This window comes from Pseudophaeobacter sp. 1A09344, from assembly GCF_041008745.1.
Lineage (GTDB): Bacteria > Pseudomonadota > Alphaproteobacteria > Rhodobacterales > Rhodobacteraceae > Phycobacter > Phycobacter gallaeciensis_A.
Genome location: NZ_JAXGFS010000008.1, coordinates 1 through 57671 on the forward strand (window position 1 = coordinate 1; position 57671 = coordinate 57671).

Genomic DNA, 57671 nt, shown 5'->3' on the forward strand with positions numbered 1-57671 from the left:
TATCACCAACGGTCAATAGAGGACCAAACACTGAACAGAGCGAACTAACAACCGCGGACTCAAAGGGGAGCAGGTCACAGGCCACACGAAGTCACCCGACAAAGTCAATGACCTTTGTACAAAATGCCAATCGCCTCTGTACTGTGAGACCTGTGAGACGCACCCGAAACATAGGCCCTTCAATAAGCAAGCGATCGAAGCCCTCATTCGTGTACACGCGGACGAAGAGACCGTTGAGGGAGCATTAAAGCGGGCATTTAAGACGCGAAACATGCTGATGCATGGAAAAACGCGTGACCAGATTGAAAAAGAACTTGGGACGGAGATGCAGGTCTCGGTCAACGAAGTCGCCCAGATCGCGAGAAAAGCAATATTCGAAGCGCTTCAACCACGGATGAAAGAAGAAGCTGTTGTGGCGAACCTTCACACGATCGAAGTGGATAACTATGCGCACATGCTGATGACACTCTACACAAACATGGGTTCCGGTCCTTTAAAGGATGAAATCCCAAACCTGGAGAAGTTCGCAATCCCAGAAGTAAGCTTGATCTACTCGGAGACTTCAGGAAGCCAAGCGGAATGATCGACGAAATCAACCTTCCCGCTTCCCAATAAGGTTCAGGGCCATTTTCGGCGGGTTTGAACGATCGTGATCACATCGAAGCCGGTCAAGCTCACTTCTGGTAAACCTTGGCGATCAGCAAACCCGGACAGACCATTTGCTGGACTCTTCGATGCACCCGGGTCGTTCAATATCTGGAAAGAGACCCATTACCGGCACGGGCCTGTTGCACAAATCATGATTTGCCCACCGCCTGCAAAGGGCCAACGAAATCAGACTGTCAGTGTGGGGCAGCAATACGGTGCGCCTGATAGTCTGCATCGACTTCAACGTCTGCTTTGGCGAAGCCGCGCTGCGGTGTAAGCGGTGCGCCGCTCCCCCACTTACGGCATGACGCTTGATCTGCGATTCAGAGGCTTCTTTGAATAGTGGGGAGTTTCTCGATGGGAGCTATAAGCGAGTTTCTGGCAAGTGTGCCTCGCCGTGCGGACGGCAAGCGGAATTGGCCGCCGGAGTTGAAGGCTCGGATCGTGGCGGAGACGCTGATTGAAGGGGAGACGGTCAATGCGGTTGCGAAGCGGTATGAGTTGATCCCCAGCACGGTGTCGGATTGGCGGCGGATGGCGCGGCAGGGTAAGCTGGTTTTGCCAAACCTGGACGGCATGGGCTTTGTGCCGGTCGAGATTGAAGCACCTGCACCTGTTGCCCAGCCTCTGCCCACCCCGTTCTCCAGTACGCTGGATGTGATCAAGGGCGACGTCACCGTTCGTCTTGATGCGGCAACGCCAGCGGCGCGGATTGCTGAGATCGCCAAGGCCCTGTCCTCGTGATCACGCCATCCCACAAGGTGCGGATTTTTGTAGCCAGTGATCCGGTGGACTTCCGCAAAGGCCATGACGGGCTGGCCGCATTGGTGCAAAGCCAATTGCGCCAAAAGCCCTTTGATGGGTCGGTCTATGTCTTCCGCGCCAAGCGTGCGGATCGGCTGAAGCTGATCTATTGGGACGGGAGCGGATTGGTGATGGCATACAAGCGGCTCGAAGATAACAGCTTCACATGGCCTGCGATCAAGAATGGGGTGATGCGGCTGGAAGCGGCCCAGTTTGAGGCGCTGTTCGCAGGTTTGGATTGGCGGCGTGTGCGGCCCTTGGAGATAGCACCCCCCGCTGCGGCGGAGTGACTCACAGGGGCGTTTGCGCGGGTCATTCTGCCCTTGTTTTGTTATGGCATCGGGCATGACCACACCTGATAAATTGCCCGACGACATTGCCGAACTGAAGGCAATTATCCGTGCGCAACAAGATCAGAATGCGCGGCTCGAGGCCCTGGTTGCCTCCTTCAAGAAGGCGCTCTTCGGGGCCAAATCCGAGAAGATCAATCCAGCCCAATACGAGCTGGAACTCGAAGACATCGAGACAGCTATCGCGCAGGTGGAAGCTGAGATCGATGCCGATGAGCGCACCGCGCCCGTTAGGTCACCGAAGCAACGCCAGGCCAATCGGGGATCGCTGCCCAAACATCTGGAGCGGGTGGAAGTGGTCATCGAACCCGAGCTGTCCTGCGGCTGCGGGGCCGAGCGTCATGTAATTGGCGAGGATGTCAGCGAACGGCTGGACATCATTCCGGCCCAGTTCCGGGTGATTGTCACCCGCCGCCCTAAATACGCTTGCCGGTCCTGCGAGGGCGGGATTGCCCAGGTTCCTGCACCCACCCACATTATCGCGGGCGGCATGCCAACCGAAGCAACGCTCGCCCATGTGCTCGTCTCAAAATATGCGGATCACCTGCCGCTCTATCGGCAGGCGCAAATCTACAGCCGCCAAGGGATCGATCTGGATCGCTCGACCCTGGCCGCATGGGTGGGCAAGTCGGCGTTCGAATTGACCCCGGTCTATGAGGCGCTCCTGACTGATCTGAAGCGCTCCACCAAGCTCTTCATGGACGAAACACCCGCACCGGTTCTGGCCCCAGGGCGCAAACGCACCAAAACTGGATACTTCTGGGCGCTGGCCCGTGATGACAGGCCATGGGACGGTGAAGACCCGCCCGGTGTGGCGTTCTCTTACGCGCCGGGGCGTTCTGGCCAGCATGCAGACACTATCTTGAAAGGCTTCAGCGGCATCCTGCAGGTCGATGGTTATGCAGGCTATAACCGCCTGCTCAAACGGCCTGCGCAGGATGTGACATTAGCCTATTGCTGGGCACACGCCCGCCGCAAGCTGCATGAGGTAACCAAATCCACCTCAGCTCCAATTGCACAGGAAGGCTTGGCTCAAATCCAGGCGCTCTATCGCATCGAAAAAGACCTGCGCGGTCAAAGTGCCGACCGACGCCACGCCGCGCGGCAGGAACACGCAAAACCCATCATCGATGACTTCGAGCTCTGGCTCGCCAAAAGCCGCGCCCGCGTCTCGGCCAAATCCCCAACCGGGGAGGCTCTGAAATACATCGCAAAATACTGGGAGGGCTTGTGCCGTTTCCTTGAAGATGGCCGCATCGAAGTCGACAATAATCCTGTCGAGCGCACGATCCGCCCCATTGCCCTCAACCGCAAAAATGCACTTTTCGCAGGTCATGACGCAGGCGCACAAAACTGGGCCGTCATAGCGTCCTTGATCGAGACCTGCAAACTCAACAGGATTGAGCCCCACAGCTATCTGTCCGCCGTCCTGGCAGCCATTGCTGGCGGGCACAAACAAACGGGCATCAAAGAGTTGCTGCCCTGGAGCTACGCCAAAACCGTGTAAACGGCGCACCGCTTACGCTGCGGTTATGGGACGGATAGTCAATGGTCATCGTGGGCCGATCCCGAAACTTTGCATAGTTCACTTTCTGCGCTTCGCTGACCTTGAAGCCGGGCGCAACATCCCCTGGGCCAACTGAGCAGATTTGAAGGTCCGCTTTCAGGAAGCCTTTCGCGCACGCAGCAGTGCCTTCGCTGCGCCTTGCATGAATGTCGTGATTGGGCTGGGGACCGGACGTCCTAAGTCAAGAGCATGAACGGCGGCTCTGGGCCGGAAACACTGGTTGGCGGGGGTCAGACGCTCCTACGAGCGATGTCCGGTCTTCTGCTTCAAGCGGACATGACCGATTTTCACATCGTGCGGCATGCGGCCCCTCAGTGGAGGTGTTTTTTATTAGCATTCAACAATCGAACTTAGAGATAATCTCCAGCAGCTCCTGTTTGCGTACAGGCTTTGTAAGAAAAGCATTCATGCCTGCCTCAACGCTGGCGTCCCGATCAGTTTGCATGATGTTTGCGGTGAGCGCGATGATCGGACAGGCGGGGAGGTGCTGAGCTTCCTCAAAATCACGTATCTCTCGGCTCGCAGTCAGGCCGTCCATAACTGGCATTGAGAAATCCATCAAAATAAGGTCAATTTCCGCATGGCTCTGCCCATAGGTGTTCACCGCCGCTTGGCCATCCTCGCAAAAAATGAGGGTGGTCTTCGTTGGTTTTAGCATTTTTTCCAACACCAGCCGGTTCGTGCGATTGTCCTCGGCTACGAGAATCTGCGTCCCTGAGAGATCTATCCGTCCCTCAGGCTGTTTCGTTTTGTGTCTCTGTTCGTTTCCAGTCAGCGTGTTTTGCAGACACTGTCCCAGCACTGTTGCGCGTACGGGTTTCATCAGCACCGCGTCAAACCCTAAGTCGGTTAGGAGGGTCTGATCACTAGTTTGTTGGCCGGAAGAATACAGGATCATCGGGAAAGTTTCCGGGCCCATACGCGTCTTGAGTTGCCTGAACAGTTCATCTCCGCTAATATTTGGCATGTTGTAGTCCAGAATACCGATATCGATTGTTGCCAATTCGCTAGGTTCCATGGCCAGAACGACCTCTGGACTTTTGTAGCAATGGACGACAACGCCCCACTGTTCCAGCGTCCTTTTCACGATATCATGGTTGAGCTCGATGTCGTCGACTACGAGCACATTCTTGCCGGACAGCGCTTCTAGGCTAAACAGTTCTTTCTGAACCATTGAAGAAGCTTTCTCCAGTGCAAGCCTAAATACAAAAGTCGATCCCGCGCCAGGTTTTGAGGTAACGGAAATATCGCCACCCATGGCTTCAATCAGATGCCGAGTAATGGTAAGGCCAAGTCCTGTTCCCTCAAAACGGCGCGCTTTGTGCATTTCGGCCTGTTGAAATGCGTCAAAAATACTGTCGAGTTTTTCCTCAGCGATCCCAATGCCGCTGTCCTTGATTGTGACAACCAGCGGCAATGCTTCTTCCGGCTCGTACGTAACCGATATGACTACCTCTCCCTTGGGGGTGAATTTCACGGCGTTCCCAGTCAGATTCACAATAATTTGACGTATCCGCTCAGGATCGCCATAGAACCATCGCGGAAGCTGATCATCGTAGTCGACAATCACTTCCACTTCGTGACCGCCAATCGGCGGGCCGAGCAAGGCCGCCACTTCAAATATCGTGTCATACAGCGAGAAGACTTCGATTTGCAGAACGTTCTCCCCGGCTTCACTCTTCGAAAAATCAAGGATGCTGTTGATGATTTTCAACAGTGTCTTGGAGGACCTCAGGATCGTTTCAACGCACTCATGCTGTTCGAATGTCAGTTTGTCACCGTCCAAAAACTCAGCCATGCCCATGATGCCGTTTATCGGTGTGCGAATTTCGTGGCTCATATTGGCCAGGAACTGCGCCTTGGCATTTGCGGCTTCGTTGGTGCGCTCCATCTCGGCTCGTAGCTTGCGCTCACCGATGACTAACAGTACCGCAAAGGCTATCAGAGTGAGTAGGATCCCGCATAGGACTGCCAGCAGTAGTCTTAGTGACCATATAGCATCCTGGCGTATGAGCGTTTCGTCCAGTACCGCCTCTACAGAAAAACCATATAGCGCATCCGTGCCAAGCCTGGTTTCGTTTGGTGAATGGGACCTACTGTCTTGCGGCCTAGGGGATGACACATCTACCAGTGGCTCCCCCCTGTAGTATATTGAGATGTCAGCACCGGTCTTCTTCCGCACCTCTTCCAAAAGGTCAAAGAAATGCAGTATCGAGACTTCGGCCATTGTCAGGCCGATTAACGAGCCGCCCTCGTAGAGGCCATCCGCGATACCAAATTGTGCTGAGGTCCCGGCAGCATCGTTTCTGCGTTTTTCAATCTCGATCAGGATCGGCGGGGTGTCCGGCCCTTCACCATACATGAAATGCGAGACCGCCTGATTCAGGTCGTAGTTCCAGTGGGCCTCATCGGTTGTCACCATTAAATCGCCAAATGTCGACCAAACGCTGATTCCCAGATAATTCCGCTGCCGCGCACTCGCCGCCCATCTGGGATCGATGTCGTCTGCAACAATGCCTGGCCCGTAGATCTCTATGGTTCGAGCGAGTTGTTGCAACACATCCTCGGTGTGTCGTAGCGAGCCTGAGATTTCATTTGCCAAGACCTCGATTGCGGACCTGACGCGAGCCTTACTTTCCTCCATTGCGCTTTCTACGACCAGCTGGATCACAATGGCGATGACCACAACGAAGGCCATCACGACTGTGCACGACAAGGCGAGAGCAGGCGAAAAGTGGCTTTTCACGCGCTCCCAGGCAGGCGCCGGAAATTTGGAAGTTGGCTCGAGCATTAATTCTTCTGTCGGAACTGACAACTTAGCTTAGGTAAATCGGGCACGCCAATAAGCTCTTTCGGAGAACTCGGACCAGCGGCCCAAGCTGCGCGCAAAATCGTTGTAGGAGGCGTGAACGCGTTTTGAAAATGTATCCTCCGCAACGAATTCCTCGATGATTCCCGGTGCAGCATGTCGCATGGCTCGGACGATATCATTCGGTAAGGGGAGGAATTTCACGCCGAAGTTCCGTGACAACTTGCCGACTGCAGCAGCATTCTGTGCTGCAAATTCGTTCGGCATTGCGGCGCTTTCGGCTTGGCACGCATTCATTATGATCGCACGCGTGGCGTCGTCATAGTTGTTCCACTTTTGCAGAGAAACGTTGACTTCGAGAGTATGGCCAGGCTCGTGCACTCCAGGATAGTAGCAGTTCTTGGCGTGGAGATGCATGCCGAATTCCAGATCGACCCAAGGACAGATCCATTCCGCAGCATCCAGATCTCCACTGTCAAGCAGCGCTTTTAATTCGCTTGCTGCTGTCAGTTTAGGCACCGCGCCTAGCGTCCGAAACAACTCACCACCGAGGGATGGGAAACGGATGACCAACCCCTCTAGGTCGCGCCGTGTGCGAAGCGGGTCTCGAAACCACCCGGCCGATTGCACCCCGGTGTTCCCGCCTGCCAAGGGCTTCACTCCAAACCTCTCACCAAGCTCGTCCCAAAGCTGCTGTCCGCCGCCATGCTCGAGCCAAGCATTGTGTTCATTTGCCATCATGCCGAATGGGATAGTTGCAAAAAAGGCAAAGGCGGGGGACTTCTTGGTCCAGTAGTAGGAAGTCCCATGCGAAAGATCCGCGGCCCCTGCGGCAAGCGCGTCGAGGGTTTCGAATGCCCCCATTTTTTCACCGGCCCCAAGAACATCAACAGTGATCTTACCGTCGCTCATCGCCGTGATGCGCGACGCGAGCCGCTCTGCGGTGTTATGCATCGGCTTCATTTCCCGTGGCCAGGCGGTGACCATCGTCATCCGCTGGGCGCCGCTTGCAATTGCAGGCGCGGCAATGGCCGGTAGGATCCCGCACCCACCCGCGATTGCGGTTCTTCGATTGATCCTTGTCACACCGTGCTCCTTTCGTTTGGAAATCTGGCCGACTAGACCTAGCACCAAGTCTTTTCGCATTTCTAAAGATTTAGCCCGACAAGTAGCACACCCAAGGTGAAGGAGGCGACTGGGCCGGTTGATCCGCTGGGCATGTGCACACAGGCCTTCGGTCAGCCACGCTGGGCGGCGACTTTACCAGGATCTACAGCCCAGGAAACATCTGCTCGCAAAGACAGCTTCCTGTGCCTCGCCGACGTAGCTCTCGCTCGTTGCGTCAACGGAGACCACATCGCCTCGCAGAGGGACCGCTTACGGGAAGGAAGCCTCGAAATTTCGCGCCTGCATCAGATTGCGCATTGCGTCTGGGAAGTATGTACACTTCCTGCGCCTAGCCGACCTTGAGGATGCTGTCCCAGAACGGAGCAATGCCTAGTATTTACTTCCACAGCCGTTTCCCATGGTCGCTGAATGTTCTGCAAATGTCCCGGGAAATATCTGAGCTATGTGTTTGGATTGTTGTAATCTTCTCCTGTCTTGAAAACCGTTGAACGTGAGAGCGTTCCCAGGGTTCGAATCCCTGTCTCCCCGCCACCGATTGCATGATGCGATCACCCCCCGATCTTCTTTCGCAATATGCGCTGATCTTGTCCGTTGCTATGGCTGCTCCAAGGATGCGATGCTGCGGGCGCAGGGTCTGCGGCGACAACAGGTTGGAACAGCTCAGAGGAGACAAGATGGCCGAGCTTATCCGTCAGGCCGACCTTGAGGATGCCGAGGCGATTGCAAGGATCGCCAATGACATGATCCGGGATACGCTGATCACCTTTACCAACGACGAAAAGACCCCAGCTGCCCTGCGGGACGTCATCGGGGAACGCGGTCTGCGTTATCTGGTGGCCGAAATCGACGGGCAGGTGGTTGGATTTGCGACCTATGGCGCGTTTCGCGGCGGGCCGGGCTATCGGCACACGGCGGAACATTCGATACAGCTCGCTCCGGCTGCGCAGGGGCGTGGGCTGGGGTGGCGGCTGATGGCGCGGCTTGAGGATGTCGCCCGCGCCGACGGCATCCATGTGCTGGTGGCCGGTGTCAGTGGCGCCAATCCCGGCGGCATCGCTTTTCATGCTTCGCTTGGCTTTGCCGAGGTCGGCCGCATGCCGCAGGTCGGGCGCAAATGGGGGCAATGGCTGGATCTGGTGCTGATGCAGAAGGTCCTGTCAGAGGCGGACTAACCCGGGGCGGTGGCCTTTGCACGTCCGTTTTAGGGGCGGTTCGCGTATTTTCTCGAATGCAATTAAAGGAAATATCAATTCTGTCCGGTCAGGATGAGGGCTGCTTGTCGCTCGAAACAGAAGGTTTCCATGGCCCATCGCAACTCTGCCCTGGCGTTTACAGCCCTGTCGTTCTCTTTCCTGGCCACCGGTTTGGGGGCGAGCGAACAGTTCTCAATCGTCAGTGAACAGTTCTTTCAGAAGGGCGGGGGAGACAGGCGCCCGGTTCTGGCCATCCCTGCCAAGGCAGAGATCATTCCGCGCACGACCACAGAGGCACGGGCACAGCCCGATCTGGAGGCTGAGATGGAGGCGGTGCAGGCCAATCTGGCCAGCCTTTTCCGGGGCCGCAGCGGCACCAGCATGTTCCGGGATGTAACGCGCCGCAGCATTGTCGGTGGCGATGCGGCGCGCAGGCTGATGCAATTGATTGCCAGCGCCGAGGCAGGCAAGGCGCAATATGATGCGGTGCAATACGCGGCAACGATCCGTCCTTCGAAACTGCCGACGCATATGACCATCGGCGAAATTTACAAATGGATCGACGACACCCCTGGTCAGCAGCATGCCATCGGCCGCTATCAGTTCATTCCGGCCACCCTGAAACGGCTGGTGAAACATGTGGGGGCCAACCGCTCTGACCGGTTCTCTCCACAGCTTCAAGACCGGCTGGCGCAACAGCTTCTCGAAGAGGCCGGCTTCAGCGCGACCGTGGCAGGGGATATGAGCCGCCATGACTTTATGAACAATCTGGCCAAGATCTGGGCCGGTCTGCCGACCTCCAGCGGGAAGTCCTACTATCACGGTCTCGCGGGCAATAAGGCAGTGCTGAGCTGGGCCAAGTTCGACAAGGAAATGGCGCAGCTATTCCCAGGTTGACAGCGGGCCATGTGTTACCCGGCCGGTCTACGCGGGAGCGACCCAGCGTAGACGCGGTGCATCACGACAGCAGTCAGATACATCGGCACCTGATAACAGCCGAGAAAGATCAACAACGGATCGGTGGTGCTTGCGGGTAGAGCGATCAGAAACAGTGCAAAATTGCGGTTGCCCGCGACCACGGCATAGGGTGCGGCAACCGCTTCGTGGCCCCGGCGGCGCAGCACGGCATAGGTCAGCAGCTGCATGCCGAAATTGGCGGCCAGCGCGAAGGTCATCCATTTGGCGACCAATAGGGGATCCTGTCGCAGCGCAGGTCCCAGCGCCGCCATCAATCCGACCACGATCACCGCAAGCGCCAGGGTCGTCATCCCGTCCAGCGCCTGCACCTGCTCCTGACGCAGATCGGGGCGGATCAGGTGGCGCAGGGCAAAAGCGGTAATGACCGTGAGAGCGATAGTGCCGATGAGCCGCAGTGTGGCCCAGAGGACAGCTTCCAGCCCGCCAAGATCGGGCACCAGCAGGAAGACCGGGATCACCGTCAGCGGCATCAGCGCCGTGCCCAGCACCAGAACGCGAAAGGCAGGCTCTGGCGCGTGTCCCAGCAGGAGGGTGATATTGGGGGCGCCGGTGACTGACGGGGCGCTCAGCATCAGAACCAGCGCAATTGCCGCGGGCGTTCCGGCGAGACCGGCGAGCCAAAGGAGCAGCAGCGCCACCAGAGGTAGCATCAGTTGCAGAACCAGAACTGCCCGCAGCGAGGACAGCCCTTCGGAAAGTCCGCCAAGGGCGGCGCGGGCACCGATGCGGAAGGCGGTCAGGAACAACAGTCCCGCCACCATCTGCGGCAGCCAAGGGCGCAGGAGCCGAGCCAGATCCGGCAGGAAAAGCCCTGCCACAAGGCCCAGAACCAAAGCGGCCCGGCCGTGCCGGGCCACAAAGGCAAGTGCATTCAGCATGCCCTCAGCCCGCCCCTTAGCCGGACGGCGTGCTGCGGATGTTCTCCGGCAGCCAGGTGGCCAGCTCGGGCCAGGCGACAAGGATCACCACCATCACCAGCATCAGGCCGACCATGGGAATGGCAGTCTTCGAGATGTAGGAGATCTCGTGCCGGGTCATGCCTTGCAACACGAAAAGGTTGAAGCCGATGGGCGGTGTCACCTGCGCCATCTCCACCACTACGACGATGAAGATGCCGAACCAGATCACGTCGATCCCGGCCTGACGGATCATCGGCTCGACAATGGCCATGGTCAGCACGACCGACGAAATGCCATCAAGGAACATCCCCAGCACCACGTAGAACAGCGTCAGTGCAATGATCAGCACCAGGGGCGACAGGTTCATCTGATCGATCCAGCCAGCCAGTGCCCGCGGCAGTCCGGTGAACCCCATGGCCAGCGACAGGAAGGAGGCGCCCATCAGGATCAGTGCGATCATCGCCGAGGTGCGTGTCGCGCCCATCAGCGAGGCCGAGAAGGTGTTCCAGGTCAGCGAACCCTGCGCCAATGCCAGCGTCATCGAACCAAGGACACCGACCGCGGCGGCTTCGGTCGCGGTGGCATAGCCCAGGTACATCGACCCGATGACAACGGCGACCAGCAGCAGCACCGGGATCAGGAACCGGCTTTCGGCCAGCATCTGCCCAAGAGTCATTTTCGGCTCTTCCTGTGGGCGTTCGCCTTTGTAGAAAAAATGCCAGCCGACGATATAGGCCATGAACAAACCGGCCAGCACCAGACCCGGGAAGATCCCTGCCATGAACAGCTTGGTGATCGATTCATTGATCGACACGCCATAGACGATCAGCGTCAGCGAAGGCGGGATCATCAGGCCCAGCGTTGCCGCGCCCGCCAGCGTGCCGATGATCATGAACTCAGGGTAGCCACGTTTGCGCAGCTCGGGGATCGACATCTTGCCAACGGTGGTCAGCGTCGCGGCGGAGGAGCCCGAGACAGCCGCAAAGATGGTGCAGCCGGCGATATTGGTGTGCAGCAAGCCACCCGGCAGCCAGCGCATCCAGGGCGCCAGGCCGCGGAACATATCCTCGGACAGGCGGGTGCGATAAAGGATCTCTCCCATCCAGATGAACAGCGGCAGCGCTGTCAGCGTCCAGCTGGAGGCGCCGGTCCAGATCGTGGTGATCATCGCGTCGCCTGCGGGGCGGGTGGTGAACAACTCCATCCCGACCCATGCCACGCCCATCAGCGCGAGGCCGATCCAGACCGAGCTGCCGAGCAAGGCAAACAGCACGAAGAGAAAAATGATGGTGGTGTAGATCTCGCTCATTCCACGGCCTCCGAATTGATGCTCGACCGGCGGGTGATCAGCAGGCGGCACAGGTAGTCCCACAAGGCGAGCGCCAGAAGGACGGTGCCAATCGACATCGGCAGCTGCGGCAGCCAAACCGGGGTGTAGACCCATTCGGACCCGGTCTTGGCCCAAAGCTCCCCCCATTTGCTGGGGGCGGTGGCGAACATGGCGAAAAAGGACAACAGCCACTCCGGCACGAAATCCTGCCCCTGCGTGCGGTCATTCAGCATCTTGGAAAAGATGTTGGTCTTGATCGCGTAGCGGGCGAAGTATGTCGCGGTGATGGCGGCGATCCACATCGCCACCGCATCGAGAACCAGACCGATCCGGGGGCTGATATTAAGGAAGATCGACACCCGGATATGGGCGCCGCGCGTCAATGCGTGGGCCAGCGCGAGAAAGGAGGTCGCGGCCATGGCATAGCCGGCGTATTCGGTGGAGCCGGGAAAGGTCAGGTTGCTCCAACGGGCGACCATCTGCGCCACGATCAGCAGCAGGATCAGCAGCATGAACCCCGCCGCCAGAACGCCGGAGCCGAGATACAGCTTATCTGTCACGCGTTGCACGGGACGCAGGATGCGCCCGGCGGGGCCGGGGGCCAGCAGGCAGGCCAGCGCCACAAGGGTTGGAATTACAAACAGCCACAGCCACAGCGGCAGGCCCAGAAACGGTTGCCAGTCGCGCAAGTCGACACCCCCAGAAAGTCAGAAAAGATTAGGCTCCGCCCGCGCCAGGCAGGGCGGAGCCGTTGCGCCCGGTTGGACGGATCAGTTGCCGTTATAGGCGTCGAGAATAGCCTTGCCGTCATCGCCGACCGAGGCCAGCCATTCTTCGGTCATCTTGGCGCCGATTGCCTTTAGCTCGCCCAGGAACTCGGGGCTAGCGTCGGTGACTGTCATGCCATTGGCGCTCAGCTGGTCGAAATACCAGTTTGCCAGTTCCTCGGACTTGGCGGCGCAGGCGGCACCGGTCTCATCGGCGGCCTTCTGAACGGCGGCCTGCATATCATCGCTAAGGCCTTCCCAGGCTTGCTTGTTGACGATGACATAGTTGCGCGGCAGCCAGGCATTGACCTTGTAATAATGGCTCAGATGCTCCCAGACCTTGCGGTCATAGCCGGTGGAGCCGGAGGAGATGAAGGCCTCGGCAACGCCGGTGGCCAGCGCCTGCGACAGCTCTGCCGCTTCGATCTGCACCGGGATCATGCCCAGTTCTTCGGCAAAGGTGGCGGTGGCGGTGTTATAGGAGCGGAACTTCACGCCCTGAGTATCGGCCGAAGAGCCGACTTCCTTGTTGAAGTAGAAGCCCTGACCGGGCCAAGGGCAGGTGTAAAGCGCCACCAGGTTGAGATCGGACAGCTGGGCGTTCACCTTGTCCTTGGCGGCGGCCCACAGCTTTTCGTTGTCCGCGTATGTGGTGGCGACAAAGGGCAGGTTGTCCCAGCCCAGAAGCGGCGCCTCGTTGGCATGGGCGGACATGAAGCGTTCGCCGATGGGGGCCTGCCCGGTCTGCACGGCGCGCTTGATCTCGCCGCCTTTGAACAGCGAGCCGCCCGGATGCACGGTGATGTCGATCTCGCCGCCAGTATAGTCGCGGACCTTGTCGGCAAAAACGACGCCCATTTCCGAATGGAAGTTGGTCGCGGCATAGGCCATGGGCATGTCCCATTTTTCCGCCGTGGCTGCCGCAGCCGACAGGGCCAGGGCAGAGACGGAATAGGCAACGGTCTTTGTGAAATTAGCGATCATTGTGATCTCCCTGTTTTGGTTGGTCTTTTTTTCTGGTTCTTATGGTTTTGGCGCCTCAGGCGAACCGGTCCGGTTCATAGGGGCGCAGGTCGATATTGCTGGGCTGGCCTGCGATCATGTCAGCCACCATACGGCCGGTCTTGGCGCCGCCTGTCAGGCCGACGTGGTGATGGCCAAAGGCGGCATAGACGCCGGTGCTGCCGACCTCTCCGATCAGCGGCAGGCTGTCCGAGGGCGCCGGGCGATAGCCGAGCCATTCTTCCTCGCTCTCCGCGACCATCTGCGGAAAGCACTGCTTGACCTTGCGGCGCAGGAGCGCCAGCGGTGCCTTGGATTTTTCTTCGCTGAGGCCGCCGAATTCGACGATGCCGGCGCAGCGTAGCCCCTGATCCATCGCGGTCGCAACGAATTTCCCCGAGGCCAGCATCATCGGGTTGTTGGGCGTCTGGCTGGGGCCCTTAAAGACGATGTGATAGCCGCGCTCCGCCTCAAGCGGCACGTTGAGGCCCAGTTTCTGCATCAGCGGCTTGGACCAGACACCGGTGGCCAGGACCGCTTCGCGGCATTCAAAACGGCCCTTGTCAGTGTCCACCGCGCTGATGCGCCCGCCGGACAGATCGAAATCCTTCACCTCGGCCTGCACGAAACGTCCGCCCATCTCCTGCAGCAGGTTGACCAGATCGCGCACGTAGTTGCCGGGGTTGAGGATGTAGCCGTGGTTCTTCATCACCGCGAGCAGCTTCATCTCGGGCGCCAGGATCGGCTCCCGCTCCTGCACTTCGGCGCCTTCGATCAGCTCGGGCACGAACCCGGCCTCGCGGCGCAGGTCCCAGACGTATTTATCCGCGTCAAAGGCCGCGCGGTCTTCATAGGCAAAGCAATAGTCGCTTTCCTGCACCCATTTGGCCGCGGGGGTGCCGCGGGTCAGGGCCTGATGCTGTTCGACGCTGTCGCCGATAACATGGGTCAGCCCCTTGGCGATGCGGCGGGTGTCACCATCGTTGGCATGCGACAGGTATTTCACAAGCCAGGGCACCAGTTTCGGTGCATAGGACCAGCGCATGAACAGCGGGAAATTGGGGTCCATCAGGTATTTCGGCCCCTTAGGCAGCAGCCCGGGCGTGGTGACTGGAACGATGGCGGAGCTGGCCAGAATGCAGCCGTTGCCATAGGACGCGCCCATGCCCGGCTCGCCCTTGTCGATAAGCGTTACCTCATGGCCCGCGCGGCGCAGCCAGATGGCGGTGGCGGCGCCGACAATGCCCGCGCCGATCACGATGGTCTGCGGCGCGCTCATGCGGGGGACCGTTCTGCGAAACTGTAGGTGGTCATGATTTCTGTCATCGTCTCTGCTGGTTTTGGCCAACCATGCATAGGGAATTATATCATTTCAAATACTATTATCTGGCAGGGGTATCAGGAAAAATGATATGATTGTGATATGAACCTCAGATTCCGACAGATGCAGGCTTTTCATGCAGTGATGGAAACCGGAACCGTCACTGGTGCGGCGGCGACCCTTGGGATTTCGCAGCCGGGCATTTCCAATCTGCTGAGCCAACTGGAGCGGCAGACCGGGATCAAACTGTTCGAACGGGTCAAGGGGCGGCTGACCGCCACGCCCGAGGCAACGCTGCTATTCCGGGAAATCGATACCGTGGTGCGGGGCTTTGATCATGTGACCCAGGCGGTGATCGATTTGCAGAACAAGCAGGTCGGCCAACTGCAGGTTGCCTCGCAGCATTCGATGTCCTTTGGTTTCATGCCGCGGCTGATCGCCGAATTTGCCCGTGACCGGCCGGATTTGTCGATTTCCTTCCAGTCGCAATATTCGTCCAAGATACAGGAATGGGTGCTGTCGGGCCTGTTCGAGATCGGCATCTGCGAAATGCCGCTTCTGTATGATGCGCTGGATGTGCATCCGGTCACCGTGGAATGTCGCATAGCCATGCCGGAGGCCAGCCCGCTGGCCCGGCACGAGGTAATCACGCCCGAATTGCTGGAGGGCGAACCGTTTATCGTGATGGGGCCGGATCACATGACCCACCGCCGCACACGTGAAGCGTTTCTGCAGGCGGGGGTGCCGCTGCGGGCGCGGGTCCATGCGCATCTGTTCAAGAACCTGTTGAGTTTCGTCAAAGAAGGCATGGGCGTTGCCATCATTGATCCCTTCGTGCTGGATTTCGACCGGGACGGCGGCTTTGTCTCGCGCCGGTTTAAGCCCGCAATCCTGATGGAAATGGCCGTCATCACCTCAAGCGCACGACCGCTTTCGGCGATCGGTCAGGAATTTCTGGACCGGCTGAAAACCGCGCTGGTGTCCTATACCCTGGCCGTGTCAGATTGACCCCTCGCGGGCATACCTGCATCGAAGAGGCCACAACGGGTTATCTCAACGACGCTTATCTGTTGACTTGAGGGCCTGCTATCGCGTGAATTTATGATAATTTTACGATTTATGACTGTTTGAGAACGCAAAGCGGGAGGGCACGGATATGGAGCGCGGTGGAAAGACGGTTTACGGAGCGACTGTTGGGATCCTGATGCTGGAAACGCAGTTTCCACGGGTGCATGGCGATGTCGGAAATGCGCTGACCTGGGATTTTCCGGTGCAGTATCGTGTTGTCGAAGGCGCCAGTCCCGACCGGGTGGTGCGCAATGACCCATCTGACCTGGCCGAGCGCTTTATCGAGGCGGGGCATGACCTGATCCGTTCGGGCTGCGATGGTATCACCACCACTTGCGGTTTCCTGTCGCTGATACAGGAGGAGGTGAAATCGGCGCTTGGCGTACCGGTGGCTACATCCTCATTGATGCAGGTGCCGATGGTGCAAAGCCTGCTGCCCGCCGGGAAACGCTGTGGCGTTTTGACGATCTCCGAAGAGGCGCTGGGCCCGGAGCATCTGGCCGCCGCGGGGGCGCCGCCGGACACGCCGGTGGTGGGAACCGATGGCGGGCGCTGCATGACCCGCGATTTTCTGGGGGACAAGCCGACAATCGACTTCGCGGCCTGCCGTCTCGACATGATCGATGCGGGTCTTGGCATGATGCAAAGCTATCCGGATGTTGGCGCCATCGTGCTGGAATGCACCAATATGGTTCCGTATGCACGGGACCTGCGCAAGGTCACCGGGGTACCGGTTTATTCCATCTACAGCTTCATCAACTGGTTCCAGGCCGGGTTGCTGCCGCGGCATTTCCCGCTAGAGGTGGACGATCCGCGCTGGATGTGACGCGGCGCGCGCAGGCTATTTCTGACTGACGGCGCTGTGCCATTCGTTCAGGAACCGCGCCCGCTTCAGTCGATCCAGGAACACCAGCAGCCCCGGCCCCAGCTGGATCGGCCGCAGGGGCGCGCTGTGATCGCTGGCTTCGACCGGGTAGCGGTGAAACGGGTAGCCGGGATCGGGATCAGGACCCCAGGCTGCCTGCAACAAATGATCGACAAAGGCTTCGGCCAGATCCGGCTGCTGTGCATTTTCCAAGATTACGGCAGTGCGCAGCATCATGTTGGTGTAATCCTGCGGATCGATGATCACGATACTGTCTGTCAGGTCCGTGCGCGCCAGCGCGTAGCTGCCCAGCACATTATAGGCGATGGCGAGATCTCCGCGCGCGACATCGCGGATCATCTGCCCCGAACAGCAGTACAGCCGCACCTCTAGCCCGCCAAAGATCTCCATCAGTCGCCAGTAAGAATCCGAGGTCCGCGCATCCTGGGTGGCAAACAGATAACCAAGGCCGCTGGTGGCGATGTCATAGGTGCCGATACGGTCCCGGAAGCGATCGGGGTGCTGTCGTAGAAGGCGGATCAGATCCTGTCGGGTCCGGGGCAGCTCCAGCCCGTTAAAGGCGGCGCGCGACAAAAGCAGGGACGCAGGCTCCTGCGAAAAGGCAAAGACATGATCACGCCAGTTCGCCCAGTCCGGCATGACGTCGGTCGCGGCAGACCTGTGGTGCCGGGTGTAGCCATCGTTGGCCAGTTTGGTCTGCAGGTCCATGGCAGAAGAGACGGCGATATCAAACCGCGCCTGCGGGCCCGAACCCGTGGTCACCACCTCCATCAAAACAGCGCTGCTGACGGTGGTGTATTCGATGGCGGTGCCCGGCCTGTCCGCAAGAAAACTCTCGACCAGCGGCGCCAGAACATCCATGTCCGTGGTGGACAATACCCGCAGCGCCGGGGCGCCCTCGGGGCCAAAACGGCGGAATTCCTCTACTTCAAAACTGGATGCGGGCAAGGCCAGCCCCAGGGCCGACACCATCAGCGCAAGGGAAAAGACAAGGAAACGCATGCTCCGGCTCCTGTATCTGAAGGGGCGATGATCAGCTTACCACCATGGGCTTCGGCAACTTCGCGGGCAATGGTCAGCCCGAGGCCGGAGCCGATTGTCCCAGCGGCATTGCTGCCGCGCACAAACCGTTCGGTCAGGGCGGCTGTGTCTGTGTCTTCGGGAAATCCACCTGCCTGATCTTGGACCGAGACGATGGCGTCCAGCGGTCCCTGCCGCACCGTGACCTCAACATTGGTTTCCGAAGGGGCGTATTTGATGGCGTTATCCAGAATATTGCGCACGGCGTTCTGGATCAGAATGGCATCGCCCCGGAGCGGCGCAACCCCGTCGCAGGCAAACTGCAGGTCGATATCCTTCAGATCCGCCACGGGCCGCAGCCGATCGACCAGGTCATGGGTCAGCGTATCAAGGGCCACCTCCTTGCGTTCCAGACTGTCGGTGCGGAAGGTCACCATGGCATGATCCAAAAGCTGCCCCGCCGCGCGGGAGCTTTCGTCGATGGCGCGGATCATCTCACGCAAGGAGGCCCGGTTTTCTGCCTTGTCCACTCGGCGTAGGGTGATTTCGGCCTGTGCCCGGACCGTGGCCAGCGGCGTGCGGACCCGGTGTGCGGCCTCGGCGATGAAGTCTTCGGATCGCGCGAGGGAGACCCTCAGGCGTTCAATGAACCGGTTCAGTGATTGCACCAGTGGCAACATTTCGCTGGGCACCGCATGGCGGACCGGGCGCAGATCCTTTGGGCCGCGGCGCGAGACAACGGCACTGAGCGCGTGCAGCGGCTGGATGCTGGATTGTGCGGCCCAGACACCAAGCAGGGCGGAAATCAGGAAAAAACCGCCGCCCATCAACATGGCCCAGCGGGTCAGCCGCCCCAGCTCGGCCGCCTGTCCTTCGCGGGTCTGAGCCACGGTGATGACCACATCGACCGGTCCGTTGTTCAGGGACAGGCGCCGGACCAGCGCCACCATGCGCAGGCTGCTGCCGCGGTAGCTTTCGGTATCAAAGGCGGGATCTCCCGGGGCAGGGCGCTGGGCGGTCTGCGGCAGGTCTTCGTATCCGGTCAGCAGCAGGCCATCCTGACGCACACTGTAGAACACCCTGTCGTCGCTGACATTGCCCAGCATCGAAAGCGCCGCATAGGGAATATCGAGGGTGACGGCGCCGGATTGTACCCGTACCGAATCCATGATCGATGTCGCCGAGGCGAGCAGGATGCTGTCATGGGTGCGCTGAGACACGTCGCGCGTAAAGACAAGAACGGTGAAAAACAGGATCGTGGCCAGACACGCCGCGCTCATCACTACCTGAAGGATCAACCGGCGCCGCAGCGATCCGCTGGTGCGCAGGGGAGGGGGGTGGGGTGCGGGGGGCTGCGGCGGGGTCATGCCAGCGACATCCGGTAGCCCAGCCCGCGCACGGTTACGATGGCTGCGCCGGATCCGGCAAGGCGCTTGCGCAGCCGACCCACATAGACCTCGATGGCGTTCTCCGACACTTCCTCGTCGTAGGAAAACAACCGGTCCACCAGTTTTGCCTTGGAATAAATGCGGTCCGGGGCGCTCAGGAAGATTTCTAGCAGCCGCAGTTCCTTGTTGCGCAGCGGCACCGGGGTTCCGGCCACCACAAGCGTGCCGGCCAGCGGATCAAAGACCAGATTCGCGAATCGCTGCTGGTTGGAACTGTTGCCGCCCTGACGCCGCAGAACCGCACGGCAGCGGGCTTCCAACTCGGAAAAATCAAAGGGTTTGGTGATGTAATCGTCAGCGCCAAGGTCCAGCACGCCGACCCGGTCCGACACTTCTGATCGCGCCGTCAGCACGATCACCGGGGTCTTTCCCTCGCGGGCGCGATGGGCTTTCAGGAAGCTGCGGCCATCCCCGTCCGGCAACATAATATCCAACAAAATCAGATCGTAATCCGTGGTTGCGGAAAATGCCTCGGCGTCCCGGGCGCCTGGCGCATGGTCGACAACATGGCCATCCATCCGCAACCGGTCACAGACCGCAGCTGCCAGGCTCATGTTGTCCTCAACCAGCAGAAATCGCATCCCATCCCTGTCCTTGATCCGGCGCATGCTGACAGGTCTGTGACAGGTCCGTGTCAGCTTTGCGTGTTCTTCATTCAGTCATGAGCGGCTTGGCCGCCACTTGTCAAATGGGAGGACAACACATGACATTTACCCTGACCCGACGGGCCCTGATGGCTGCGGCGACCGCGACCCTTGCCCTTGGCGCACCCGCGATGGCCGAAGACATGGCCGTCGACAGCATCCATTTCCTGATTCCCGGCGGCGCCGGCGGTGGCTGGGACGGCACCGCGCGCGGCACCGGCGAGGCGCTGACCAAGGCAGGTCTTGTGGGCACGGCATCGTTCGAGAACATGTCGGGTGGTGGCGGCGGCAAGGCCATCGGCTACCTGATCGAGAACGCCGACAGCAACCACGGCACCTTGATGGTGAACTCTACCCCCATCGTGATCCGTTCGCTGACCGGGGTCTTCCCGCATAACTTCCGCGACTTGACCATGGTTGCAGGCACCATCGGCGACTACGCAGCCATCGTGGTGGGCAAGGACAGCCCGATCAATTCCATGGCCGATCTGATCGCCGCCTACAAGGCAGACCCGCGCGGCACTGCCATCGGCGGCGGCTCGGTTCCGGGCGGAATGGATCATCTGGTCGCGGCCATGGTGATGAAGGCAGCGGGCGAGAACCCGACTGAGGTCAAATACATCCCCTATGACGCGGGCGGTATGGCCATGGCGGCGCTGCTGTCGGGCGAGATCAAGGCGCTTTCCACCGGGTTCTCCGAGGCCATCGATCTGGCCAACGCGGGCGAGGTGAAGATCATCGGTGTTACCGCAGATGACCGCGTACCGGCCTATGCCGATGCCATGACCATGAAGGAGCAGGGCATCGACGCGAGCTTTGTCAACTGGCGCGGTTTCTTCGGCGCCCCCGGCCTGCCGGAAGAGCGCAAAGCAGCCTATCAAGCAGCCATCGCGAAGATGTACGACACGCCCGAATGGGAAGAGGTGCGGGCTCGCAATGGCTGGGTCAACATCCACAACAGCGGCGAAGACTTTGAAAAGTTCCTCGAAGGTCAGGAAGAGGTCATCAAATCGCTGATGCAGGAACTCGGGTTCCTCTGATCCCGTGTCGCCCAACCGGCGTCGCCTCCGGGGCATCGAAAGATCTGCCCGGGAGGTGACGCCTTCCTTTATCCAAGATTTCCCCGGAGAAGAGCATGGCGCTTGACCGATGGATCGCGCTGGTCATCCTGCTGATCAGCCTCACCTATGGCTATGCGGCCTATTTCACCATGGACGCAGGCCTTCCCCCCTTCATGAAATTCAATGCCATCTGGCCCAGCACCTTTCCCAAGGTCCTGTCGGTGCTGGCGGCCATCTGCGCCCTGATCATTGTGTTGAGCCCGCAAAAGGGCGACAGCGGCCCCAAGGTTGGCGACATCGATCACCGACGGCTTGGCGATTATAAACTGGGGCAGGCGCTGGCGCTTCTGGCTCTGATGGTGGCCTATGCGCTCTTGCTGCGGCCCGCCGGGTTCCTGATCTCCACGGTGGGCTTCCTGACCCTTGGCGCGGTGATCCTGGGTGAGCGCAAGCTGCACGTCCTGCTGCCCATCGCGGCGCTTGCGGCGGGCGGCGTCTGGTATCTGGTGCAAGAGGTTCTGGGGATCTTCCTCAGCCCCTGGCCGATCTTCTTTGGCGTGGGAGGCTGATATGTTCGAAGGTATCATGATTGGCCTTTCCAGCGCCTTTTCCCTGACGAACCTGATGATGGTGATCGGCGGCTGTCTGATCGGCACATTCATCGGCATGCTGCCGGGGCTTGGTCCCATGAGCATCATCTCGATCATGATCCCGGTGGCGATCACCATCGGCGACCCTTCTGCGGCGCTGATCCTTCTGGCCGGGGTCTATTATGGCGCGATCTTTGGCGGCTCGACCTCGTCGATCCTGATCAATGCGCCGGGGGTTGCTTCGACCGTGGCGACTTCGTTTGACGGCTATCCGTTGGCGCGGCAGGGCAAGGCCGGCAAGGCGCTGACGGTGGCGGCGATCTCGTCCTTCTGCGGGGGCAGCATCGGCGCGGTGCTGTTGATGATCTTTGCGCCCGCGCTGGCAACCGTGGCGCTGCTGTTCCATTCCGCAGAGTATTTTGCGCTGATGGTGGTGGGGCTGTCGGCCATCGCGGCCTTTGCCGGAACCGGGCAGGTGGTGAAGGCGCTGCTGATGACGTTGTTGGGGCTGATCATGGCCACCGTGGGCGAGGGCGCGTTGTTCAACATGCCGCGTTTCACCATGGGGATCATGGATCTGCAGTCCGGCTTTGGTTTTATCACGCTTGCCATGGCGATGTTCGCCCTGCCGGAGGCGCTGTATCTGGTGCTGGATCCCAGCCGGTCCAAGACGGAGGGCGGCAGCAGCGAGATCAAGGAGCTGCGCATCACGCGGGACGAGGCGCGCGCGATTGCCCCGGTGATCGGTCGCCAATCGATCCAAGGGTTTTTGATCGGGGTATTGCCTGGGGCTGGGGCCACGATTGCGTCCTTCCTGGGCTATGCGGTGGAGCGCAATATTGCGCCCAAGGAGGAGCAGGAGCAGTTCGGCAAGGGCTCGGTCAAGGGGCTGGCCGCACCGGAAAGCGCCAATAACGCGGCCTGCACCGGATCCTTCGTGCCGCTGCTGACGCTGGGCATTCCCGGATCGGGCACCACGGCGATCCTCTTGGGTGCGCTCATCGCGCTCAATGTCTCGCCGGGGCCGCGCCTGATGATCGACGAGCCGCAGATCTTCTGGGCAGTGATCATCTCCATGTATGTGGGTAATCTGGTGCTGCTGGTGCTGAACCTGCCGCTGATCCCCTATATCGCCAAGGTGCTGGCAGTGCCGCGCAACTACCTGATCCCCTTCATCCTGTTCTTCACCTTGATGGGGGCCTACATCGGGCAGAACAACGCAACCGAGTTGCTGATCCTCGTTGGGCTTGGCGTCTGCGCGACCATACTGAGGTTCGCGGATTACCCACTTGCCCCTTTGTTGATCGGCTTCATCCTTGGCTCAATGCTGGAGGACAACTTTGCCCGGGCGATGCAGCTTTATGACGGGCTGGGCTTCCTGCTGGACCGGCCGATGACGCTGGCGCTTCTGGTGCTGGCGGGGCTTCTGGTGCTGTTGCCGAGCTATCGCGCGCGCCGGGCACGGCTGCGGCAGGCAGGGGTGTCCGACGGCGACTGAGTATTAGCCCTGAAATTATGAACTGGCCCGGGCGGACATGCCGGGCCAGTCTTTTTGTCTGCGTCGGATGGTCCTCTGTCTGACGCTCGTTCACTCTGGCAGGGTCTTACGGGAACGCGCGCAGATGCCGGGAGGGCTGCACATGAAATCACTTACCTTGACCCTTGTTCTGTCAGTCCTGCCGCTGGCCGCCTTCGCGGATGTGCTGGAGGTGCAGAAGGTTACCGATGATATCTGGGCGCTGGTCGGCCCGAAAAGCCAACGCAACACTGAAAACCTTGGCAACAATGCCACCTTCGGCGTGGTGGTCACCTCCGAGGGGGTGGTGCTGATGGATCCCGGCGGTTCGTGGAAAGGCGCCGAGATGATTGACGCCACCATAGATCAGATCACCGATCAGCCGGTGACCTATGTGATCGACACCGGCGGGCAGGATCACCGCTGGCTGGGCAATGGTTACTGGCAGGCGCAGGGCGCAACCGTGATCGCATCCGAGGCCGCGGTGGCCGATCACAAGGACCGCCAGTCTATGCAGATGACGATGCTCTCGCAGCTTTTGGGGGATGAACTGGCAGGCACCGAGCCGCGCTATGCCGATGTGACCTTTGAAACGGGTCATGATCTCACGGTCGGTGGTCTGACCTTCCAGATCACCCATCACGGGCAGGCCCATACGCCGGGCGACAGTTTTGTCTGGCTCAAGGACCGGGATGTGATGTTCACCGGGGATATTGTTTATGTGGAGCGGATCCTTGGCGTCGGGCCGCAGTCAAATGCCAAAAGCTGGATCGAGACCTTTGAGGCGATGGCGGCCTATGAGCCGACCCATGTGGTTCCCGGCCATGGCCATGCCACCACGCTGGAACAGGCCCGCGCTGACACCTTCGAATACCTTGTGAACCTGCGCTCCCAAATCGGTGCCCTGATCGAAGAGGGCGGTGATATCATGGACGCGCCCGGGGTTGATCAGTCTGCTTTTGCCGGGCTTGAGCAATTCGACAGTCTGGCCGGGCGCAATGCGCAGACGGTCTATGAGGAGATGGAGTGGGAATAACCCCGCTGGCCCTTCTGTAACCTGTAGCCGCCTCCATCCCGGGGGCGGTTTTTGTTTCGGCCTGTGTTGTCAGGCCTGTGTCATCAGGCCGTTACAAAATATTCACTGTCATGCGCCCTTTATTTCCTATATTCATGAAATATGGAAAAAGAGATTCCCTCCCGCCTGACCACGCTAGGCCATCCACAGCGACTGGCCATTTTCCGGCTGCTGATGCGGCGCTATCCGGACCGGATGCCCGCAGGTGAAATCGCCGGGGCGCTGGATCTGAAGGCCAGCACCCTTTCCACCTATCTGTCTGCGCTGATGCAGGCGGGGTTGGTGACGCAGGAACGGGCCGGGACCTCGCTGCTCTACACCGTCGATATGTCAGCGGTGCAACAGACCTTTGACTATCTGATGCTCGATTGTTGCCGCGGGCGTCCGGACCTTTGCCTGCCCGCCGCCACTTCCCCCCAAACAGGACACACCGCCATGACCGCGCGCAAATACAACGTGTTATTCATTTGCACCGGAAATTCCGCCCGCTCGATCTTTGCCGAAAGCATCCTGCGCGATCGCGCTTCGGATCGCTTCAACGTCTACTCCGCCGGAACCCGGCCCCAGTCAGACCTGAACCCCTTTGCGGTGGAGGTGCTGCAATCCAAGGGGCATGACACCGCGCATCTGCGGGCCAAGAATACGGCCGAGTTCACGGGACCGGATGCGCCGCAGATGGATTTCGTTTTTACCGTCTGCAATCAGGCCGCCAATGAGGAATGCCCTGCCTGGGACGGTCAGCCGATCAGTGGCCACTGGGGCATGCCGGACCCGGTCAAGGCCGAGGGCACCGATGCCGAAAAAAGCCTCGCCTTTCATCAGGCCTATGGCGCGCTGAAACGCCGGATCGAGGCCTTTACGGCGCTGCCCATCGAAACACTGGACCGCATCGCCCTGCAACACGCGGTGGATGATATCGCCAGCCAAGCACAGGAAGACACCCAATGACCACATATGCTGTGAACGGCCTTGGCCGGATCGGAAAACTTGCCCTGAAACCGCTGCTGGAGCAGGGCGCGCAAATCGCCTGGATTAACGACGCGGTGGGTGATCCGGAAATGCACGCACATCTTTTGGAGTTCGACACGGTGCATGGACGCTGGGATGCAGAGTTTTCCCATGATGCAGACAGCGTGACGATCAATGACATGCGTCTTCCCTTCATCGGCACCTCCGATCTGTCCAAACTGCCGCTCGACGGCGTGGATGTGGTCATCGACTGCACCGGTGTGTTCAAGACAGAGGCCAAGCTTGCCCCCTATTTCGACGCGGGCGTGAAAAAGGTCGTGGTCTCCGCCCCGGTCAAGGATGGCGATACGGCCAATATCGTCTATGGCGTCAATGAGGGCACCTATGATCCGGCGCGCCACAGCATCGTGACGGCTGCCAGTTGCACCACCAATTGCCTGGCGCCTGTGGTCAAGGTGATCCACGAAAATCTGGGTATCCGGCACGGCTCCATCACCACCATCCACGATGTCACCAATACCCAGACTATCGTCGACCGCCCAGCCAAAGACCTACGCCGGGCGCGCTCGGCGCTGAATTCGCTGATCCCGACAACCACCGGCAGCGCCACGGCAATCACGCTGATCTATCCGGAGCTTACCGGGCGCCTGAATGGCCATGCGGTGCGGGTGCCGCTGCTGAATGCCTCGCTCACCGACTGCGTTTTCGAGGTGGAGCGCGAAACCACCGCCGAAGAGGTCAACGCCCTGTTCAAAGCTGCCGCGGAAGGGGAGCTGGAGGGCATCCTTGGCTATGAGACCCGCCCGCTGGTCTCGACCGATTACACCAATGATCAGCGCTCTTCGATCGTGGATGCGCCCTCGACCATGGTGATCAATGGCACCCAGGTGAAAGTTTATGCCTGGTATGACAATGAAATGGGCTACGCTTGGCGGCTTGTCGATGTGGCCCTGATGGTCGGAGCCTCGCTGTGAGCCAGCGCCCCGAGGGTCTGTCGGCCTATATCGCGGTGACGGCGGCCTATTGGGCCTTCATGCTCACCGATGGGGCGCTGCGGATGCTGGTCCTCTTGCATTTCCACACGCTGGGGTTCTCTCCGGTGCAGCTGGCCTATCTCTTTGTCCTATATGAGATCGCCGGGATGGTGACGAACCTATCGGCGGGCTGGATCGCGGCGCGCTTCGGGCTGGCGGCGACGCTTTATGCCGGGTTGGCGTTGCAGATCGCGGCGCTGGGCGCGCTGACGCAGCTTGATCCGGACCGGGCCATTGGTGCCTCGGTCGTCTTCGTGATGTGTGTGCAGGGGATTTCGGGCGTGGCCAAGGATCTGGCCAAGATGTCGTCGAAATCGGCGGTGAAGCTCTTGGCGCCCTCGGCAAACGGCGGATTGTTCCGTTGGGTGGCGGTGCTGACCGGATCGAAGAACGCGGTGAAGGGGCTGGGCTTCCTGCTCGGTGCGGCGCTGCTGGCGATGCTTGGGTTTAGCTGGTCGATCATTGCCATGGCCATGGTTCTGGCGCTGGTCTTTGCCGGCATCGTAATGCTGATGCCACCCGGACTGCCGACCGGGCGCAAGGGCGCGAAGTTTTCCGAGGTGTTCTCGAAATCCGCCAATGTGAACTGGCTGTCGGCGGCGCGGGTGTTCCTGTTCGGCGCGCGCGATGTCTGGTTCGTGGTGGGCATCCCGATCTATTTTTACGCGGTGCTGTCGGATGGATCCGAGGCGGGTAACCGCGCGGCCTTCTTCATGATCGGCACATTCATGGCGGTGTGGATCATCCTCTATGGTGCGGTGCAAGCCGCTGCACCGTGGCTGCTGGGCGCAGCCAAACGGCCCGAGAGCGCCTTGATCCGCGCCGCGCGCGGCTGGGCGCTGGCGCTTTTTACCGTGCCTGCGGCGCTGACCCTTGCGGTCTGGATGTCGCCGACGCCGCAGCCCTGGCTGACGGCGGTTCTTGTCCTTGGCCTTCTGGCCTTTGGCGCGCTGTTCGCGGTGAACTCTTCGCTGCATTCCTACCTGATCCTGGCCTTCACCAAGGCCGAGCGGGTCACGATGGATGTGGGTTTTTATTACATGGCAAATGCGGGCGGCCGCCTGACTGGTACGCTCTTGTCCGGGCTGACCTATCAGGTTGGCGGGCTCGCGCTTGTTCTGGGGACGGCGGCACTTATGGTGGCGCTGTCGGCGCTTGCCGCGGGCAAGCTGCACGTTGAAGGCGCGGAGGTCATGCCATGAGCATCTTTGAAAGATATCTGAGCGTCTGGGTCGCGCTGGCCATGGTGGCGGGTATCGTCATCGGCAATATCGCACCGGCGCTGGTGCAGATGATCGCGGCGGCGGAACTGGCGCGGGTCAATCTGGTGGTTGCAGTGCTGATCTGGGCGATGGTCTATCCGATGATGGTCGGCGTCGATCCCGCCGCGGTGAAGGATGCTTTCAAACAGCCGCGGGGTCTGGGCATCACGCTGGTGGTCAACTGGTTGATCAAACCCTTCACCATGGCGCTGTTGGGGCTGTTGTTCTTCGAAGGCATCTTTGCCGATCTGGTATCGCCCGAGGATGCGCAACAGTACATTGCCGGTCTGATTCTTCTGGGCGCGGCGCCCTGCACGGCTATGGTCTTTGTCTGGTCGCAGCTGACGCGGGGGGATGAGAATTACACCCTGCTGCAGGTGTCGCTGAATGATGTGGTGATGGTCTTTGCCTTTGCGCCCATCGTCGCCTTCCTGCTGGGCGTCACAGATATCGAAGTGCCCTGGGAAACGCTGGTTCTGTCGGTGGTCCTCTTTGTGCTGCTGCCGCTATTGGCCGGGATCTGGACCCGGAAAAGGCTGGGCAGCGCGGCGCGGATTGAGGGCTTTCAGGCCCACGTTAAACCCTGGTCGGTGATCGGGTTGATCGCGACGGTGACGATCCTGTTCGGCCTGCAGGGGCAGGTGATCCTGGACCGGCCCGAGGTTATCGCGCTGATCGCGGTGCCCATTCTGATCCAGTCCTACGGGATCTTCGCGCTAGCCTATGGCGCGGCCTTCGCGCTGAAGGTGCCGCATCGGATCGCCGCGCCTTGCGCGCTGATCGGGACCTCGAATTTCTTTGAGCTGGCCGTCGCGGTTGCGATCTCGCTGTTCGGGCTGAATTCCGGCGCCGCGCTGGCCACCGTGGTCGGTGTGCTGGTGGAGGTGCCGGTGATGCTGTCGCTGGTGGCCTTTGCCAACCGGACCCGCAGCCGGTTTCCCGGCAACGGGTGAAGGCGCAGGCGGCGCTTGGAGTCAGACCCGGCCCATGCCGATGAACAGCTGGCGATCCTGATCCTTGATTGCCCGGCGCCCGTGCATGATGCGGGTATTGTCGAGCACAGCGATATCGCCGTCCTGCCAGTTGATCTCGGTGGTGCTGTCTTCGGCCAGTTCGCGCAGCTCCTCGATCTCTTCGGCGCTGACCAGGCTGCCATCTGCCAGCCGATAGACGGGCGGCTCGTAATTGTGCGACGGACCCAGAACCGCATTGGCAAAGCCCACAGCGCCGGACAGGGCCGAGGGCCGCACCGGGTTCAGCGTGATATGATAGGTGAGCGAGCCATCCTCGTGCATGTCAAAATCCTGGTTCGGGATCGCTGCCTTAAATTGCAGGATATGCTCTTCGGTCACCTCTTCAGGCTCCGAGATTGCGGGGTGTTCATTGGCCAGGTAGCGTTTCCATAAAAGTTCCGGCAGCTTGCGCGAGACGGTCATCGGCTGGCTCCAGCGCGCGCGCTGCGCCTCCGACATGCTGGCCAGCACATCGCGCCCGTCGCAGATCGTGGTCTGCGAGCCTTCAAAGGCGGCCTTGGCGGAGTAGAAGGCAACGATATCGGGGCAGACTGGGGTGTTGCCGTTTTCGATATGCAACCCGATCGGGCCAAGCCCGGCATCCACCATCTGGGTGTTGCGCTCGGAAAATTCCCGTGCGGGGTCAAAGGTGATGGTGCTGCACAGCTCGGCTGTCAGGGCGCTGAAGGCGGCCATGTCGACGTCAAAGCCCCGCAGCAGCGCCCAGCCGTCGCGGCTCAGATGGTCGCGGACGGCGGCAATGGCGGGGGCGTCGATCTGGCTGCCGGTGCGCGCGGCGCGGATCACAGTATAGGTCATGTTTGGTCTTTCTACTTGAAAACAGGAGGGTCTAGGCGCGGCGCAGGCTGTCCAGGGCGACGATGGTTTTCTCGGCGCGGGCCTGAGCCCCGACAGAGCGGTCGACCAGCTGCGGGAACAGCCGCTGGACTTTGACAAAGAACCGCTCTTTGCCGCGAGGAAAGCTTTCGCGTTTGCCTTTGCGGATTGCCACCCAAGCTTCTGCAGCCACCCGTTCCGCGCTGTCGAGCGTCATCTCCAGCGGTTCGATCAGGGCGCCGAATTCGCTTTCGGCGGCGGTGCGGGCGGCGCGCGGGGCGATGTAGGTGACGCCAACGCCGCTGCCAGACAATTCGCGCCGCAGCGCGTCAGAAAAGCCCCGCAGGCCGAACTTCGTCGCCGAGTAGGCCGCGAAATAGGGGTAGGCGATATCGCCGAAGACAGAGCCGATGTTTGCCACGCGTCCCTGACCTGCGCGCAGCGCGGGCAACAGGTCCCGGGTCAGCGCGATCGGGGCCATCAGGTTGGTGTCGGTCATCGCCTGTAGCTGAGCGTCGCCAAGATCCGTCAGCCGTCCGACGGTCAGGCAGCCGGCATTGTTGATCAGGATATCAAGCCGCCCACCGACCTGCACCACCAGCCTTGTGCGATCCTCAGCAAGGGTCACGTCTGCGGGCAGGATAGCGCTCTCAGGCAATCCTGCGAGCGTGGCGGTCTCTTCCAGCTTGTGCCGACTGCGTCCGGTGATCAGCGGCACATGGCCAAGGCGTGCGGCCTCCATCGTCAGGGCCCGGCCGATGCCGGATCCTGCGCCGGTGATGAGAACGGTCTTTTTCTGGGTCATGAGGCAAGGCTTTCGGCTGTCTGGGAAAGAGGCTGCGCCGGGCGGTCGTTGATAATCCGGGCGGCGACGGCGCGGTTCGGGGTGCCTGCCGCAAAGAGCAGGCCCGGCTCTGTCGGAGAGGTCATGATTACCGCCGCAGGCTGTGCATAGGCCGGGATCCCTTCCAGTGCGGCGGTGATCTCTGCGCCGCTGACCGGGGCCGCGGCAGCGACCACCAGAACCAGAGATCCATCCTCGTGCAGGCCAAGGGCCGAACTGACGACGCGGGGATCGGCGTTGATCCTTTGCTCGACCCACTCGGGTGAGATGTTGCGCCCGGCGCCGGTGACGATTAGCGCGTCCTTGCGCCCGTCCACGATCAGGCGCCCGTTTTCGATGCGGCCCAGATCGCCGGTGTGCCAGCGGGCGGGGGGAGGATCGCCATTGAGGTACCCGGTCATCACGGTGGGGCCTGCGACGGTGATCTCGCCGCCGATGATCTGAACGTCGAGCCCTTCCAGAATCTCTCCGACGGTGCCGATGGCATTGTGTCCGGGGCGGTTCATCGCCACCACGGCGCAGCATTCCGACAGACCGTAGCCTTCGTGCGCCGGGATGCCGACAGCCTCGGCGGCGTGCAGCAGCGCGGGCGAACTGGCAGCGCCGCCGACGGCCACGAAGCGTAGCGAGTTGGGAGCCCGGCCGTCCTTGCTGCTGAGGTCTTGAACCCAGCGCCCCAGAAGCGCGGGCGCCAGCAGGCTGGTGGTGGGCCTTTCGCGGGCAAAGGCGGCGGTCAATGGTCCGATTTCGGCGCCGAACAGAGTGCGGGTGGCGTTGAAGTCAAACCGGGTTTCCGCGCCCGCCAGAATGGGCAGGAATATGCCGCAGATTTGTTCCAGAAGCTGCGCCAAGGGGAGGATCGACAGGTGGCGGTCGGTGTGCGTCGGGGCCACCACGGGCAGCAGGGCATTCAGCGAGGCCTGTAACTGGCTGCTTCCGATGACAACGCCCTTCGGGCGCCCGGACGAGCCGGAGGTGTAGATGATCCGCTCTGCCTGCGCCGCTGTCGAGGTCTGGTTATGCCGCGCTCCAGCACCGCTATGGCCGAGCGACAGGGGGATCTCCGGCAAAGCGCTTTGCCCGGCGGTTTCGGGTGCGGTGATCAGCGCGCCGATCCCGGCGTCCTTGATCACATGGGCAATCTGCTCGGGCGCAAAGAAAAACGGCAGCGGCACCTGCCGACGGCCGGTGAGGGTTAGCGCCAGATCGGCCACTACATAGGCGCAGCCGCCCGGAAGGGCGATGCCAACGGTACGCGGCGCACCGTCCAGCCGCGCCGCAAGCGCGGTGACTTCGGCGGCAAGATCGGCCCAGGTCAGGCTGTCGCCATCGCCGGAAAAGGCAACCGTTTGGGGGCGCTCTGCCGCGTGACACCACAGGGCCTCGAATACCATGTCCATTATGCAGCGCCTCCCTGAAGGCCCGGCAGCGATGCAGGCGCAGCGGTGCCGGGCGTCAGCAATGCCAGATCCGTCTCGGTCTCGATGAAGGCGCAGACCCAGGGATCGGTGTCGTAATAGCTGCCCCAACTGTTCGGATCCGCCACGCGGTCCGCCGCAGCGGCGCAAAGGGGAATATAGCCCAGCCCGGTGCGGGTCAGCAGACGGCGCAGGGGCAGGGTGGCAGTGAAGACCCCGCAGACCACGCCCTGCTGCCGTCCCCAATCGATCATGCGGTCCAGGAGGGGCAGCACCGGAAAGGGGGACACCGAGGCCAGCGATGTGACCTCCATGATCTGGTCCGCGCGGATGTCGCGCCCGGTGCGCTCCTTCAGGACCTCGCAGAAATCGCCATTCAGGTAGCAGTCCGAGAAAAACCCGTCCTGTGCCGTGCGGATCCCGGCCGCGCAGAGAATCTTGCCTTCTGCGTTGGAGGCTGCTGCCAGAACCGGGGCAAAGCCTTTGACCTGCGCCGCATAGGTGGTGTCGTAAACGTCACGGATATGGGCCTCAGCGGCTGCACGGCCGGGAGAGGTCGGCGTCAAAAACTCAATTCGCATGGAGCGCCTCGCTTGGATTTCCTGTTGTCTAGGGAAATCGCCCGCCAGGCTTACAACCCGCTTACAGGTTCGCAGAACCATGGGCGGAGCAGGTCAAGTATCTGTGATGTTTTATGAAAATTCGATGCTGAACCGACTGCCACCGCCATCCCGGTCGGCAATGTCGACCCGGGCGCCATGGGCTTCGGCCACGGCCTTTACAATGGCCAGGCCAATTCCCGAGCCCTTGCCCCGGCCCGGCTCGGAGCCGCGGTTGAAGCGTTCGAACAGCGCCTCACGTTCCGTTTCCGGCACCCCGGGGCCGCGATCCAGAACCGCGATGCCGGGTGGATTTGCCATGACGCAGATTTCAACCTCGGTTCCGGCGGGCGAATAGATCAGCGCATTGCGCACGAGATTGTCCAGCGCGATGGCCAGAAGGCCCTCATTGCCGCGGATCCGGACGCCCTTGGCGCCGGTGACGGCCAGGCTTTTGCCCGCGCGGATGGCGTTCGGGGCCTGAGCGCAGGAGATCTGCACCGCCAGATCGTCCAGAGCAATCTCCTGAAAGGTCGAAGGTTCCAGCGCATCGGCGCGGGCCAGATCGATCAGCTGTTCAAAGATCTGCTCTAGCTGTTTCAGATCCTGTTTGAGGCGTTGGCGGACCTCGGCGTCACCGATGGTATCGACGCTGGAGTGCAGCACCGCCAAAGGCGTGCGGACCTCATGCGCCACATTCGAGGAAAACTCGCGCTGCGACCGGTAGCCTTTTTCCAGCCGGGCAAAGGCGCTGTTAACGGCAGCGACGAGGGGCACGATCTCGGACGGCAACCCTTCGGGCGAAAGGCGCTGGTCCGGGGCGTCGGGGCCGATACTGCCAGCCTGCTGCATGACGCGATCCAGCGGCCGCAGGGAGAGCCGCGCCGCCAGCAGCGCCGATGACAGTACCAGCACCGCGCCAAGAACGATCCAGATGATCTGCTCCTCTACCTCGTGCCACATGGCATCAAGGATGCTGGTATCGGCGATGGGGGCATAGGCCGAGGCAAGGACGCAGATCTTCAGCCCTGCATTGATGCCGCACAGCGCCATGCCGCGCCGCTCTCCCGGCAGGTCAATCTCGGCTGCGGTGCCAAGCGACAGCGGTGCAATCTGCGCCTTGATCTGCGGAGAGGTCTCACCGCCCGCGAGCAGCTCCATTTCCGGGCCAAACACCGTATAGCGATAGGCACCCTCGGCGCCGCGAAACCGGAGCGATTGCACCGGCAGGCCATAATTCTCCGCCTCCGGGTCGGCCTGAACCAGAACTTCGTTTGCTTCGCGCAGCAGGGTCTCTTCGAGGTTTTCTTCCAGATGTTCGAAAAACTCGGAGATCAGGATCGTGACGGACATTGCGATGGCAAGCAGCAGCGCTAGGACGATATTGACCGTCAGCTTGCGCTGCAGTGAGCCCGGTCCGCCAAGGGGGGCATGGGCAGACTGGGTGAGGGCCTTCATTGACCGTCGTCTTCCATCAGGTAGCCGATGCCCCGCAGCGTGTGGACGGTGCTTGCGGCGCCCAGATCCTGCAGTTTCTTGCGCAGCCGGTGAATCGCGACTTCGATGGCGTTCGGCGTTGGCGGCGCATCAAATCCGTAGAGCGCGTTCTCAATGCTGTCCTTGGACAGGATGCGCCCCTTGCGGCGCATGAAGACCTCCAGCAAATCCAGCTCGCGACGGGAAAACCGGGCGGGCTGGCCAGCAATCTCAACGGAACGATCGTTGGTGTCAAAGCGGATGTTGCCAAGGCTCAGCTTCAGCCCCAGCGCACCGCCCGGGCGGCGCAGAACGGCGCGGATGCGGGCGATCAACTCGCTGCTGTCAAAGGGTTTGACCAGATAATCGTCAGATCCGGCGTTGAGGCCCTTCACCCGTTCGTCCAGTGCATCACGGGCGGTGCAGATGATCACCGGCGTGTCGGCATTGGCCTGTTTGATCCCATCGAGCACCGACAGCCCGTCCATGTCCGGCAGGCCCAGGTCGAGGATGATTGCGTCATAGGAATAACTGCGCGCGGAATGCACCGCATCCGCGCCAGTCGCCACCCAGTCGACGACGAAATCATTGCTTTCAAGGCTGGCACAGGTGTTTTGCGCCAACCTTTCGTTGTCTTCCACATAGAGAAGCCGCATGGGCTGCGATCCTATTTGCGCAGGTAGGTCACGGTTGACCCATCATCGGCCTTGAAGGAAACATGTGCAAGGTCTCCGTTCTGGTCATACCAGACATCGCGTTCGAGATCGCCTGAGATACGATAGTGATGGGCGCGCAGCTGGCCGCTGCGGGTGGGGACATTTTGAACACCTAGATCGATCACCCGCACCGACATGACGGTACCGTCGATGGTGTTGAGCAACTGGCGGCGTTTCAGAATATCATCGTTCCACAGGCTTGCGGGCAGCAGGCCACGCCCCTTTTCGCTGATCTGATGCGCGTCGCCGTCATCATCGGTTGCCGAGCGGATCGAGGTCATCTTGCCATTTGCCCATGTCTCGACGCTGTTCTGCTTGAAGGCATAGGCATTGACGCGGATCAGCGGGATCTTGACGGCGATATCGGTGACGACCTGAACGGAGTATTTGGCGGCAGAGCCTGAGAAGCTGTAGCTGAGCTCTCCGATGTCCTTGCCCTTGCGAATGACGTCAAAGCGCAATGCGCCCTTGCTGGGTGGGGAAGAGGCCAATACCGGCGTTGCCAGCCCGATGGCTGTAACCAGAACGGCGAGTTTCCTGAGGATCTGCATGACACGCTCCTTGCGATATTTGTACAGGGTTGGCGTCCGATATGGGTGGTGCCGCTTACGCGAACCTTACGGGCGTGACCGGCGCACGGGCCGTGCGTGGCGATAAATGAAAAAAAGGGAGCCTGCGCTTGCAGGCCCCCTTCAGGTTCTGGGATTGTGTCGGAGTTACTCGGCGGGCGAAGGTGCTGCGCCGGTTTCCGGGTGGTGGTGGTGCGAACCCACCGGCCGGATCAGGAGGTTGGCAAAGAAGGCCACTACCAGCAGACCCGCCATGCAATACATGGTCGTATTGTAAAGGCTCGGCGTCGGATCGACGATGCCCTGCGGCGCGATCTCCATCAGCTTGGCGATTGTCACCGTCTTCGCGGACACCAGAGCGTCCAGCTGCGACACCGGCGCGCCAAAGGCTGTTTCAAAGGCCTGCGCATCTACCTTGGCGGCAAGATCCGTAATCGCATTGTTCACCGACATCTGACGCAAGGACGTGATCGCAAGCGGACCAAGCACACCGGCGGTGGACCATGCGGTCAGCAACCGGCCGTGAATGCCGCCCACGTGCATGGTGCCGAACATATCCGCCAGATAGGCCGGGATGGTGGCAAAGCCGCCGCCATACATCGAGAAGATGATCATCGTCGCGACGTAGAAGCCGATCAGGTAGAACATCGACGGGTTTGCTGCGCCTGCGGTCGCGAAATAGGGGATCGACAGGTACAGGATCGTGCCAAGGATGAAGAAGGCGTGATAGGTGTTCTTGCGCCCGATGAAGTCAGAGGTCGAGGCCCAGAAGAAGCGGCCGACCATGTTGAAGACCGAAATCATCAGAACATAGGTCGAGGCAAAAGCCGCGGTCACGATCAGCGGCATGGTGGTGCCGTAGATTTCCGACATCATCGTCTTGGCGACGCCGATCACACCGATGCCAGCCGTCACGTTGAAGCACAGCATCACCCACAGCTGCCAGAACTGCGGTGTTTTCAGCGCCTGGTCGATATGGACGTGGTTCTTGGTGATCAGACCTGAAGCGGCCGGTTTCGGCTCCCAACCTTCAGGTTTCCAGCCCTCTGCCGGAACGCGATAGCTGAAGGAGGCGATGATCATCACAATGAAATAGACGATGCCAAGGGTCAGGAAGGTGGAGGATGCGCCGGTGTCGCCGGTGCCAACCACATAGACGCCAGCCTCGCCGCCGCCGGGCAGGGCTGCCGCCTGGGACGCCGATGCGATGACGACCTCAACCATGCCGTTTGCGGTCTGGGCAAATACTCGGCCGCCTTCGATCACGGTGTCGATGGCTTCGCGCGTGCCAAGGTATTCAGGTGCCTTGGCATAGATGGACAGCAGCCAGCCTTTGACCGGGGCTGCGATCATCGCGCCGCCGCCAAAGCCCATAATGGCCATGCCGGTTGCCATGCCGCGACGGTCCGGGAACCAGCGCAGAAGGGTCGAAACCGGCGAGACATAGCCAAGACCCAGACCGCAGCCGCCGAGGGCGCCATAGCCAAGGTAAACGAGCCACAGTTGATGGCTGGCGATCCCTGCCGAGCCGATGAGGAAACCGCCGCCCCAGCAGAAGGCAGCAACGGTGCCGACCATGCGCGGGCCAACTTTTTCCAGCCATTTGCCGGCAAAGGCAGCAGCCAGGCCGAGGAACACGATGGCGACCGAGAAGATCCAGACCACCGAGGTCAGGCTCCAGTCGTCAGCAGCGGGGCTGACAACGCCCAGCTGGCGCGTCAGAGCGGGGTTGAATACGGACCAGGCGTAGACCGAGCCGATGCACAAGTGGATGGCGATCGAGGCCGGGGGTACCAGCCAGCGGTTGAAGCCGGGGCCTGCGACGATGTTTTCCTTCAGCAGAAAGGAAAGCGGCCCCCGATTGGGTGCGGAACTCATATGGATTATCCTCCAAATTATTGACCGGCTGGCGTCTCTCTCCTCCCCGAGGTCGGCTGCCGAAGCTGGGCATGCGAGCGCATGCGACGTGGTAGTCTTCGGCTGTTGTGAAGGGGTGCGTCAATGTTTTGAATATAAAAAACAATAACTTACGTTGACGTTTTGTCGGGGTGCTATAGTCGCGACCTGGGGCAATTTGGACATTTTGGAAATTGTTTCCCAGCCAGGGGGTAAAATTTGCGCCAGTTTGTCCGGTTGTTCAATTCGGTAAAAATATGCGTGATCAGGTGCCAGCAGCGGTGTCGGCAGAGGGCGCCAGAGCGCGAGGGGATGGACGATTCCCGGCTTATAGTCCCCAGGAGGCGCATTTGCGGTCGATGGTCTTTCGCGACACGCCCAGCCTGCGGGCGGCTTCCGATCGGTTGCCATCGACAGCCTCCAGCGCGCGCAGGATCTCGCGCCGCTCGATCTGATCCAGCGGTTCGATCTGGCCGCTGCCGTCCGCCGGGTGGGCCAGCGTTTCCAGGGGAAAGCTGCCAAAGATCAAAGAGCGCTCGATGAAGTTGCGCAGCTCCCGGATATTGCCCGGCCACTTGTGGCGCAGCAGGGCACTGCGGGTACGGGGATCGATCTGCAAGGGCGCGCGGGTCAGCTGCTCGGCGATCTCCTGCACGAACAACTCGGCCAGTTCCACCACATCGGTGCCGCGCTGGCTCAGCGGGGGCATCACCGCTTCGATCACATTGAGGCGAAAGAACAGATCCTCGCGGAAACGCCCGGCGGCGACTTCGTCCTTCAGCGATTTGCTGGTCGAGACGACAAAGCGCACATCCAGCTGGGTGCTGCGTTCGGTGCCAACAGGGCGGACCAAGCCATCCTCCAGCACCCGCAACAATGCCGCCTGCGCCGACGCGCTGAGACCTGCGATCTCGTCCAGGAACACGGTTCCGCCCTGTGCCGAGGGCAGCAGCCCCTCACGTCCACCTTGCGCGCCGGGGAAAGCGCCGGGCGCATGGCCGAAGAGTTCGAATTCTATCATCTCTGCCGGAATGGAAGCGCAGTTGATCGGCACGAAGGGATGCGCCGCCCGGTCCGAGGCTGCGTGCAGGTGCCGCGCCGCGACTTCCTTGCCGGTGCCAGAGGCGCCGGTGATCAGAACCGGCGTGCTGACATCGCGGACCTGATCCAGCACCCGCCGCACATCGGCTATCGCGTCCGAGCTGCCGATCAGTTGGTTGCGCAACCTGCGCCCGGTGTCGGCGCTGTTCAGCTCGTGCAGCAAAAGGGCGTTCTCGCGCCGCAGCTGAGCCATCTGGATGCAGCGTTGTACCGCATTCAGCATTTGGTTCGAGCGGAAGGGCTTCAGAACAAAATCCGCGGCCCCGGCGCGCATCGCCTCGATCGCGGTTTCCAGATCCGCATAGGCGGTGATCATGATGGTATCGGTAAACCCGCCGGCGCTGCGCTGATGGGCCAGCCAGTCGATGCCCTTTTGACCGGGCATGATGTTGTCCAGGATCATCACATCGAAATGCCGCTGGGCCAGCAGCTCTCCGGCTTCTTCGGTCGTCGCGGCCTCGGCGACCTCTCGGCAGTGGGGCGCGAGCGTTTTGACCAGGAAGTTGCGCATGCCCGGTTCGTCATCCACCACCAGGATGCTGGCCTGCGCCAGCCGGTCTGTCAGCTCGTTTCCGTTCTGCGCTTCTGTTGCCTGTGCCACCGCAGGTCTACCCGTATTCTGTTGTCTGAGTGCAATAGGGCATGCCCGCCAAACTCAGCCCGGTCAAGAAAAGCCACCCTACAGGGTCATGAACTCTTCGCGAGCAGGGGGCGGTGAAAAAGCGGTGGAGGGGCAGGGGATCACGTCTGGAACGGGGCGGCCGTCAGCTGGATCTGCCGCTCCAGCTCGCGGGCCACCGGCAGCAGCGGGGCGTCGGCCTTGCGCAGCAGGTGAATGTGGCGCCGGGCTTCGGGATCGGCCAGCGGGCGAAAGACCAGACCAGAGGAGCCGAGCAGCAGCATGGTCATTTCCGGCAGGATGGTAATGCCCAGACCGGCGCGCACCATGGCCAGAAGAGAGGTCACATTGTGTCCTTGCAGCAGGGCTTCCCTGTGCAGGCTCTGCGCGACCTTGGTCCGGATCCCGGCGGACAGGGGATTGGCGATCAAGGACTGTTCGGCGATGTCGCGCCACGACACCGGCCCGCCGGGCGCTGCCAGCGGATGCCCGTCGGGACAGATCAGACCAAAGGCATCTGACATCAGGTTGCTGCAATGAAGGCCGGTATGCGTTGGCGGATCCAGCGCGGGCATCGCATCTGAATCCGGCAACCCGGCCGTGGCAATGCCGATATCGACCCGGTCCCGGCTCACCTCGCGGATGATGGCGCGTGATTCCATATCCCAGACCTCGATCTGGACACCGGGAAACCGCGCGATGAAACTGGAAATCGCCTGCGGCAGGATGCTGCCCGCCACCGAGGGCACCGCTGCCACGCGCACCCTGCCGGTTCTGGCGCTGGCAAAGCCTTCGATTGCGCGCACCGTGGTGTCGAATTGCTGCAACTCCCGATCCGCCTGTTCCAGCACAAAGGCGCCAAGCGCGGTCAGCTTGTTCTTGCGTCCGGTCTCGAACAACGGCTCGCCCAGATGGTCCTCCAGCTGTTTCAGCGTCATCGAAACCGCTGATGGCGTGCGTCCCAACTGCTGTGCCGCCCCGGTCAGCGTGCCGGAATGGGCCACCGTGGCAAAGCATCGAAGCATCTCAATTTTCAGCGCCATTTTCAAAATTTCTGAAATGAGTTTGAGTTGTTTGAGTTTGTGTGAAAGCGGATGCCGAGTCCATAGTTTCATCCAAGGCAAATATCGGACCCGGAGAAACGCCATATGGACCAAACTGCACTGCGCCGTGTTGCATGGGGGCGGCCCTGATGCGGATCGACGCGCTGCAATATGCCAACTGGTCCGAAAAGATCTTTCGCCAGCTGCGCGAAGGTGGCGTTGATGCGGTGCATGTCACCATCGCCTATCACGAAGGATTTCGTGAAACGGTTCTGAACTTTGAGCAATGGAACCGCTGGTTCGAGCAATACCCGGATCTGATCCTCAAAGGCACGCAGGCGAGCGATATCGATCGGGCGCGGGACAGCGGGCGCACCGCCATTTTCTTTGGATTTCAGAACCCGTCCCCGATCGAGGATGACATCGGTCTGGTCGAAATCCTGCACACGCTCGGCGCTCGGTTCATGCAGATGACCTATAACAACCAGTCGCTGCTGGCGACGGGCTGTTACGAGGGCGAAGACAGCGGCATCACCCGCATGGGGCGGCAGGTGATCCGCGAGATGAACCGTGTCGGCATGGTGATCGACATGAGCCATTCTGCCGACCGTTCCACCATCGAAGCAGCAGATCTGTCGCAGCGTCCCATCGCCATCACACACGCCAACCCGCACGGCTGGATGCCCGCCTTGCGCAACAAGCATGACGATGTAATCCGGGCGGTGACGCAGAACGGCGGTATGATTGGCTTTTCGCTCTACCCGCATCATCTGAAGGACAAATCCGACTGCACGCTGGACAGTTTCTGCAGCATGATCGCCCGCACCGCTGATAGGTTTGGAGTGGAGCATTTGGGGATCGGCTCGGACCTGTGTCAGGATCAGCCGGACAGCGTGGTGGAATGGATGCGCGTCGGGCGCTGGAGCAAGGAGATCGACTATGGTGAAGGCTCCGCTGACGCCGCCGGATTTCCGCCGATGCCGGATTGGTTCCGCGACAACCGCGATTTTGGCAATATCGAAACCGGCTTGCGCGCTGTTGGCATGAACGCGGGTGAGGTCGCCGCGATCATGGGCGGCAACTGGTACCGCTTTTTCAGCGAGGGGTTCGGCCCGGCATAGGTCATTTGCACCGGGTCAGAGGAAAACACTGGAAAAACAAGGGTAAGCAAAGAAGGAGGGCGGCTTGGAAAGGGAAGCATCGGATCACCGACCCGCTGGGCTGCGTCCGCCTGAAACCGTGATGCGCCTTGCACGGCTGGGATCTTTCCATCAGTCGCGGCTGTCCTTCATGCGGATTCTGACCCGCCGGATGCAGACCGAGGGCTGGCGCTTTGACAGGCCGGTGTTCGAGATCGGCGACGACGGGACGGGACACGCGGTCTACAGCGCCCATGGCCCTGAACGCAGTTATTCCCTTGTGGCCTTTGCCCATGACCTGCCGCCGGAAAAACGCTCTGACCGGGTGATTGCCGAGGCCTGGGATGCGACCTTTGCCTTGTTCGATGGTGTTCCGGGCGCCGACGACATTGCCCGCCTGGCGCAGAACGTGCCGCTGCAAGAAGCTGGCCGGGTGAGCGAGCGTGAGCTGTCGGTGTCGCGGGCGAATCGCTCGGTGCGCCTGTGGGAACACGTAGTCTCGGCGCTGGCGGCAGGCTGCCAGCCCGACCCGGCGCAGATCGAGGCGGTTGGCTATCTGATGCGGACCACGGCAGTCTATGGCTCGGGCAAACTGGGCGCTGCCGACCGCGAGATGATCGCGGACAGGCCGGAATGCGCGGCGCCGTTTCAGGCCGAAATGCTGTCGGTGTATCTGACCCGGACCTTTGTTCGGGATCTGGTGCAGCACATGGCGGATGCCCGCGCCCGTGATCGCTCGGGTGGGGTTGCGGGGCGTCTGGATCCGGCGCTGGCCCGGCGTCTGGGCATCGGCAATTCCACCGGCCTTGGCATGGCGCCCTTTTTGCTGAACCACCCGGTCCTGTTCAACAACTGGATCACCGCGCGGGAAACCGCGCTGGAGCGGGTGCGGAGCCTGCCGCAGGCCAGCCCGCAAGAGGTGGCCCGGTTTCGCGACCTCTTTACCCGCGCCCGCCGTTCCGTGGCGCACTGGCAGACCGGGCATTTAGGGCAGGCGTGGAAGCGATCCGTGCTGATCTCGGATATCGACCATTTGGCCGGACATCTGGAGGGCGATGTTCTATCGGTCCCGCACCCCTGGGATGGTTTGTACCTCTGGGCCGAGCGATCTCTGTCCTGCGAAGGGCAGGAATGGTTGGTGTCGCTGATGCTGGAACCCTATGGCGCGCTGGTCGATGATCTGACCTCCGCGATGGCCTGTGGGGTGGGGGAAACCCGGCGGATTGCTGGCGCCATGACGCTGGGACGTTTGCGGCAGCTCGTGCAGCGCTCCCATGACTGGGCGCTGGCCATCGACTGGGATCTTCCCGAAACCACTGCCCGCGTCTGGTATGTTTCTGAGGAAAAACTGGAACCGCGCCTGGGTGAACGGGCCGAGGAGCCTATCGCGCCCTATGAGCAGCCTCTGGCCCCGGGGCGCGATGTGGCGGCGCTGTATCACGCGATGGAAGGCTGGCCCGAGGAAGCGAGCGTGGCGGAATTCCTGCTGCGCCACCCAGAGCACAGGCACGCGGTGCGGCGGGTGCAGATCGTCGCCGAGGCGCCCTATGCCGAAATCCGGGACAATACGATTGCCTGCGATCTTCTGCCGATCGACATGCTGCGCTGCAAACTGTCTTTCTTCGGGGCGATGCATTTCGATCCGCGGTCCGATCGCTGGGTGCGGATCTGCATGTTCGGTAATGCGCCTTATCCCGAAGAGCTGTCGGCGCGCGATGGAGATTTCTGGATCTATCCGGAACCAACGGAGATGCCAGACGCATGAACCTGTCGCTGAACGAGATCGAAGCCATGTGCAAACGCGCGGCGCGGGGCGCTGGGCTGCCCTGGGGGCTGGCGGACGAAGCTGGCGCGGCGGCGCGTCTTCTGGCCGGGGTGGCTTTGCCCGGCCCGGAGCAGCTGGCCGCGCTGCTGGCGCGCAACGATCTGCGTCCCGTGGCCGCGCTTGCTCCGACGGCGATAGAAGGCGGACGCTGGCGCGCGGCCATGGGGCGGCTTTGCCCCCTGGTGTCGGGCAGTGCGCTGAGCGACCGGGCCGCCCAGCTTGAGACCGGTACGGTTTTTGAGATGGAGGAGGTGGATTTTCCCTTGCTGCTCTTGCCCTTTGTGGCGGCGGCAGCGCAGCGGTTGGACCGGCCCGTAGCGCTTGATTGGCCGAATATGCGGCTGGTGACCGATGGTCGCCAGATCTGCGCGACCGGCACGCGGCAAGAGATGCTGCGCGATCATGTGCCTTGGCTGCGCTGCCACGCGGAGGCAACGTTGGGGTCTCCCCTTGCGCCAGTCAGGCGCGGGCAGGTCACAGATGACGCCTGGGCGCAGCTGTCCACCTTCGCCCATCGCACCTATGCCCCGGCGACTGAAGCCTCGCGCTTGCGCGGGGCAGGGGCCGGGTTGGCGGATAATGACTGATGCGGAGATTGATACGGGATGAAGACGTGAAACGGACAGAAAGCGGAGACAGATGAGCGCGACAGAAACCCTCTCTCTGGCAGAGATCGAAGATCTGGCGCTCAGGGCGCTGATGGCGGCGGGGACCAGCCGTGAAAATGCCGCGCCTTTGGCCCGGGCTACGGCCATGACCGAAGCGGACGGGGTTGCCTCCCATGGTCTGGCCTATGTGCCGATCTATGCCGAGCATGTGACATGCGGCAAGGTGGACGGTCAGGCCCAGCCGCAGGTCTCCAGATCCCGGCCCGGCGTGGTGACTGTGGATGCGGCCACCGGGTTTGCCCATGCCGCGATCGATCTCGGGTTTGAACATCTGATCCTGATGGCGCGGGAGCAGGGGGTTGCGGTACTTGCGATCCGCAATTCCTACAATTGCGGCGTTCTGGGCTGTCACACGCAGCGCTTGGCGCAGGCGGGGCTGATGGGCATCGGCTTTACAAATGCGCCGGCTTCGATCGCGCCATCAGGTGGCGCTCAGCCGGTTCTGGGCACCAATCCCTTTTCTATCGCAGCACCAGGCCCCGATGGGCAGGTCATGGTTCTGATCGACCAATCCGCCAGCGCCATCGCCAAAAGCGAGGTGATGAAACACGCCCGCGAAGGCAGACCGGTTCCCGAAGGCTGGGTGCTAGATGCGACGGGCAATCCGACCACGGACCCGGAGGCGGGACTGAAGGGCACCATGGTGCCTGCCGGGGGGTACAAGGGCGTTGGCGTAGCGCTGATGGTCGAGATGATGGCGGCGGCGATGACCGGGGCCCTTTTGGGCAGTGAGGCCAGCCCGTTTTCGGGGCCGGTAGGCGGGCCGCCCCGCACCGGACAGTTCTTCATTGCCATCGATCCGGGCGCGACCTCGGGGGGAGGTTATGCAGACCGCATGGGTGCGCTTGTGGCCTCGGTCCAGGCGCAGGAAGGCGCGCGCCTGCCGGGCGATGGGCGTGCCGCAGCACGGGCGCGGGCAGAACAGGCCGGGGTCGCGGTCAGCACGGCAACCCTTGCGCGGGTGCGGGCACTGCTGCCGCCCCGCGACTGATGCAGGAAAGGATGCAAGCAAGATGCCATCTGGCTTGACGGGTGCGGGTTGGCATCGCTAGGGTCCGCGCCGGAACTCTTTCAAGCAAATGATGTCGCGTCGGCGCCTGCTCTTGGCGCTAAGATATCAGGTGCCCGTGTCCTGTGAGCCTGGTGCGGATTATGCCGTTTCACCGGGAGTTTACCGGGCTGTGTGCGTACGACCATCTCCGGGGGCTTGTCCTGTCGGTAAGGGATACCTAGAGGCTGCGGTCTGTTTCGGGGGAGGCACGTGGATGTGCCCGGAACGTGGTGCTGTTTGGATGAATTTTGCCGATGTTGGGCGTTTTTTAACACACAGGGCCCAATAATGGGACACGGTAGGAAAAGGGGCCAAGATATGCATGGTCTGATCAACAGGGCGATCCAGGCTTTTGTGACCAGCACCTATGGCGCGGACCGCTGGTATGAAATCATGGATGTGGCTGGGCTTGGGTTTCGACAATTCGAGGCCATGCTGACCTATACGGATGACCAGTCGAACAAGATGCTGAGTGCCATGGAAACGGTGCTGGAGCGTCCGCTGCCTGAGATGCTTGAGGATATGGGGACCTTTCTGGTGTCCAACCCTCAGGTCGAAGCCCTGCGCCGCCTGCTGCGGTTCGGCGGGGTCAATTATGTTGAGTTTTTGCATTCTCTGGATGACCTTCCGGGGCGTGCCCGTCTTGCCGTATCCGATCTTTATCTGCCGGGCTTGGAATTATTGGAACAGTCACCGGGTCATTTCGAACTGGTTTGCCAGCCGGGGCTGCCCGGCTATTCAAATGTCATGATGGGTGTTTTGCGGGCCATGGCCGACGATTACGGAGATCTCGTTATTCTGGATTCAAGCGGTGCGCAGGACGGGGCAGAGGTGATTTCCATCACCCTGGTGGAAAGAGAATTTGCCGAAGGGCGGGCCTTTGATCTGGGAGCGCATTCCCTATGATGACCAATGAACAGCTTGCCGTCATCGCGGATCAGATCTGCCCGATGTATGCGATCGTGGATGCCAAGGGGTATATCCAGCGCGTCGGCCCCACGCTCAGAAAGCTCCGACCCGATCTGAAATGGGAGGGGCGCCGGTTTTTCCGTGTTTTCGATCTGTCGCGCCCGCGCCGGGTTCGGTCCATGGCGGACCTGGTCAATACGGCCGGGTCCAAATTGCATTTGCATTTTCGGGACACACCGCAAACCAGCCTGAAAGGCGTTCTCGTGCCTTTGCCACAGGGGCAGGGCGCGATCATCAACCTGTCCTTCGGGATCTCGGTTCTGGAAGCTGTGCGGGATTATGATCTGACCAGCGCGGATTTTTCTCCAACCGATCTCACCATCGAGATGCTTTATCTGGTTGAGGCCAAGTCCGCCGCGATGGAGGCATCGCGCCAGCTGAACCTGCGTCTGCAAGGGGCCAAGATCGCGGCCGAGGAACAGGCCTTCACAGATACGCTGACGGGCCTCAAGAACCGCCGCGCCATGGATCACATTCTGGATCGGTTGATCAGCGGCGGCCGGGATTTTGCCCTGATGCATCTGGATCTCGATTACTTCAAACAGGTCAACGACACGCTGGGACACGCCGCCGGGGATGCGGTGTTGCAGCATGTGGCCCGTGTCATGGTAGAATGCACCCGCCAGTCCGATACGGTTGCGCGTGTTGGCGGCGATGAATTTGTCCTGATCTTCAATGACCTGCGCGATCTGCGCCAGATCGAAGGGCTGGCGAGACGGCTGATCTCCGAATTGGAGGTGCCGATTCCCTATGGCGGCAAGATGTGCAAGATTTCGGCGAGCGCGGGCACTACGCTTTCGGCTTGGCACAGCGGCACCTTTACCGCTGCGGAAATCCTGAATGAATCGGATGTCGCGCTTTATGCGGCCAAGGGATCTGGCCGAGCGCAGCATTGCTTCTATGAAAAAGGCATGGAAAACAAGGTTCTGGCCCTCGATCACTGATCGGCCCACTTCCGTCGTTTCTGTCTGCCTGTTGCCGTAGGTCCTTTTCCTCGTCGCCTGATTTTTGGCGCCTCTTGCAGGCGCCAAAAGCGCGTGCGGCGGCCAGATAGCGGGCCACTTTGGCCCACCAGCTCCGTGCTTTTACCAGATTGGTCTGGTTATTTTTGCCCAAATTGGAGCTTAACGCCCTCCCAGTTGCCGGTGTATCCGCCCTTTGAGTGTTGTTTTCAGAGGCCGAGATGACCAATCAAGACCCGACCGCCTTTCGCCCGAGCGTTTGCCCGCTGGATTGCCCGGATACCTGTAGCCTCTCCGTCAGGGTCGAGGATGGCAGGATTGCCGAGGTGAAGGGATCGACGGCAAACCCCTTCACCGCCGGGGTGATCTGCAACAAGGTGACCCGCTGCTATCCGGATTTCGTGCATGGCGCGGCGCGCTTGCGGCACCCCTTGAAACGGACCGGCCCGAGGGGATCGGGGTCTTATGAGCGGATCACCTGGGAGGAGGCGCTGGACCTAATCCATGCAGGTTTCAACCAGGCAATCGAGGCGCATGGGGCGCAATCGGTTCTGCCGCTTAACTATGCCGGGCCGCATGGTGAACTGGCCGGGGGCTCAATGGACCGGCGGTTCTTCTACCGGATGGGGGCGACGTTGCTGGATCGCGGGCCGCTCTGTGGTGGTGTGCGCGGAGAGGCCTACGCCAGCCTCTTTGGCAGCGCGCCGGGCATGCCGCCGGAGCAGGCAGTGCAATCGGATCTGATCCTTGTCTGGGGCAACAACGTCACGGTCTCCAACCTGCATTTCATGCGCGTGATCAAAGAGGCCCGTAAATCCGGCGCGCGGGTGGTGGTGATTGATCCCAAGCGGATCAAGCTGGCCGAGCAATGCGATATGCACCTGCAGCTGCGGCCGGGAACCGATGTGGTTCTTGCGCTGGGACTGGCGGCCGAATTGGAGCGGCGCGATGCGCTGGATATGGCCTTCATCGGCAAATGGACCCATGGGTTTGACGCCTATATGGAGGAGGCCCGCGCCTATACCCCAGATCGTGTCGCCGACATCTGCGGCCTCCCTGCGGAAGAGCTGCACCAATTGGTGGACTGGATCGCCGCGTCCCGCCGGATGGCAAGCTCCTTTGGCAACGGGATCGAACGGACCCGCTCGGGCGGTGCCGGGCTGCGGGCGGCGATGGCTCTGAATGCGCTGACAGGCCATCACGGGCGCCTCGGTGCCGGGGTGGTCGCGAAATCCGGGGCCGCCGCGCCAAAGACCACGGCCCGCCTGCAGGCGGATCATCTGATCCGGCCCGGTACGCGCTGTTTCAATATCGTCGATGTGGCGGAAAAGATGCTGGACCGGAGCCTTGATGTGCCGGTCGGGGCCGTGATGATCTACAACCACAACCCTGTTGCAACGCACCCCGATCAGGACCGGATGATCGAGGCCCTGACGCAAGAGGACCTGTTCATAGCAGGCGCGGATGTGGTGATGACGGATTCCATGGCTTATTGCGACGTGATCCTGCCTGCCGCCAGCCATTTCGAATATGATGACATCTATGGCGCCTATGGGCAGAACTACATCCAAAGGGCCGAACCGGTGATCGCGCCGGTGGGGGAAAGCCTGCCCAACACCGAGATCTTTCGCCGTTTGGCAGCCCGGTTCGGGTATCAGGAGCCCGAGTTCCGCGACAGTGACAAGGACCTGATGGATCAGGCCATGGACGCGTCGCATCCGGTGTTCGGGGGTAAGCCACCCAGCGAGATGTCCTGCGACCGGGCCATCGCGCTGACCGCAGGGGGTGGCAGTCCGCTGGTGCTGTGCCACTCGGTGATGCCGCAGACACCATCGGGGCGGATTGAGCTGTTCAGTCAGGATCTTGAGGATCGGTTCGGATGCGGTGTCCCGCGCTATGACGCCGCCCCGCAGGATCTGCCGCTGGTGCTGGTCACCCCCAGTTCGGACAAGCGGACCAACGCGACCTTTGGCCATCATGCGCTGTCGGCGGGGGCTGAGGTGGTACAGGTGCACCCGCAGGATGCCGAGGCGCGCGGGCTCAGCCATGGCGATCCCGTCACCGTCTGGAATGCCCGGGGCGAGGTGACCTTTACGCTGGAGGTGACAACTGCCACCCGGCCCGGCGTGGTCTACAGCCCCAAGGGCACCTGGCTTTCCAGCTCGCGCAGCGGCCGCACGGCGAATGCGCTGATTCCCTCGGCCCTGCGCACGGATATTGCCGGGGGCGCCTGCTATAACGAAACCTTTGTGGATCTGCGGCGTGGGTGGGACAGTAGACCGGACTGACGCAATGGGGCAGTATTGGGCGGAACGTGGAGACCAATACCGTGCAGCAGGTACCCGGGCCGACCTTTTCCATTGACCGCAGTCTGTCTGTTCCCGTGTTCGAGCAGATCTGCACGGCGCTGCGGACGCGGATTGCGGCAGGAGAGATCCCGGAGGCCAGCCAGCTGCCGGCCACCCGCAGTTTCGCGGTAGAGCTGGGGGTGTCGCGTTCGACCGTGGTGGCGGCCTATGAGCAGCTGGAAGCCGAAGGCTACATCGCGGGAAAACGCGGTTCGGGGTTTACCGTCTGCGCCATGGGGCAGGTCGAACTGCAGCCGGTGCATCCTGCACCCCCGGAGCCTGCAAAGGAGACGCCGCGTGCCCTGTTGCCCTTCAACAGTGGAGAGCCGGACATGCGGTTGTTCCCGCACCGGCAATGGGCGCGCTGCGTATCGCGGATCTGCCGGGTGGCGCCGGAAACCATGCTGGATGGCGGCGCGGTCCGGGGCAATGCAGCGCTGCGCCGGTCCATTGCGGCCTATGTGGCAGAGTGGCGGGGGATCGAGGCAGGCGCCGAGCAAATCATTATCACTGCGGGGGCGACGGATGCGCTTGAGCTCTGCCTGCGCACGTTGGCACCACGCGGCAGCGCCATTGGGATCGAGGACCCGGGGTATCCGCCGCTGAACCGTATCGTGCAGTCGCAGGGATTGCGCTCGCACTACCTTCGCGTCGATGCTCTTGGCGCCTGTGTTCCCGAAAAGGATGCCGACCTGAAGGCGGTGGTGCTGACGCCATCGCATCAGCATCCGCTGGGTGGCGCGATGGCGCCGGGGCGGCGTCTGGAATTCCTCAACTGGGCCAAGCGGACCGGCGCCTGGATCATCGAGGATGATTATGACAGCGAGTTCCGATATGCGGGGCGCCCTATTCCGGCAATGGCGGGGTTCGATGGGCTGAACCGGACGATATACCTGGGCAGTTTTTCCAAGACCTTCTCGAACGCGCTGCGGATCGGCTATGTGGTGGCGCCCGAGGCGCTGATTGCGCCACTGCACGACAGTTTGCTGCGCTTTGGCACCCGGGCCAGTGGCATGCCGCAGCAGGCGTTGGCAGAGTTTATCGACAGCGGCGAGTTCTACCGCCATTTGCGCCGGGTGCGGCGTATCTATGGTGAGCGGCGCAAGCATCTGCTGGCGCGGCTGCAGCAGGAATTCTCCGCCTATGGCAGCGCACCGGATCACGGCGCGGGCATGCAGCTGGTGTTTCATTTGAACGATGGCTGTCAGGATCATGAGATCTGCAAGCGGGCGCGGGACGCCGGTTTGGGATTGCGCCCGCTTTCGGGATTTGCCGCCAAGGTGACCGGGCTGAATGGTCTCGTTCTGGGCTGTTGCCACATGGAGATCCGCGAAATCGAGGCGGCGCTGACCCGTCTGGCGCAGGTTTTGGACGGCGAATCCGAGCCGAAACAGGATCAAACCTGACAGCGGCGCGAGCTGCGCAGGAGTATGAATTCTTGCTGGTCGACCCGAGGTGGTCCGGAAAACGCATTCAAAATTAGTGCTTTAAGTGTTTGTGAAGATTTTGTTGGCGCGAGATAGGTATTTCGTATAACGATTAAAAAGAAGATATGCGGGATAACTATAATATCAGTTATCCAGTTCGGGGAGGAACTATGCAGATAGATGGACATGTGGCGCTGGTCACAGGTGGCGGCAGTGGCCTTGGTGCGGCGACGGCCCGGCATCTTGCCGTAAAAGGCGCGAAAGTCGCCATTCTGGATTTCGATATCGAACGGGCAAAGGCGGTCTCGGATGAGATCGGCGGCATCGCCCTGCATGTAGATGTCAGTGATGAGGCCGCCGTCGGTGCAGCCCTCGACAGCATCGCAGAGCAGCTGGGCAGCGCCCCCCGCATCGCGGTGAGCTGCGCCGGGGTCGGCATGGCGGCGCGCATCGTCGGTCGTGGCGGCAAGCTGTCGTTCGATGTGTTCGAAAAGACGCTGCGGGTGAACCTTTTTGGCACCTATAATGTTATGAGCCATGCTGCTCGCCTGATGGCCGAGCTGGACCCGCGGAAGGATGGCGAGCGCGGGGTGATCATCAACACCGCTTCGGTTGCTTTCGAGGATGGCCAGCTGGGGCAGGCGGCCTATGCGGCTTCCAAGGGGGCGATTGCCTCCATGTGCCTGCCTGCGGCGCGCGAGCTGGCGCAATCGGGCATCCGCGTGATGGCCATCGCGCCTGGCCTGTTCCAGACCCCGATGATGGAAGGGTTGCCGCCCGAGATTTCGGCCCAAATCACCGCCAATATTCCCTTTCCTGCCCGGCTGGGCGCGCCCGAGGAATACGCGCTTCTGGCCGAGCAGATCGTCACCAATCCATTTCTCAATGGAACAACCATCCGGCTGGATGGCGCTGTGCGCCTGCCGCCGCGCTGAAGGATCCCGCGCATGAGCGATCAGATACTCAAAATCGACATCAATGACAGCATCGCCACCCTGACGATGAACCGTCCGGACAAGCGTAACGCCATGTGCGAAGAGCTGCTGGAGGCGCTTGATGCTTTCTTCTCCGCGCCGCCCAAGGAGGTGCGTGTTGTCATCCTGACCGGCACCGCAGGGCATTTCTGCTCGGGGCTGGACCTGTCGGAACATGTGCACCGCTCGGCCGAGGAAAACCTCTATCACTCGCGCCAGTGGCACCAGGTGATGGAGAAGATCCAGTTCGGCGGGTTGGCGGTTGTGTCCGCCATGTTCGGGGCGGTGATCGGTGGCGGTTTGGAGCTGGCAAGCTCGACCCATGTTCGCATCGCTGAACCTTCGACCATCTTCCAGCTGCCCGAAGGGCGGCGCGGCATCTTTGTGGGTGGCGGCGCCACCGCGCGGGTCGGGCGTCTTTTGGGCGCGGACCGGATGACCGAGATGATGCTGACGGGGCGCAAATACGATGCCGAAACCGGCGTGGCGCTTGGCCTTGCCCATTATGCGGTGGGCGAAGGTGAGGCGCTGGAGCTGGCGCAGACGCTGGCGGGCAAGATCGCCCGCAACGCGCCCTTGTCGAATTATCTGATGATCCAGTCGATTGCCCGCATCAACGACATGTCGCAGGCCGATGGTCTGTTCACGGAATCGCTGGCGGCGGCGCTGTCGCAGACCACGCCCGATGCCGAGGAAGGCTTGCGTGCTTTCCTTGAAAAACGTGCCCCTAAGTTCCGGTGATCCGATGAAAACCGTCATCAAAGAGCCTGAGCCTGAAATGGGCGTGTCTCACGTCAGCGATGAAACCCTGCGCGCGTTTGTCGGCTATCACATGAAGCGGGCATTCAACGTCGTGCAGACCGATCTGGCCCGGACGCTGAAGCCTTTTGATCTGCGGATGCTGACCTACACGGCGCTGGTGCTGATCGTCGACAATCCGGGGTTGCGCCAGTCGCAGCTGGCGGATGCGATGGATGTGGAACGGCCCAATCTTGTCGTGATCATAGACGAGCTTGAACGGCGCGAGCTGATCGTGCGCGACCGGGTGCCGACGGATCGGCGGGCCTATGCGCTGAAGGCGACGCTGGCCGGTCGCCAGCTCTGTGAAAAAGCGGTTGCTGCGGTGACCGCCCATGAACAACGCTTGCTGGAGAACATGGATGCAACGACCCGCGACACGGTGATCGCGGCGATGCAGCTGATCCAGAAGAGCCTGTCGAAAGGATAGACCATGAAACGGACGTCCAATTTCCTGCCACACGCCGTCACGCGCGAGGATCGCCCCGATGGCAGCCTGCTGTTGCGGTCTGAATACGATCTGGGGCCGGTAACAGAGCGGACTGGTGACTGGCTGCACCGCTGGGCCGAAGAGGCGCCCGAGCGGGTGTTTCTGGCCGAGCGCAGTGGCGCGGGCTGGCGCGAGGAAAGCTATGCGGCGACCCTGCAGCAGGTGCGCGCCATTGCGGCGGCGCTATTGGCGCGGGGCATGGGGGCGGACACGCCGATCCTGATCATGTCCGGAAATGGCGTCGATCACGGGCTGTTGTCGCTGGCCGCGCAATACGCCGGTGTGCCGACCGTACCGGTGGCCGAGCAGTATTCGCTGATCCACGGCGCCCATGGCCGCCTGCGTCACGCCATCGAACTGGTACGGCCAAAGATGGCCTACGTTGTCGATGCCGATCAGTACGGCGAGGCGCTGAAACTGGATGCCCTTGAGGGTGTTGAGATCGTTGCGACCCGCAACGGCGGCACCGATGTCACGGCCTTTGCGGACCTTCTGAAAGGCGATGCGGGCATCGATGTGGATGCGGGATTTGCCAAGGTGACGCCCGATACCGTTGCCAAGATCCTGATGACCAGCGGGTCGACCTCGAACCCCAAGGGGGTGCTGACCACGCAGCGGATGATGTGCGTCAATCAGACCCAACTCGCCGACAGCCTGCCGTTCCTGCGCGCGCGCCCGCCGCGCATCGTGGACTGGCTGCCGTGGAACCACGTCTTTGGCGGCTCGCATAACTTCAACATGATGCTGGCCAATGGCGGCAGTTTCTACATCGACGATGGTAAACCGGTGAAGGGCCTGTTTGACCGCACCGTTGAGAACCTGTCGATGGTGACCGGCAGCCTTGTGTTCAACGTGCCCATGGGCTTTGCCATGCTGCTGGAGGCACTGGAAAAGGACGCCGGGCTTCGTCAGCGTTTCTTTGAAGAGCTGGACATGATCTTTTACGCCGGTGCCTCACTGCCACAGGAGGTCTGGTCGGGTTTCGAAACCATGGCGATGGAGATCAAGGGCGAGGTGCCGTTGATGACCTCTTCCTGGGGGCTGACGGAAACCGCCCCGGCGACCATGATCCAGCAGGAGCCGACGGAAAGCTCGGGCGTGGTGGGCGTGCCAATGACCGGCGTGACCCTGAAACTGATCCCGGATGACGACATGCGCTGCGAAGTGCGGGTCAAGGGACCGAACGTGATGCCCGGTTATTTCGAAGACCCGCAAAAGACCGCCGAGGCCTTTGACGAGGAAGGCTATTTCATCACCGGCGATGCCATGGTGTTCGTCGACAAGGACGACATCAACAAGGGCATGCGCTTTGACGGGCGGATTTCCGAGGACTTCAAGCTGCTTACTGGCACCTGGGTGCGGGCGGCGGGCCTCAGGATCGAAATGCTCTCGACCCTGGCGCCGCTGGCCGCCGATCTGGTGGTGACCGGGCAGGACAAGAACGAGATCGGCGTGATGATCTTCCCCAACCGCGAGGCGATCGAGGCAGCAGGCTTCACGCTGGAGGAAGACGGCGGCGCGCTGGTCTGTCCGCAGCTTCTGTCCGACATTCATCACCGGCTGAACGAGCGCGCAGGTCGCATTTCCGGCTCCTCCACCCGGGTGGTGCGCGCCATTGTGCTGGCCGAGCCGCCTTCGCTCACCGATGCTGAGATCACCGCCAAGGGCAACCTCAACTTCCGCAAGGTGCTGACGCGCCGCGCAGATCTGCTGGAGCGGCTTTATGATGACGCTGCCAGTGGCATTGCGAAACTCTGATAGGAACACAACGATGGTAGATTTTTCCAAGGTCCGTGCGATCGATTTCCACACCCACGCCGAGGAACCCTGCGGCTGCCATGCCGATGACGGCTATGATGAGCTGCAGGCAACCATGGCCAGCTATTTTGGCGCGCCCTGGCAGCATCCGCCCACCGTGCCGCAGACCGCTGCCCATTACCGCGAGCAGAACATCGCCGCGGTGATCTTTCCGGTCGATGCCGAACGCGAAACCGGTTATCGCCGCTACAAGAACGAAGAGGTTGCCGAGCTGGCGGCCGAGAACGACGACGTTCTGATCCCCTTTGCCAGCATCGACCCGCACAAGGGCAAGATGGGAGCCCGCGAAGCGCGCCGCCTGATTAAGGATTTTGGCATCAAGGGCTTCAAGTTCCACCCGACCATGCAGGGCTTCTATGCCAATGACCGTATGGCCTATGACCTGTATGAAGCGATTGCCGAAGAAGGCGGTATCGCCCTGTTCCACACCGGTCAGACCGGCGTCGGCAGCGGTATGCGCGGCGGCAACGGCATGCGGCTGAAGTATTCCAACCCGATGTATATGGATGACGTGGCGGTGGACTTCCCGGATATGAAGATCATCCTCGCGCATCCGTCCTTCCCCTGGCAGGAAGAGGCGCTGTCGGTCGCTCAGCACAAGCCCAACGTCTATATTGACCTCTCCGGCTGGTCGCCCAAGTATTTCCCCGAGATCTTGGTGAAATACTGCAATTCGATTCTGAAGAAGAAGGTGCTGTTCGGATCCGACTGGCCGATGATCACGCCGGAACGCTGGCTGTCTGATTTCGAGAAAATTGCGATTAAGGACCACCTGCGCGAAGACATCATCAAGGGCAACGCCATGCGTCTGCTTGGGGTCGACTGAGATGGAGATCCCTGCACCAAGACTGCGCCATGCCTTCCGCCTGCGGGTGGAACTGGGTGTCCCGATTGAAATGGGGCAGGGACGCGCGGGGGTGCGACGGATCATACCGATCATCGGGGGCAAGGCGCTTGGCCCCGATCTGACCGGCGAGGTGCTGAACCTTGGCGCGGACTGGCAGACCATATTCGCCGATGGCGCCGCCCATCTTGATACGCGCTATGCGGTGAAAACCGAGGACGGCGCGGTGATCGAGATCGTCAATGTGGGCAGCCGCCATGGCCCTGCGGATGTTATCGCGCGGCTGGCCAGGGGTGAGGATGTGGACCCCACCAGCTATTACATGCGCACCGCCGCGCGGCTGGAGACCGGCGATGACCGCTATGCTTGGGTCAATCACATGCTCTTTGTCTGCTCCGGTATCCGCCGGGCCTCTGCCGTTGAAATCGACTATTATGCAGTGGAATAGCCAATGAAGCCTTTTGCCGCCCCTGTTGAGGACATCCTGTTCACGCTGAACCATGTGGTGGGCACAGCGGATCTGCCGGATTGGGATGCGGAATTCGCATCCGAGATTGCCGGGCATTTCGCGGCCTTTGCCGAAGGTGAGATCGCACCGCTGGATGAACCCGGTGATCTTGAGGGCTGCACGCTGACGGATGGCCGCGTCGCGATGCCCGCTGGCTTCAAGGATCTATACCGATCTTACGCTGAACAGGGCTGGCCGGGCCTCACCATCCCCGAGGAATTCGGAGGCCAGGGCATGGGCGCGATGATGCTGGCGATCACATCCGAGATTTTCTCAGGCGCCAATCATTCCATGCAGATGGTCGCCGGGCTGGTTCCGGGGGCTGCGCGCACTCTGACGCGGTTCGGCACGGCGGAACAGCAGGCGCGCTACCTGCCGTCGCTGGCCTCGGGTGAGACGCTGGCGACCATGTGCCTGACAGAACCCGGAGCGGGATCGGACCTCTCGCGCGTGCGCTGCCGGGCTAGCGCCGATGGTGACGGATGGCACATCACGGGTGAGAAGATCTTCATCTCCGGCGGCGACCAGGACATGAGCGACAAGGTCCTGCATCTGGTTCTCGCGCGCACCTCGGACAACGGGATCAAAGGGCTCTCTCTGTTCCTGTGTCCCTGCACGCGTGCCGATGGCAGTCGCAACGCTGTCACCGTCACCCGGATTGAGGAAAAGATGGGCCTGCATGCCTCCCCCACCTGCCAGTTGGCCTTTGATGGCGCCGAGGCCGAACTGATTGGCGCCGAGGGGCAGGGGCTGATGGCGATGTTCACGATGATGAACCACGCCCGCTCTGATGTTGCGCTGCAAGGCGTGGCCCATGCGGCGCATGCTTATGATGTGGCGGCATCCTATGCGGCAGAGCGCCAGCAGGGACGCGGCGCGGATGGACAGCCGGTGACGCTGGATGGCCACGCGGATGTGCGCCGGATGCTGGATGAGATCGACGCCGGTGCGCTGGGCGCCCGCGCGATTGCCCATCTGGCCTTTGTCACCATGGAGAAGGGCGACAATCCCGATCTGGTGGAGTTCCTGACCCCCCTGGCCAAGGTCAGCGGCACCGAGGCAGGCATCCGCGGCGCCGAACTGGGGGTGCAGGTGCTGGGCGGCTATGGGTATCTGCGCGAATACCGGTTGGAGCAGACCTATCGCGATGCCCGCATCACCGCGATCTATGAAGGGGCTAACGGCATTCACGAACGCATGCTGGCGACACGTCTGCTGGGTACACCCCCGGCGGAGGCCTTCGCGGCCTTCATGGCGGCAGAGGGCAAGGAGGCAGAGGCCGTTGCTGCTGCCTTGGAAGGCTGGAACCTTGCGCGAAAACAGTTGCTGGACAACCCTGACCCAACCGCCTTTGCGCATGAATTCTATCTGCTGACCCGCGATACGCTTTTGACGGCGCTGTGGAGCCGGGTTCTGCGGGCCGCATCGGCCCATTCGGATCCGCAGCGGCTGACGCGGGTCGCCACGCGCCAGCTGGAAGTGATTGCCGCAATGCGTCCGGCGCGGCTGGCGTTGCTGGGAGTTGCGCAAACCGCCGGGGCATAACCATCCGGCGCAGGTGAGGAGATCTGCGCCGTCTGGCCGAGGAAATTCACTGTTGAGCAAGGGGAGAGGTAAATAGTTTGCTGGTTAAGTAACTTTCCAGGAGGAGACCCGTCGCGCCTGTTTGTGGGTGACGGAGGAAAGACAACAAAGAGGAGGAAATCACATGACACTTAAATCCCGGATTCTGGCGCTTGGCGCCGCCGCGATGATGACGCTTGCCGCGCCGCTGGCCGCAGAGGGCTGGAAACCCGATGGAGCGCTGACCATTCAGGTCGGTTTTGGTGCTGGCGGATCGACAGACACCATGGGCCGCGTGCTGGCCAGCGTGATGGAGAAGAACACCGGCTGGGACATCGTGGTCGAGAACAAGCCCGGCGGCGGCGGCGTTGCCATGTTCACCGGCCTGTCGCAGCGCCCCCCGCAGGGCAAGGTCGTTGGCATGGGGGTTAGCATCCCCGTTCTGGTCCAGCTGGTTCAGCGCGGCGATCAGCTGCCGTTTGATGTCGACAGCTTTGATTACCTTGGCACCGTCGCCAAGGCAGAGCTTGCGCTGGTGGCCAGCGCCGATGCGCCCTTTGACGATTTGGAGGGCCTGATCGCCTATTCCAAGGAGCAGGGGCAGCTGGCGGTTGCCACCATGGCGCCGCCGCAGGTTCTGATGATGAAGGCAACGACCAAGACCACAGGAGCGGATTTTAACCTGGTGACCGCCGATGGTGGCGCCGAGGTGATGAAGCTGATCCTGGGCGGCCAGGTGCTTGCGGGGTTCGGATCGGGAGAGCAGTTTCCCTATCTTGAATCCGGC

At 61.4% G+C, this 57671-nt stretch carries 52 protein-coding genes (1 of these 52 running past the window's edge); 32 read left to right on the top strand and 20 right to left on the bottom strand.

Annotation, left to right across the window (positions count from 1 at the left end; all coding sequences use genetic code 11):
• Positions 1 to 271: 271 nt before the first annotated feature.
• The 4 genes from SM765_RS14335 (at position 272) to tnpC (ending at position 3309) form a co-directional block, all read left to right on the top strand.
• The gene (locus tag SM765_RS14335) at positions 272 to 583 is read left to right on the top strand and encodes a hypothetical protein (protein ID WP_368981550.1); all 312 of its coding nucleotides are present in this window, start codon (positions 272 to 274) and stop codon (positions 581 to 583) included.
• A gap of 422 nt (positions 584 to 1005) precedes the next feature.
• Complete coding sequence (locus SM765_RS14340; protein ID WP_368981551.1) at positions 1006 to 1392, top strand: transposase; 387 nt, start codon at positions 1006 to 1008, stop codon at positions 1390 to 1392.
• Positions 1389 to 1742: an IS66 family insertion sequence element accessory protein TnpB gene (gene tnpB / locus SM765_RS14345; protein WP_368981552.1), complete on the top strand. Its 354-nt coding sequence runs from the start codon at positions 1389 to 1391 to the stop codon at positions 1740 to 1742. The genes SM765_RS14340 and tnpB overlap by 4 nt, the downstream gene beginning before the upstream one ends.
• Before the next feature lie 55 nt (positions 1743 to 1797).
• Entirely contained in the window at positions 1798 to 3309 is a 1512-nt protein-coding gene (tnpC, locus tag SM765_RS14350) for an IS66 family transposase (protein WP_368981553.1), read from the top strand.
• A gap of 397 nt (positions 3310 to 3706) precedes the next feature.
• On the opposite strand, the gene SM765_RS14355 is transcribed toward tnpC, so the two are convergent.
• Both SM765_RS14355 and SM765_RS14360 read right to left on the bottom strand, forming a co-directional pair.
• On the bottom strand, positions 3707 to 6160 hold the full coding sequence (locus SM765_RS14355; RefSeq protein ID WP_368981554.1) for a hybrid sensor histidine kinase/response regulator: 2454 nt from the start codon (positions 6158 to 6160) through the stop codon (positions 3707 to 3709).
• A gap of 30 nt (positions 6161 to 6190) precedes the next feature.
• On the bottom strand, positions 6191 to 7171 hold the full coding sequence (locus SM765_RS14360) for a TRAP transporter substrate-binding protein (RefSeq protein ID WP_274835831.1): 981 nt from the start codon (positions 7169 to 7171) through the stop codon (positions 6191 to 6193).
• Positions 7172 to 7980: 809 nt separating this feature from the next.
• Here SM765_RS14360 and SM765_RS14365 point away from each other — a divergent pair.
• Together SM765_RS14365 and SM765_RS14370 are read left to right on the top strand one after the other, a co-directional pair.
• The gene (locus tag SM765_RS14365; RefSeq protein ID WP_274838348.1) at positions 7981 to 8478 is read left to right on the top strand and encodes a GNAT family N-acetyltransferase; all 498 of its coding nucleotides are present in this window, start codon (positions 7981 to 7983) and stop codon (positions 8476 to 8478) included.
• A 129-nt stretch (positions 8479 to 8607) separates the two neighbouring features.
• Positions 8608 to 9396: a lysozyme family protein gene (locus SM765_RS14370; RefSeq protein ID WP_065270973.1), complete on the top strand. Its 789-nt coding sequence runs from the start codon at positions 8608 to 8610 to the stop codon at positions 9394 to 9396.
• A gap of 14 nt (positions 9397 to 9410) precedes the next feature.
• On the opposite strand, the gene SM765_RS14375 is transcribed toward SM765_RS14370, so the two are convergent.
• The 5 genes from SM765_RS14375 to SM765_RS14395 all read right to left on the bottom strand — a co-directional run bounded on the left by SM765_RS14375 (position 9411) and on the right by SM765_RS14395 (position 14754).
• Positions 9411 to 10355, bottom strand: a complete 945-nt coding sequence (locus SM765_RS14375; RefSeq protein WP_274835833.1) for a hypothetical protein — start codon at positions 10353 to 10355, stop codon at positions 9411 to 9413.
• Positions 10356 to 10371: 16 nt separating this feature from the next.
• A complete protein-coding gene (locus SM765_RS14380; protein WP_065270971.1) occupies positions 10372 to 11685 on the bottom strand; it encodes a TRAP transporter large permease in 1314 nt (437 codons plus the stop codon).
• Positions 11682 to 12395: a TRAP transporter small permease gene (locus SM765_RS14385; protein WP_274835834.1), complete on the bottom strand. Its 714-nt coding sequence runs from the start codon at positions 12393 to 12395 to the stop codon at positions 11682 to 11684. Before SM765_RS14385 ends, SM765_RS14380 begins: the two co-directional genes overlap by 4 nt.
• Positions 12396 to 12476: 81 nt before the next feature.
• Complete coding sequence (locus tag SM765_RS14390) at positions 12477 to 13457, bottom strand: TRAP transporter substrate-binding protein (protein WP_274838347.1); 981 nt, start codon at positions 13455 to 13457, stop codon at positions 12477 to 12479.
• Between the two features lie 55 nt (positions 13458 to 13512).
• Positions 13513 to 14754 carry an NAD(P)/FAD-dependent oxidoreductase gene (locus SM765_RS14395; RefSeq protein WP_274838346.1) on the bottom strand — a complete coding sequence of 414 codons (1242 nt, stop codon included), beginning with the start codon at positions 14752 to 14754 and terminating at the stop codon, positions 13513 to 13515.
• A 144-nt stretch (positions 14755 to 14898) separates the two neighbouring features.
• On the opposite strand from SM765_RS14395, the gene SM765_RS14400 reads away from it, so the two are divergent.
• Together SM765_RS14400 and SM765_RS14405 are read left to right on the top strand one after the other, a co-directional pair.
• The gene (locus tag SM765_RS14400; RefSeq protein ID WP_274838345.1) at positions 14899 to 15804 is read left to right on the top strand and encodes a LysR family transcriptional regulator; all 906 of its coding nucleotides are present in this window, start codon (positions 14899 to 14901) and stop codon (positions 15802 to 15804) included.
• A 148-nt stretch (positions 15805 to 15952) separates the two neighbouring features.
• Positions 15953 to 16690 carry an aspartate/glutamate racemase family protein gene (locus SM765_RS14405; RefSeq protein ID WP_065270966.1) on the top strand — a complete coding sequence of 246 codons (738 nt, stop codon included), beginning with the start codon at positions 15953 to 15955 and terminating at the stop codon, positions 16688 to 16690.
• 15 nt (positions 16691 to 16705) lie between these two features.
• Here the strand turns inward: SM765_RS14405 and SM765_RS14410 are convergent, their stop codons facing one another.
• Genes SM765_RS14410 through SM765_RS14420 form a run of 3 tightly spaced genes read right to left on the bottom strand, consistent with a single transcriptional unit; the run spans position 16706 to position 19799 of the window.
• Positions 16706 to 17752 (bottom strand): ABC transporter substrate-binding protein, encoded by a 1047-nt coding sequence (locus SM765_RS14410; protein WP_274838344.1) that lies wholly within the window; start codon positions 17750 to 17752, stop codon positions 16706 to 16708.
• A complete protein-coding gene (locus SM765_RS14415; protein WP_274845529.1) occupies positions 17722 to 19137 on the bottom strand; it encodes a sensor histidine kinase in 1416 nt (471 codons plus the stop codon). The genes SM765_RS14410 and SM765_RS14415 overlap by 31 nt, the downstream gene beginning before the upstream one ends.
• Positions 19134 to 19799 carry a response regulator transcription factor gene (locus SM765_RS14420; protein WP_274832371.1) on the bottom strand — a complete coding sequence of 222 codons (666 nt, stop codon included), beginning with the start codon at positions 19797 to 19799 and terminating at the stop codon, positions 19134 to 19136. Before SM765_RS14420 ends, SM765_RS14415 begins: the two co-directional genes overlap by 4 nt.
• Before the next feature lie 122 nt (positions 19800 to 19921).
• On the opposite strand from SM765_RS14420, the gene SM765_RS14425 reads away from it, so the two are divergent.
• From SM765_RS14425 to arsB, 8 genes are all read left to right on the top strand, one after another.
• A complete protein-coding gene (locus tag SM765_RS14425) occupies positions 19922 to 20902 on the top strand; it encodes a Bug family tripartite tricarboxylate transporter substrate binding protein (RefSeq protein ID WP_065270963.1) in 981 nt (326 codons plus the stop codon).
• A 95-nt stretch (positions 20903 to 20997) separates the two neighbouring features.
• Entirely contained in the window at positions 20998 to 21492 is a 495-nt protein-coding gene (locus SM765_RS14430; RefSeq protein ID WP_065270962.1) for a tripartite tricarboxylate transporter TctB family protein, read from the top strand.
• Between the two features lies 1 nt (position 21493).
• Positions 21494 to 23011 (top strand): tripartite tricarboxylate transporter permease, encoded by a 1518-nt coding sequence (locus tag SM765_RS14435; protein WP_274835840.1) that lies wholly within the window; start codon positions 21494 to 21496, stop codon positions 23009 to 23011.
• A 142-nt stretch (positions 23012 to 23153) separates the two neighbouring features.
• Positions 23154 to 24065, top strand: a complete 912-nt coding sequence (locus SM765_RS14440; RefSeq protein WP_274838342.1) for an MBL fold metallo-hydrolase — start codon at positions 23154 to 23156, stop codon at positions 24063 to 24065.
• A gap of 141 nt (positions 24066 to 24206) precedes the next feature.
• Positions 24207 to 25052, top strand: a complete 846-nt coding sequence (locus tag SM765_RS14445) for an arsenate reductase/protein-tyrosine-phosphatase family protein (protein WP_065270959.1) — start codon at positions 24207 to 24209, stop codon at positions 25050 to 25052.
• A complete protein-coding gene (locus SM765_RS14450) occupies positions 25049 to 26047 on the top strand; it encodes an ArsJ-associated glyceraldehyde-3-phosphate dehydrogenase (protein ID WP_274838341.1) in 999 nt (332 codons plus the stop codon). Before SM765_RS14445 ends, SM765_RS14450 begins: the two co-directional genes overlap by 4 nt.
• Complete coding sequence (gene arsJ, locus SM765_RS14455) at positions 26044 to 27309, top strand: organoarsenical effux MFS transporter ArsJ (protein ID WP_368981555.1); 1266 nt, start codon at positions 26044 to 26046, stop codon at positions 27307 to 27309. The genes SM765_RS14450 and arsJ overlap by 4 nt, the downstream gene beginning before the upstream one ends.
• Positions 27306 to 28322 carry an ACR3 family arsenite efflux transporter gene (gene arsB / locus SM765_RS14460; RefSeq protein ID WP_065270956.1) on the top strand — a complete coding sequence of 339 codons (1017 nt, stop codon included), beginning with the start codon at positions 27306 to 27308 and terminating at the stop codon, positions 28320 to 28322. Before arsJ ends, arsB begins: the two co-directional genes overlap by 4 nt.
• A 21-nt stretch (positions 28323 to 28343) precedes the next feature.
• On the opposite strand, the gene SM765_RS14465 is transcribed toward arsB, so the two are convergent.
• From SM765_RS14465 to SM765_RS14510, 10 genes are all read right to left on the bottom strand, one after another.
• Positions 28344 to 29201 carry a TauD/TfdA family dioxygenase gene (locus SM765_RS14465; RefSeq protein ID WP_274838339.1) on the bottom strand — a complete coding sequence of 286 codons (858 nt, stop codon included), beginning with the start codon at positions 29199 to 29201 and terminating at the stop codon, positions 28344 to 28346.
• 31 nt (positions 29202 to 29232) lie between these two features.
• A complete protein-coding gene (locus SM765_RS14470; protein WP_274838338.1) occupies positions 29233 to 30024 on the bottom strand; it encodes an SDR family NAD(P)-dependent oxidoreductase in 792 nt (263 codons plus the stop codon).
• On the bottom strand, positions 30021 to 31463 hold the full coding sequence (locus SM765_RS14475; protein WP_274838337.1) for an AMP-binding protein: 1443 nt from the start codon (positions 31461 to 31463) through the stop codon (positions 30021 to 30023). The genes SM765_RS14470 and SM765_RS14475 overlap by 4 nt, the downstream gene beginning before the upstream one ends.
• A complete protein-coding gene (locus SM765_RS14480; RefSeq protein WP_274835848.1) occupies positions 31463 to 32062 on the bottom strand; it encodes a thermostable hemolysin in 600 nt (199 codons plus the stop codon). Before SM765_RS14480 ends, SM765_RS14475 begins: the two co-directional genes overlap by 1 nt.
• A 111-nt stretch (positions 32063 to 32173) precedes the next feature.
• The gene (locus SM765_RS14485) at positions 32174 to 33538 is read right to left on the bottom strand and encodes a sensor histidine kinase (protein ID WP_274835849.1); all 1365 of its coding nucleotides are present in this window, start codon (positions 33536 to 33538) and stop codon (positions 32174 to 32176) included.
• The gene (locus SM765_RS14490; protein WP_274832381.1) at positions 33535 to 34212 is read right to left on the bottom strand and encodes a response regulator transcription factor; all 678 of its coding nucleotides are present in this window, start codon (positions 34210 to 34212) and stop codon (positions 33535 to 33537) included. Before SM765_RS14490 ends, SM765_RS14485 begins: the two co-directional genes overlap by 4 nt.
• An 11-nt stretch (positions 34213 to 34223) precedes the next feature.
• Complete coding sequence (locus SM765_RS14495; RefSeq protein ID WP_274835850.1) at positions 34224 to 34823, bottom strand: DUF6134 family protein; 600 nt, start codon at positions 34821 to 34823, stop codon at positions 34224 to 34226.
• Between the two features lie 165 nt (positions 34824 to 34988).
• Positions 34989 to 36719: an OFA family MFS transporter gene (locus tag SM765_RS14500; protein ID WP_065270949.1), complete on the bottom strand. Its 1731-nt coding sequence runs from the start codon at positions 36717 to 36719 to the stop codon at positions 34989 to 34991.
• 346 nt (positions 36720 to 37065) lie between these two features.
• Positions 37066 to 38439 carry a sigma-54-dependent transcriptional regulator gene (locus SM765_RS14505; RefSeq protein ID WP_274835851.1) on the bottom strand — a complete coding sequence of 458 codons (1374 nt, stop codon included), beginning with the start codon at positions 38437 to 38439 and terminating at the stop codon, positions 37066 to 37068.
• 140 nt (positions 38440 to 38579) lie between these two features.
• Positions 38580 to 39500: a LysR family transcriptional regulator gene (locus tag SM765_RS14510; protein WP_065270947.1), complete on the bottom strand. Its 921-nt coding sequence runs from the start codon at positions 39498 to 39500 to the stop codon at positions 38580 to 38582.
• 149 nt (positions 39501 to 39649) lie between these two features.
• On the opposite strand from SM765_RS14510, the gene SM765_RS14515 reads away from it, so the two are divergent.
• From SM765_RS14515 to SM765_RS14590, 16 genes are all read left to right on the top strand, one after another.
• Positions 39650 to 40621: a membrane dipeptidase gene (locus tag SM765_RS14515; protein WP_274839019.1), complete on the top strand. Its 972-nt coding sequence runs from the start codon at positions 39650 to 39652 to the stop codon at positions 40619 to 40621.
• A 121-nt stretch (positions 40622 to 40742) separates the two neighbouring features.
• A complete protein-coding gene (locus tag SM765_RS14520) occupies positions 40743 to 42404 on the top strand; it encodes a hypothetical protein (RefSeq protein WP_274828463.1) in 1662 nt (553 codons plus the stop codon).
• Positions 42401 to 43051: a DUF3726 domain-containing protein gene (locus SM765_RS14525; RefSeq protein ID WP_274838335.1), complete on the top strand. Its 651-nt coding sequence runs from the start codon at positions 42401 to 42403 to the stop codon at positions 43049 to 43051. The genes SM765_RS14520 and SM765_RS14525 overlap by 4 nt, the downstream gene beginning before the upstream one ends.
• A gap of 52 nt (positions 43052 to 43103) precedes the next feature.
• Positions 43104 to 44123 (top strand): Ldh family oxidoreductase, encoded by a 1020-nt coding sequence (locus SM765_RS14530; protein WP_274838334.1) that lies wholly within the window; start codon positions 43104 to 43106, stop codon positions 44121 to 44123.
• 378 nt (positions 44124 to 44501) lie between these two features.
• The gene (locus SM765_RS14535; protein WP_065270943.1) at positions 44502 to 45089 is read left to right on the top strand and encodes a heme NO-binding domain-containing protein; all 588 of its coding nucleotides are present in this window, start codon (positions 44502 to 44504) and stop codon (positions 45087 to 45089) included.
• A complete protein-coding gene (locus SM765_RS14540; protein ID WP_065270942.1) occupies positions 45086 to 46096 on the top strand; it encodes a GGDEF domain-containing protein in 1011 nt (336 codons plus the stop codon). The genes SM765_RS14535 and SM765_RS14540 overlap by 4 nt, the downstream gene beginning before the upstream one ends.
• Positions 46097 to 46335: 239 nt before the next feature.
• Positions 46336 to 48402 carry a molybdopterin-dependent oxidoreductase gene (locus tag SM765_RS14545; RefSeq protein ID WP_274838333.1) on the top strand — a complete coding sequence of 689 codons (2067 nt, stop codon included), beginning with the start codon at positions 46336 to 46338 and terminating at the stop codon, positions 48400 to 48402.
• Positions 48403 to 48443: 41 nt separating this feature from the next.
• Positions 48444 to 49868: a MocR-like pyridoxine biosynthesis transcription factor PdxR gene (pdxR, locus tag SM765_RS14550; RefSeq protein ID WP_274835856.1), complete on the top strand. Its 1425-nt coding sequence runs from the start codon at positions 48444 to 48446 to the stop codon at positions 49866 to 49868.
• 191 nt (positions 49869 to 50059) lie between these two features.
• Positions 50060 to 50824, top strand: a complete 765-nt coding sequence (locus SM765_RS14555; RefSeq protein WP_274835857.1) for an SDR family NAD(P)-dependent oxidoreductase — start codon at positions 50060 to 50062, stop codon at positions 50822 to 50824.
• Between the two features lie 12 nt (positions 50825 to 50836).
• Positions 50837 to 51604, top strand: coding sequence for a crotonase/enoyl-CoA hydratase family protein (locus SM765_RS14560; protein ID WP_274832390.1), 768 nt, complete (start codon positions 50837 to 50839; stop codon positions 51602 to 51604).
• A 4-nt stretch (positions 51605 to 51608) separates the two neighbouring features.
• Positions 51609 to 52091 (top strand): MarR family winged helix-turn-helix transcriptional regulator, encoded by a 483-nt coding sequence (locus tag SM765_RS14565; protein ID WP_065270938.1) that lies wholly within the window; start codon positions 51609 to 51611, stop codon positions 52089 to 52091.
• Between the two features lie 3 nt (positions 52092 to 52094).
• The gene (locus tag SM765_RS14570) at positions 52095 to 53909 is read left to right on the top strand and encodes a feruloyl-CoA synthase (RefSeq protein WP_274828230.1); all 1815 of its coding nucleotides are present in this window, start codon (positions 52095 to 52097) and stop codon (positions 53907 to 53909) included.
• Between the two features lie 13 nt (positions 53910 to 53922).
• On the top strand, positions 53923 to 54795 hold the full coding sequence (locus tag SM765_RS14575) for an amidohydrolase family protein (RefSeq protein WP_065270936.1): 873 nt from the start codon (positions 53923 to 53925) through the stop codon (positions 54793 to 54795).
• A 1-nt stretch (position 54796) separates the two neighbouring features.
• Positions 54797 to 55261: a DUF3237 domain-containing protein gene (locus SM765_RS14580; protein WP_274835861.1), complete on the top strand. Its 465-nt coding sequence runs from the start codon at positions 54797 to 54799 to the stop codon at positions 55259 to 55261.
• Positions 55262 to 55264: 3 nt separating this feature from the next.
• On the top strand, positions 55265 to 56866 hold the full coding sequence (locus tag SM765_RS14585) for an acyl-CoA dehydrogenase family protein (RefSeq protein WP_274838331.1): 1602 nt from the start codon (positions 55265 to 55267) through the stop codon (positions 56864 to 56866).
• A 163-nt stretch (positions 56867 to 57029) separates the two neighbouring features.
• Positions 57030 to 57671, top strand: partial view of a Bug family tripartite tricarboxylate transporter substrate binding protein gene (locus SM765_RS14590; protein ID WP_274838330.1) — the 5' portion only. It continues 306 nt past the right edge of the window; 642 of the gene's 948 nt are visible here — the first part of the coding sequence; it begins with the start codon at positions 57030 to 57032; the stop codon falls past the right edge of the window.

Coding starts and splice junctions, on each gene's coding strand:
- SM765_RS14335 (WP_368981550.1), top strand. CDS start 272: ATGCTGATGCATGGAAAAACGCGTGACCAGATTGAAAAAGAACTTGGG.
- SM765_RS14340 (WP_368981551.1), top strand. CDS start 1,006: ATGGGAGCTATAAGCGAGTTTCTGGCAAGTGTGCCTCGCCGTGCGGAC.
- tnpC (WP_368981553.1), top strand. CDS start 1,798: ATGACCACACCTGATAAATTGCCCGACGACATTGCCGAACTGAAGGCA.
- SM765_RS14355 (WP_368981554.1), bottom strand. CDS start 6,160: ATGCTCGAGCCAACTTCCAAATTTCCGGCGCCTGCCTGGGAGCGCGTG.
- SM765_RS14360 (WP_274835831.1), bottom strand. CDS start 7,171: ATGACGATGGTCACCGCCTGGCCACGGGAAATGAAGCCGATGCATAAC.
- SM765_RS14365 (WP_274838348.1), top strand. CDS start 7,981: ATGGCCGAGCTTATCCGTCAGGCCGACCTTGAGGATGCCGAGGCGATT.
- SM765_RS14370 (WP_065270973.1), top strand. CDS start 8,608: ATGGCCCATCGCAACTCTGCCCTGGCGTTTACAGCCCTGTCGTTCTCT.
- SM765_RS14375 (WP_274835833.1), bottom strand. CDS start 10,355: ATGCTGAATGCACTTGCCTTTGTGGCCCGGCACGGCCGGGCCGCTTTG.
- SM765_RS14380 (WP_065270971.1), bottom strand. CDS start 11,685: ATGAGCGAGATCTACACCACCATCATTTTTCTCTTCGTGCTGTTTGCC.
- SM765_RS14390 (WP_274838347.1), bottom strand. CDS start 13,457: ATGATCGCTAATTTCACAAAGACCGTTGCCTATTCCGTCTCTGCCCTG.
- SM765_RS14395 (WP_274838346.1), bottom strand. CDS start 14,754: ATGAGCGCGCCGCAGACCATCGTGATCGGCGCGGGCATTGTCGGCGCC.
- SM765_RS14400 (WP_274838345.1), top strand. CDS start 14,899: ATGAACCTCAGATTCCGACAGATGCAGGCTTTTCATGCAGTGATGGAA.
- SM765_RS14405 (WP_065270966.1), top strand. CDS start 15,953: ATGGAGCGCGGTGGAAAGACGGTTTACGGAGCGACTGTTGGGATCCTG.
- SM765_RS14410 (WP_274838344.1), bottom strand. CDS start 17,752: ATGCGTTTCCTTGTCTTTTCCCTTGCGCTGATGGTGTCGGCCCTGGGG.
- SM765_RS14415 (WP_274845529.1), bottom strand. CDS start 19,137: ATGACCCCGCCGCAGCCCCCCGCACCCCACCCCCCTCCCCTGCGCACC.
- SM765_RS14420 (WP_274832371.1), bottom strand. CDS start 19,799: ATGCGATTTCTGCTGGTTGAGGACAACATGAGCCTGGCAGCTGCGGTC.
- SM765_RS14425 (WP_065270963.1), top strand. CDS start 19,922: ATGACATTTACCCTGACCCGACGGGCCCTGATGGCTGCGGCGACCGCG.
- SM765_RS14430 (WP_065270962.1), top strand. CDS start 20,998: ATGGCGCTTGACCGATGGATCGCGCTGGTCATCCTGCTGATCAGCCTC.
- SM765_RS14435 (WP_274835840.1), top strand. CDS start 21,494: ATGTTCGAAGGTATCATGATTGGCCTTTCCAGCGCCTTTTCCCTGACG.
- SM765_RS14440 (WP_274838342.1), top strand. CDS start 23,154: ATGAAATCACTTACCTTGACCCTTGTTCTGTCAGTCCTGCCGCTGGCC.
- SM765_RS14445 (WP_065270959.1), top strand. CDS start 24,207: ATGGAAAAAGAGATTCCCTCCCGCCTGACCACGCTAGGCCATCCACAG.
- SM765_RS14450 (WP_274838341.1), top strand. CDS start 25,049: ATGACCACATATGCTGTGAACGGCCTTGGCCGGATCGGAAAACTTGCC.
- arsB (WP_065270956.1), top strand. CDS start 27,306: ATGAGCATCTTTGAAAGATATCTGAGCGTCTGGGTCGCGCTGGCCATG.
- SM765_RS14465 (WP_274838339.1), bottom strand. CDS start 29,201: ATGACCTATACTGTGATCCGCGCCGCGCGCACCGGCAGCCAGATCGAC.
- SM765_RS14470 (WP_274838338.1), bottom strand. CDS start 30,024: ATGACCCAGAAAAAGACCGTTCTCATCACCGGCGCAGGATCCGGCATC.
- SM765_RS14475 (WP_274838337.1), bottom strand. CDS start 31,463: ATGGACATGGTATTCGAGGCCCTGTGGTGTCACGCGGCAGAGCGCCCC.
- SM765_RS14480 (WP_274835848.1), bottom strand. CDS start 32,062: ATGCGAATTGAGTTTTTGACGCCGACCTCTCCCGGCCGTGCAGCCGCT.
- SM765_RS14485 (WP_274835849.1), bottom strand. CDS start 33,538: ATGAAGGCCCTCACCCAGTCTGCCCATGCCCCCCTTGGCGGACCGGGC.
- SM765_RS14490 (WP_274832381.1), bottom strand. CDS start 34,212: ATGCGGCTTCTCTATGTGGAAGACAACGAAAGGTTGGCGCAAAACACC.
- SM765_RS14495 (WP_274835850.1), bottom strand. CDS start 34,823: ATGCAGATCCTCAGGAAACTCGCCGTTCTGGTTACAGCCATCGGGCTG.
- SM765_RS14500 (WP_065270949.1), bottom strand. CDS start 36,719: ATGAGTTCCGCACCCAATCGGGGGCCGCTTTCCTTTCTGCTGAAGGAA.
- SM765_RS14510 (WP_065270947.1), bottom strand. CDS start 39,500: ATGGCGCTGAAAATTGAGATGCTTCGATGCTTTGCCACGGTGGCCCAT.
- SM765_RS14515 (WP_274839019.1), top strand. CDS start 39,650: ATGCGGATCGACGCGCTGCAATATGCCAACTGGTCCGAAAAGATCTTT.
- SM765_RS14520 (WP_274828463.1), top strand. CDS start 40,743: ATGCGCCTTGCACGGCTGGGATCTTTCCATCAGTCGCGGCTGTCCTTC.
- SM765_RS14525 (WP_274838335.1), top strand. CDS start 42,401: ATGAACCTGTCGCTGAACGAGATCGAAGCCATGTGCAAACGCGCGGCG.
- SM765_RS14530 (WP_274838334.1), top strand. CDS start 43,104: ATGAGCGCGACAGAAACCCTCTCTCTGGCAGAGATCGAAGATCTGGCG.
- SM765_RS14535 (WP_065270943.1), top strand. CDS start 44,502: ATGCATGGTCTGATCAACAGGGCGATCCAGGCTTTTGTGACCAGCACC.
- SM765_RS14540 (WP_065270942.1), top strand. CDS start 45,086: ATGATGACCAATGAACAGCTTGCCGTCATCGCGGATCAGATCTGCCCG.
- SM765_RS14545 (WP_274838333.1), top strand. CDS start 46,336: ATGACCAATCAAGACCCGACCGCCTTTCGCCCGAGCGTTTGCCCGCTG.
- SM765_RS14555 (WP_274835857.1), top strand. CDS start 50,060: ATGCAGATAGATGGACATGTGGCGCTGGTCACAGGTGGCGGCAGTGGC.
- SM765_RS14560 (WP_274832390.1), top strand. CDS start 50,837: ATGAGCGATCAGATACTCAAAATCGACATCAATGACAGCATCGCCACC.
- SM765_RS14565 (WP_065270938.1), top strand. CDS start 51,609: ATGAAAACCGTCATCAAAGAGCCTGAGCCTGAAATGGGCGTGTCTCAC.
- SM765_RS14570 (WP_274828230.1), top strand. CDS start 52,095: ATGAAACGGACGTCCAATTTCCTGCCACACGCCGTCACGCGCGAGGAT.
- SM765_RS14575 (WP_065270936.1), top strand. CDS start 53,923: ATGGTAGATTTTTCCAAGGTCCGTGCGATCGATTTCCACACCCACGCC.
- SM765_RS14580 (WP_274835861.1), top strand. CDS start 54,797: ATGGAGATCCCTGCACCAAGACTGCGCCATGCCTTCCGCCTGCGGGTG.
- SM765_RS14585 (WP_274838331.1), top strand. CDS start 55,265: ATGAAGCCTTTTGCCGCCCCTGTTGAGGACATCCTGTTCACGCTGAAC.